At 44.8% G+C, this 42,959-nt stretch carries 37 protein-coding genes and 4 tRNA genes; 22 read left to right on the top strand and 19 right to left on the bottom strand.

What is annotated here, in order from left to right; genetic code table 11:
• Positions 1-38 precede the first annotated feature (38 nt).
• Positions 39-848, bottom strand: coding sequence for an N-ethylmaleimide reductase (gene nemA / locus L0G63_RS05950; RefSeq protein ID WP_301449812.1), 810 nt, complete (start codon positions 846-848; stop codon positions 39-41).
• A gap of 241 nt (positions 849-1,089) precedes the next feature.
• Complete coding sequence (locus L0G63_RS05945; RefSeq protein WP_301449811.1) at positions 1,090-2,019, bottom strand: DMT family transporter; 930 nt, start codon at positions 2,017-2,019, stop codon at positions 1,090-1,092.
• Between the two features lie 630 nt (positions 2,020-2,649).
• Between L0G63_RS05945 and L0G63_RS05940 the strand changes: the two genes are divergently transcribed.
• From L0G63_RS05940 to L0G63_RS05925, 4 genes are all read left to right on the top strand, one after another.
• Positions 2,650-3,063 carry a hypothetical protein gene (locus L0G63_RS05940; RefSeq protein WP_301449810.1) on the top strand — a complete coding sequence of 138 codons (414 nt, stop codon included), beginning with the start codon at positions 2,650-2,652 and terminating at the stop codon, positions 3,061-3,063.
• A 226-nt stretch (positions 3,064-3,289) separates the two neighbouring features.
• On the top strand, positions 3,290-4,315 hold the full coding sequence (locus L0G63_RS05935; protein ID WP_301449809.1) for a lipoate--protein ligase: 1,026 nt from the start codon (positions 3,290-3,292) through the stop codon (positions 4,313-4,315).
• Positions 4,316-4,503: 188 nt separating this feature from the next.
• On the top strand, positions 4,504-4,920 hold the full coding sequence (locus L0G63_RS05930; protein WP_301449808.1) for a VOC family protein: 417 nt from the start codon (positions 4,504-4,506) through the stop codon (positions 4,918-4,920).
• A 4-nt stretch (positions 4,921-4,924) separates the two neighbouring features.
• A complete protein-coding gene (locus L0G63_RS05925) occupies positions 4,925-5,797 on the top strand; it encodes a lysozyme inhibitor LprI family protein (RefSeq protein ID WP_301449807.1) in 873 nt (290 codons plus the stop codon).
• Positions 5,798-5,936: 139 nt separating this feature from the next.
• Here the strand turns inward: L0G63_RS05925 and L0G63_RS05920 are convergent, their stop codons facing one another.
• Entirely contained in the window at positions 5,937-8,072 is a 2,136-nt protein-coding gene (locus tag L0G63_RS05920; protein ID WP_301449806.1) for an NADPH-dependent 2,4-dienoyl-CoA reductase, read from the bottom strand.
• A 407-nt stretch (positions 8,073-8,479) separates the two neighbouring features.
• Here L0G63_RS05920 and L0G63_RS05915 point away from each other — a divergent pair, with 407 nt between their 5' ends.
• Positions 8,480-10,144 carry an AMP-binding protein gene (locus L0G63_RS05915; protein WP_301449805.1) on the top strand — a complete coding sequence of 555 codons (1,665 nt, stop codon included), beginning with the start codon at positions 8,480-8,482 and terminating at the stop codon, positions 10,142-10,144.
• 207 nt (positions 10,145-10,351) lie between these two features.
• Here the strand turns inward: L0G63_RS05915 and L0G63_RS05910 are convergent, their stop codons facing one another.
• The 4 genes from L0G63_RS05910 to hemA form a co-directional block, all read right to left on the bottom strand.
• The gene (locus L0G63_RS05910; RefSeq protein WP_301449804.1) at positions 10,352-10,771 is read right to left on the bottom strand and encodes a DUF6691 family protein; all 420 of its coding nucleotides are present in this window, start codon (positions 10,769-10,771) and stop codon (positions 10,352-10,354) included.
• Positions 10,772-10,866: 95 nt separating this feature from the next.
• The gene (locus tag L0G63_RS05905; protein ID WP_301449803.1) at positions 10,867-11,304 is read right to left on the bottom strand and encodes a YeeE/YedE family protein; all 438 of its coding nucleotides are present in this window, start codon (positions 11,302-11,304) and stop codon (positions 10,867-10,869) included.
• Positions 11,305-11,500: 196 nt separating this feature from the next.
• On the bottom strand, positions 11,501-12,637 hold the full coding sequence (locus tag L0G63_RS05900; RefSeq protein WP_301449802.1) for an aminotransferase class V-fold PLP-dependent enzyme: 1,137 nt from the start codon (positions 12,635-12,637) through the stop codon (positions 11,501-11,503).
• A 397-nt stretch (positions 12,638-13,034) separates the two neighbouring features.
• Complete coding sequence (gene hemA, locus L0G63_RS05895; RefSeq protein ID WP_301449801.1) at positions 13,035-14,426, bottom strand: glutamyl-tRNA reductase; 1,392 nt, start codon at positions 14,424-14,426, stop codon at positions 13,035-13,037.
• Between the two features lie 551 nt (positions 14,427-14,977).
• Here hemA and L0G63_RS05890 point away from each other — a divergent pair.
• The 11 genes from L0G63_RS05890 to L0G63_RS05840 all read left to right on the top strand — a co-directional run bounded on the left by L0G63_RS05890 (position 14,978) and on the right by L0G63_RS05840 (position 24,482).
• Positions 14,978-16,915 carry a tetratricopeptide repeat protein gene (locus L0G63_RS05890; RefSeq protein ID WP_301449800.1) on the top strand — a complete coding sequence of 646 codons (1,938 nt, stop codon included), beginning with the start codon at positions 14,978-14,980 and terminating at the stop codon, positions 16,913-16,915.
• 171 nt (positions 16,916-17,086) lie between these two features.
• Entirely contained in the window at positions 17,087-17,716 is a 630-nt protein-coding gene (lolB, locus tag L0G63_RS05885) for a lipoprotein insertase outer membrane protein LolB (protein WP_301449799.1), read from the top strand.
• A gap of 90 nt (positions 17,717-17,806) precedes the next feature.
• Entirely contained in the window at positions 17,807-18,769 is a 963-nt protein-coding gene (gene ispE / locus L0G63_RS05880; protein WP_301449798.1) for a 4-(cytidine 5'-diphospho)-2-C-methyl-D-erythritol kinase, read from the top strand.
• Position 18,770: 1 nt separating this feature from the next.
• Positions 18,771-19,355, top strand: a complete 585-nt coding sequence (locus L0G63_RS05875) for a hypothetical protein (protein ID WP_301449797.1) — start codon at positions 18,771-18,773, stop codon at positions 19,353-19,355.
• Positions 19,356-19,522: 167 nt separating this feature from the next.
• Positions 19,523-19,598: transfer RNA gene (locus L0G63_RS05870), tRNA-Gln, on the top strand.
• A gap of 240 nt (positions 19,599-19,838) precedes the next feature.
• A tRNA-Gln gene (locus L0G63_RS05865) sits at positions 19,839-19,914 on the top strand.
• 110 nt (positions 19,915-20,024) lie between these two features.
• Positions 20,025-20,972, top strand: coding sequence for a ribose-phosphate pyrophosphokinase (locus tag L0G63_RS05860; protein ID WP_057758042.1), 948 nt, complete (start codon positions 20,025-20,027; stop codon positions 20,970-20,972).
• Positions 20,973-21,377: 405 nt separating this feature from the next.
• Positions 21,378-22,067 carry a 50S ribosomal protein L25/general stress protein Ctc gene (locus L0G63_RS05855; protein WP_301449796.1) on the top strand — a complete coding sequence of 230 codons (690 nt, stop codon included), beginning with the start codon at positions 21,378-21,380 and terminating at the stop codon, positions 22,065-22,067.
• A gap of 177 nt (positions 22,068-22,244) precedes the next feature.
• Positions 22,245-22,826: an aminoacyl-tRNA hydrolase gene (gene pth / locus L0G63_RS05850; RefSeq protein ID WP_301449795.1), complete on the top strand. Its 582-nt coding sequence runs from the start codon at positions 22,245-22,247 to the stop codon at positions 22,824-22,826.
• A 100-nt stretch (positions 22,827-22,926) separates the two neighbouring features.
• Positions 22,927-23,307 (top strand): aspartate 1-decarboxylase, encoded by a 381-nt coding sequence (gene panD, locus L0G63_RS05845; protein ID WP_045443274.1) that lies wholly within the window; start codon positions 22,927-22,929, stop codon positions 23,305-23,307.
• 188 nt (positions 23,308-23,495) lie between these two features.
• Positions 23,496-24,482, top strand: coding sequence for a calcium/sodium antiporter (locus L0G63_RS05840; RefSeq protein ID WP_301449794.1), 987 nt, complete (start codon positions 23,496-23,498; stop codon positions 24,480-24,482).
• A gap of 139 nt (positions 24,483-24,621) precedes the next feature.
• On the opposite strand, the gene L0G63_RS05835 is transcribed toward L0G63_RS05840, so the two are convergent.
• From L0G63_RS05835 to L0G63_RS05825, 3 genes are all read right to left on the bottom strand, one after another.
• Complete coding sequence (locus tag L0G63_RS05835) at positions 24,622-25,284, bottom strand: RDD family protein (RefSeq protein WP_301449793.1); 663 nt, start codon at positions 25,282-25,284, stop codon at positions 24,622-24,624.
• Between the two features lie 234 nt (positions 25,285-25,518).
• Positions 25,519-25,595 (bottom strand) — tRNA-Arg (locus L0G63_RS05830).
• Between the two features lie 183 nt (positions 25,596-25,778).
• Positions 25,779-25,868 (bottom strand) — tRNA-Ser (locus tag L0G63_RS05825).
• A gap of 345 nt (positions 25,869-26,213) precedes the next feature.
• Between L0G63_RS05825 and L0G63_RS05820 the strand changes: the two genes are divergently transcribed.
• A complete protein-coding gene (locus tag L0G63_RS05820; RefSeq protein ID WP_301449792.1) occupies positions 26,214-27,008 on the top strand; it encodes a hydroxymethylpyrimidine/phosphomethylpyrimidine kinase in 795 nt (264 codons plus the stop codon).
• Between the two features lie 131 nt (positions 27,009-27,139).
• Here L0G63_RS05820 and L0G63_RS05815 read toward each other — a convergent pair whose 3' ends face one another.
• A complete protein-coding gene (locus L0G63_RS05815; protein WP_301449791.1) occupies positions 27,140-27,709 on the bottom strand; it encodes a YggT family protein in 570 nt (189 codons plus the stop codon).
• A gap of 142 nt (positions 27,710-27,851) precedes the next feature.
• Complete coding sequence (proC, locus tag L0G63_RS05810; RefSeq protein WP_301449790.1) at positions 27,852-28,685, bottom strand: pyrroline-5-carboxylate reductase; 834 nt, start codon at positions 28,683-28,685, stop codon at positions 27,852-27,854.
• Positions 28,686-28,904: 219 nt separating this feature from the next.
• Between proC and L0G63_RS05805 the strand changes: the two genes are divergently transcribed.
• Positions 28,905-29,417 carry a GNAT family N-acetyltransferase gene (locus L0G63_RS05805; protein WP_301449789.1) on the top strand — a complete coding sequence of 171 codons (513 nt, stop codon included), beginning with the start codon at positions 28,905-28,907 and terminating at the stop codon, positions 29,415-29,417.
• A 15-nt stretch (positions 29,418-29,432) separates the two neighbouring features.
• Here the strand turns inward: L0G63_RS05805 and tilS are convergent, their stop codons facing one another.
• The 3 genes from tilS to ppx all read right to left on the bottom strand — a co-directional run bounded on the left by tilS (position 29,433) and on the right by ppx (position 33,693).
• On the bottom strand, positions 29,433-30,995 hold the full coding sequence (gene tilS / locus L0G63_RS05800) for a tRNA lysidine(34) synthetase TilS (RefSeq protein WP_301449788.1): 1,563 nt from the start codon (positions 30,993-30,995) through the stop codon (positions 29,433-29,435).
• A 166-nt stretch (positions 30,996-31,161) separates the two neighbouring features.
• Entirely contained in the window at positions 31,162-31,965 is an 804-nt protein-coding gene (locus L0G63_RS05795) for an acetyl-CoA carboxylase carboxyltransferase subunit alpha (RefSeq protein WP_301449787.1), read from the bottom strand.
• A 165-nt stretch (positions 31,966-32,130) separates the two neighbouring features.
• Positions 32,131-33,693 (bottom strand): exopolyphosphatase, encoded by a 1,563-nt coding sequence (gene ppx / locus L0G63_RS05790; protein ID WP_301449786.1) that lies wholly within the window; start codon positions 33,691-33,693, stop codon positions 32,131-32,133.
• 467 nt (positions 33,694-34,160) lie between these two features.
• Here ppx and L0G63_RS05785 point away from each other — a divergent pair, with 467 nt between their 5' ends.
• A complete protein-coding gene (locus L0G63_RS05785) occupies positions 34,161-34,511 on the top strand; it encodes a DUF962 domain-containing protein (RefSeq protein WP_301449814.1) in 351 nt (116 codons plus the stop codon).
• A gap of 50 nt (positions 34,512-34,561) precedes the next feature.
• On the opposite strand, the gene hemL is transcribed toward L0G63_RS05785, so the two are convergent.
• Positions 34,562-35,863, bottom strand: a complete 1,302-nt coding sequence (gene hemL, locus L0G63_RS05780; RefSeq protein WP_301449785.1) for a glutamate-1-semialdehyde 2,1-aminomutase — start codon at positions 35,861-35,863, stop codon at positions 34,562-34,564.
• Positions 35,864-35,969: 106 nt separating this feature from the next.
• A complete protein-coding gene (locus L0G63_RS05775) occupies positions 35,970-36,323 on the bottom strand; it encodes a zinc ribbon domain-containing protein YjdM (RefSeq protein ID WP_301449813.1) in 354 nt (117 codons plus the stop codon).
• Between the two features lie 312 nt (positions 36,324-36,635).
• On the opposite strand from L0G63_RS05775, the gene L0G63_RS05770 reads away from it, so the two are divergent.
• Together L0G63_RS05770 and L0G63_RS05765 are read left to right on the top strand one after the other, a co-directional pair.
• Positions 36,636-37,388: a folate-binding protein YgfZ gene (locus L0G63_RS05770; RefSeq protein WP_301449784.1), complete on the top strand. Its 753-nt coding sequence runs from the start codon at positions 36,636-36,638 to the stop codon at positions 37,386-37,388.
• Between the two features lie 91 nt (positions 37,389-37,479).
• Positions 37,480-38,805, top strand: a complete 1,326-nt coding sequence (locus tag L0G63_RS05765; protein ID WP_301449783.1) for a D-amino acid dehydrogenase — start codon at positions 37,480-37,482, stop codon at positions 38,803-38,805.
• Positions 38,806-38,895: 90 nt separating this feature from the next.
• Here the strand turns inward: L0G63_RS05765 and L0G63_RS05760 are convergent, their stop codons facing one another.
• On the bottom strand, positions 38,896-41,091 hold the full coding sequence (locus tag L0G63_RS05760) for a molybdopterin oxidoreductase family protein (protein WP_301449782.1): 2,196 nt from the start codon (positions 41,089-41,091) through the stop codon (positions 38,896-38,898).
• A 48-nt stretch (positions 41,092-41,139) separates the two neighbouring features.
• Entirely contained in the window at positions 41,140-41,841 is a 702-nt protein-coding gene (locus tag L0G63_RS05755; protein ID WP_301449781.1) for a TetR/AcrR family transcriptional regulator, read from the bottom strand.
• A gap of 720 nt (positions 41,842-42,561) precedes the next feature.
• Here L0G63_RS05755 and L0G63_RS05750 point away from each other — a divergent pair.
• Positions 42,562-42,765: a CsbD family protein gene (locus L0G63_RS05750; protein WP_186475252.1), complete on the top strand. Its 204-nt coding sequence runs from the start codon at positions 42,562-42,564 to the stop codon at positions 42,763-42,765.
• The last annotated feature ends 194 nt before the right edge of the window (positions 42,766-42,959 follow it).

Genomic DNA, 42,959 nt, shown 5'->3' with positions numbered 1-42,959 from the left:
GTAAGGTGTTGCTTATTTTTTTCAATGTTTTCTCAATTCTATACAGCCCCTATTAGACCACGCTTATTTATTTGCTCAATCAGCCAAATGTTATCGTCTTCTTCGTAGCCTCCCTTAACATTGTTGAATGTGCCCAGTGGCGAGATACGAATACCAATATGATCTGCATCCCAAGCATCCACACATGCATCGATAACATCTAAGGTTAGACGCGCGCGGTTTTCGCGGCTGCCACCGTACTCATCATCACGCTGATTGGTATGCTCGGCCCAAAACTGATGCAGCAAATAACCATGCGCGCCATGAATCTCAATACCATCAAACCCTGCCTCCTGCGCGCACTTGGTTGCATGCGCAAAGTCAGCAATCACTTGCTGAATCTCATCAAGACTGGCTGGGCGCGGCGGCGTGGCATCCGCGCGAATGGCTTGGTTGTCACTATCACGCAATGAGGTACGGATACCTACATCGACATCTGAGGCTGAAATTGGCGCACGGCGCTCAGGTTGTACGCTTTCGTGTGAGACAAGTCCTGTGTGCCATAGCTGGACGACAATCTTGCCACCTTTGGCATGGACATTGTCAACGATGGCTTTCCATGCAGTGACTTGATCTTGGGTATGTAGCCCTGGTGCGCCTGCATAGCCTTTTGCTTGAAACGATACTTGCGTCGCTTCAGTGATGACAAGGCCCGCCCCTGCACGCTGCGAGTAGTACTCTGCTGCCCATGTGATAGGGACATCGCCTGGCTCAACAGCACGCAGACGTGTCAGTGGGGCCATCATAATGCGGTTTTTTAGCGTTTGTGTGCCCATTTTTACAGGCTCAAATAAAATATCGTGTGCCATAATCTGTCCTATTGGTTATTGTTGCTATTTATGATCTTTAGTTATAGCAACCATCATTCATACTAATTATCATCGAATGCTGTTTAGAAAAACTTATAATATCATTAGTAAATCTACGTTTAGCGCCTACCTTTATAGGGGACAGATTTCATTATTCCAAGCAACATTTACAAACAGATACAGTAATATTCACCTATACAAATCTTCGTATTTATTTACTACGAAGACTGTTTACTAAGCCTTAAATACTGTTCGTCTGAGTCTTGTCTTTTGGCTTTAGCATTTTCTTAATTGACAGCTCTAGTGACAAATACGTGCCGATCAATATCACAATCGAACCAATGATGGCTTGTATATTTAGCGCTTCGCCAAGCAATACATACCCCAAAATAATCGCAAAAATTGGAATGACTAACGTGATACTCGTGGCACGCGTTGGACCGATATTTTTGATTAACTGGTTCATAAAAATGAGGGCAATGGCGGTTGAAAACACACCGATACAGATCACCGAAACCCATGCTTTTAGACTGATTGCCTGACCATAAGGGAACTCATTAAAAGCAACAGGCAGCATGATGAGGCTACCGATGATGAGTGACCCTGCCGTGATCGCAACAGGGGAGACATTAAACAGATAATTTTTGGTGATGTTTGCGCCAAGCGCGTAACCCACACAAGCGAATAGCGCGTAGCCCATCGGTAATAGCCCTTCAATCAAGCCTTTACCCTGCTCCCCGCCACCAAATAAGCTTTCGCTCATCAATATAATCACCCCAACTACCCCAATCACCAATCCAAGCGCTTGTTTTTTGGACAGTCTGTCTTTAAAGAAGACGCGAGCGATAAAGCCGCTCATCATCGGTACGGAAGCGTTTAGTACGGCGAGTACGCCTGCATTCACTGACTGCGCAGAAAAAGAGAACAATACAAATGGCAATGCGGCGGAGAATAAACCAACCAGCGACAGCATTTTCCAGTGCTGTTTGATACCGTCTCTGTTTTTCTTTTTTAGCAGTACAAATACGAGCATGACCAATCCTGCAAAAATCACGCGCAGACTGGCAAAAGCCAATGACCCAAACTCAGGCACGCCAACCCGATAAAACACAAAGGAGAGCGACCACATAAAAGAGAGCGTCACAAAGATGATGAGGTCACGGTTGGTCATTAGGTAATCCTATTAAGTGCTTAGACTGCATTTGCCAACTCGTGTCGGTCATAACCGTCTGATATGTGGTGGAGGTTAATGTGCTAATAAGGCACTATGATGGTAAATCTATAACCACCTTGTATATTGCTTTTTATAGGTGTTATCGCGCATTCTTATGGATTAACCTGTCTTATTTAAAGCCATTTCACGATGTCTAGCTTTTCTATATCTTAGATAATTGGGTAAAATACTTTATCGAGCGAAAAACCAGTAGACGCTGCTACCCTAAAATTTGTCTACTTTAGCCTATTTTAGCGCTTTATTATTTATATTATTTTAGCGCTTTATTATTTATATACTGGCAAACTCCAAAGTCACTCTTGAGTCATTACTCTCATCAGTATGTATAAGAATAGAACCTATCTTGATATCGAAGCTTTCTAACAATGAGACTCATCGATAGATAATCTTAATAATATCAAAGTATAACCAATGCCATCTAATCAGTAGGAGTTTTCCTTAAAAATATAATAATTGATATTTGTTTGCTAATTTTTTACTATATAAGAGGTATTGGCTCGTATCTGGCGATACAAAAATAGATGACAAATATGATTAGTAAGATTTATAAATTATTGAGGAATGATTATGAAAAGGATAGCGTTATGCATCAGTGCTATGTCAGTTGCAACGGCAGGATTTTGCGGAGTTGGTCAGTTCTCAGATGAGACCACCTGCTACGTTTATAAACAAGACAAATTACACAAAAAGCTAAACTGTCAGTATGAGGGCGCTGAAGGTGCAGCGATGAGTTATAGCTTTAGGCAGGTCTCTTATAACCTGCCAGGACTTGGCAAAATGGCCACATCTAATCAAGCAAACTACAATGACCGTAATGAGATCACTGGATGGACGACCACCGTCAATGATGAGCCCGCCATTATCAGATATCGTTTTCCAAGCAATCAGCGTATCGTCAGTGATGCCTATGCGCAGTCTGGTAAAGCGGTAATGCAGTGCTATCTTAGTACCAAATCGCAGTGGGAGATTTGTGCTGAATAGAGTGAGATAGTATTGAAATTTAATACATCATAAAGCTGAGCTTATTGCTCAGCTTTTCCACTACTAGCAGCAAGACTTAATACTTTTTACGTTATAGTATTGCTTACATATTCCATCGAATTACTCTCCCTACCACTCTATCATTGAACCTCAATCTTTTATCAGTAAGAATATCAGTATCTATTTGTAGCACTCCCCTATAAAAACGATTAAAAAAGGATCCATCATGAAACTGCGCATCTTAAAGTCTGCGGTGACCAATCCGTGGTTCAATCTTGCCACCGAGGACTGGATATTTAATACGCTCAATCCCGATTCGCACACGCTTTTCTTATGGCGCAACTCTGAGACCGTGGTCATTGGTCGCTCACAAAACCCATGGGTAGAATGCAAGACGGATAAGATGGCAGCAGACGATGTCTTTTTGGCGCGGCGTCAAAGTGGTGGCGGTGCGGTATTTCATGACTTGGGCAACACCAATTTTACTTTTTTGTCCCCCAAGCACGCGTATGACCAAACGGCTAACTTTACCATTATCATCAATGCGCTAAAAAAGCTGGGCATAGACGCCACGCTATCTGGTCGTAATGACATGCAAGTGGGCGATAGAAAAATATCAGGCAGCGCCTTTAAACATGCCGCCGATCGCAGCTTTCATCATGGGACACTACTGGTCAATGCCAATATGCAAAAGCTTGGCGACTATCTCAATCCGCATCCGCTAAAACTCAAAGCAAAAGGCATCAAATCTGTACGTGCGCGCGTGGCAAACTTGGTAGAATTCAATGATGCTATCAATCATGAGACGTTGTCTGAGGCGATTATTGAGGCGTTTTGTGAATACTATGGAGAGACTGCGCCAGTTGAGCAGTTGGATGAAGCCAGCCTTGCCAAGCAGCCGACGCTAAACGCTTACTATCAGCAGATGGCTGACTGGGATTGGCGCTTTGGCAAGACTCCTGAGTTTAGCCATCATATCGAGACGCGCTTTGATTGGGGCATGATGGACGTGCATATGGATGTGAAGCAGGCTGTGATTGCAGAGGTTGTCATCTTCTCTGATGCGCTAAATGTTGAGCTTATTGAGCTGCTCAAAGAGACATTGACGGGTATTAAATATAATAAGCATGAGATTAAAAATGCACTTGCTGAGTTAGTAAACGCGCAACCTGAGTTGGCAGCGCAAGTTAGTGATTTTGAAAAATGGTTGGTTGGTGAGATGGAAGGTCAGATTTTGCGACGTCAGATTTAATCTAGCAAGTATTGCAGGGTATGTCACTTGCACTGCTTGATAAAAAGTTACTGACACAAATGCGCTTTATATAGTTAATGGTATGGATATCATACATATGCCCTTTGAGATTTTGTATATTAATGATGCATAACAAGCACCCTGCCATTACTCGATTTTTTATGAATAATCAATATTAAGGTATTTTCATGAAGTACTTACATGCAATGATTAGAACCAACAAACTAGAAGAAACGTTGTTTTTCTATTGTGACCTTATAGGCTTACAACTGCTAAGAAAGAGAGACTCCGAATCAGGCAGATTCAGCTTATATTTTTTAGCAACGCATGAGGGTGCGCCAGAGATTGAGGTGACACACAACTGGGATGAAAGAGAATATACCAATGGCGATAATTTTGGGCACTTTGCCTTTAGAGTTGACAACATATACGCACAGTGCGACACCTTTATACAGGCAGGGATCGAGATATTAAGACCGCCTAGAGATGACCATATGGCTTTTGTTAAAGACCCTAATAATATCTCAATTGAGCTGCTACAAAATGGTGAAAACTTAGAACCTATTGAACCTTGGATTTCGATGGAAAATATTGGCAGTTGGTAGGTGAGTGAGGCTGACTAGGCTGATTTTTTTTGCAGAAAGTGATGATGACACGTATATCACAGTTATATCTTTCTTAAAATATAACCAAACTCTAAAAATTGAGGACAATATGAAAAAGTTATGCATCACTACAATCGGTATTTTAGGCACCTGCCTCCTTTCCACTTATGCAAATTCAGCAAGTTTTGATTGCAATAAGGCTGCTACGTGGGTAGAAAAAACAGTTTGTGAAAGCTCTGAGCTTTCTAAGCTTGATGACACAATGGCAAAAAAATATAAAAGCAATCTTGACGCTGCTCCTGACTATGAAGACAGCAAAGCTTTTAAAGATAGGTTCATTGCTAATCAACGCACATGGCTAAATTTTCAGCGTAATACCTGTAAAAGTGAAGACTGTCTGATACGTGAGTATAAAGAGTATATCGAAGAGCAAACCAATTACGGTGTGGCTCGGAATTTTTCAGATGAGTTAAGTCCTTCTGATTTACCGAGTAAAAGTGCCTTTGGTAAGTTTTCTCAAACCTCTCAAATCTCAATATATAATTCAGGTACTCAGCGCTGGGAAGATACGGGAGAGGCAAAAAACACGGTATCGATTCATAGTATCGATAATAAGCCTTATCTTTCTATTATCGATGGCGTTTTGATTTTTACCAATGCTCATACCTGTGATTTGGGAGAGAGTAAAGCCATATGGTCACAGAATCATTGGGTCATTAATGATGAACAGTCAAACAAAGATGTTGAGCTGCGTTTATATCCAGCATTTTATAAAGGTAGGACTCAGTTGTTATTGAGAGACATTGATAACCAGTATAGAGAACTGCATTGTGGTATGCGCGGCTATTTTGATGGCATCATATTAGAACGAGAGTAAGTAAGGAGAATACTTTTACCTTTGAAAAAACTCTAAGAGAATTTGAGTCCATATTATAAGAATTCAGATTTGTTAAACCAAAAAGCGGCAGAAGATAATATCCCTGCCGCCTTCTTTACGATTGCTTTCTATTTAACTCTTAAATCGCCGCTGCAACCTCTGCCCCATCACGAATTGCACGTTTGGCATCTAGCTCAGCTGCCAGCTTAGCACCGCCGATGAGGTGATATTGCGCGTCTGGTGCATCACCGACATTTGGCATTAGCTCAACGACTGACTCTTGACCGGCGCAGACGACGACGCTATCGACACGGAGTAGCTGGCTTTGACCTTGAGAGTTGGTGACCCAAATACCTTCATTAGTTATCTTGTCGTACTGCACGCCAGCGACTTGGATGACGCCGTGCGATTTGATATGCGCGCGATGTACCCAGCCTGAGGTTTTGTTGAGGCCACTACCCAGACGGCCTTTGCTACGCTGCATTAAATACACTTGGCGAATGGGCTTAATCGCTTTAGGTCTGACCAGTCCGCCATCACTTTGATAATCGGTATCGTTGGTCACGCCCCATTCCTCGCGCCACTCGCTGATGGACTGCGGTTCAGGGCGATAATCTGGATCTTTTAGACCTTCAGGGCCGATCTCATCCAGCGATTGTCCGTGATTGGCAGTCAGATATTCACTAACATCAAAGCCAATACCGCCAGCACCGATGACCGCCACGGTGTTGCCCACGGCTTTTTCACCAGAGAGCAATTCAGCGTAGCTGATCACTTGTGGCAGATCAGCACCTTCGAGCTTACCTGCTAGGCTTCTAGGTACGACACCAGTGGCGACGATGACATGATGGAACTTTGCTTTCTCCAGCATATCTTTATCGACAAAGGTATTGAGTTTAATCTCGACGCCCAAATGCTCAAGCTCATTGATATAGTAGCGAACGGTCTCAAAGAACTCTTCTTTACCAGGGATGACTTTGGCGTAGTTGAACTGTCCACCCAACACATCTTTGGCTTCAAACAAGGTCACTTCATGACCACGTAAGGCGGCGACATGAGCGGCTGACATACCAGCGACCCCGCCACCGATGACGGCGACTTTTTTCGGTTTCTTGGTTTTTTTGTAGACCAGCTCAGTCTCATAACAGGCTTGTGGATTGACCAAACAAGTCGAGCGTTTGTTTTCAAACGTATGATCGAGACACGCTTGGTTACAGGCGATACAGGTATTGATGCGATCTGTCTGTCCGTTTTTGGCTTTGTTGACCCAGTGTGCATCCGCCAAGAATGGACGCGCCATTTGAATCACATCTGCCTGACCATCAGCGATGATTTTTTCTGCTGTGTCTGGCATATTGATGCGGTTGGCCGCCATCATTGGGATATTGATGTGTTTTTTGATCTCAGCGGTGAAATCAACGAAAGCGGCGCGTGGTACGCTGGTGACGATCGTTGGGACACGCGCTTCATGCCAGCCGATGCCCGTATTCATGATCGTCACGCCCGCTTCTTCTAACGCTTTTGCCACGGTGATGACTTCATCCATGACGTTGCCATCTTTGACCAAATCAATCACTGACAAGCGGAATAGGATAATAAAATCTTCACCCACGGCTTCGCGAACGGCTTTGACCACATCAACGGCAAACTTCATACGACCTTGAATATCGCCACCATAAATGTCTTTACGCTTATTCACATGACGCGATAAAAACTGATTGAGCAGATAGCCTTCAGAGCCCATGATCTCGACGCCATCATAGCCTGCTTGTTTGGCAAGACGCGCTGAACGAGCATAGTCCTTGACCGTCTGCTCGATGTTTTTGATGCTCATCTTACGTGGTTTAAACGGCGAGATTGGGGATTTGATTGGGCTGGAGGATACCGCAAACGGATGATAGCCATAGCGACCACTGTGCAATATCTGCATGATGATTTTGCTGTCGTGCTTATGTACAGCACGAGTAACGCGCTGATGATTGATGACGTCAGCTTTGGTATTCATCGTGCCGCCAGCAGGTAGTAGCCAACCTTCGCGATTGGGCGAGATACCGCCTGTGATCATCATTGCCACGCCGCCACGGGCACGTTCTGCAAAATACGCCGCCAGCTTGCCATAATTATAAAAACGGTCTTCAAGCCCCGTATGCATAGAGCCCATGACCATGCGGTTTTTTAGCGTGGTAAACCCCAAGTCCAATGGTTCAAATAAATGCGGATAATATTCGTTAGTGCTGGCAGTTTCGATCGTATTGGCAGAACGGCTGGCGGTCATATCATTTTCCTTATGAATTTTTTTGAGACGGCTTCTTAAAAACAGCTTTGTAGAAATCGTGATGCTACAGGATTTAGCGTTACTGGTATCGTAACACACCGCTATTATTGTCAGCTATGCAGACAAACGACTGATGAGTGAGCACTATTTAGCGACGATCAGAATACGATCGTGAAGTGTGCCAACTATCGCACGAACTTGTGGCGTATCGTTAGATTATTACGGTAAAATCCGCTCCAGTGTTGACTGTGTTTTTTTTATAATCAGACACCTATTTTATCACTTCCTCCTCACCGCCCATTAGACTAATCGATAAACATCGACTATTCTAATCCCTTTCTGTGTTAAATTACGGTGCTGCGTTACCCTATTGACGCGTTATAAAAATACGATAAAGGATTATCATCATGACAGATTTTCATACTGGCCTCGGCAAGAACGCCGCCAATTATCAACCACTCACCCCTATTGATTTTATTATCCGTAGCGCTCAGGTTTATCCCGATAAGACTGCGATCATTTATGATGACCTTGTACACAACAATCTCACTCAGACATGGCAACAGACTTATACGCGCTGCCGTCAATTGGCGGATGGCTTACGCAAATTGGGTATCGATAAAAACGATACGGTCGCCGTCATGCTGCCAAACACGCCAGCGATGGTCGAATGCGCCTTTGGCGTACCCATGTCAGGCGGCGTACTCTGTACATTGAACACGCGCCTTGATATCAACGCCCTGACCTTTTGTTTGCAGCATTCAGAGGCCAAGGTGCTGATCTTGGATAGCGAGTTTGCGGAGCACGCTGAGATCATCGATGAGACCTTCCCAAACCTCATTGTCATTCACGCGACCGATCATGCTATCGATGTCGAGCCGTTTGGACAGATGAGCTATGAAGCATTGGTTGCCAGTTCAGACAGCTTGGATAATTGGGAGCTGCCAGCGGATGAATGGGATGCCATTGCCCTGAACTACACCTCTGGCACAACAGGCAAACCAAAAGGCGTCGTTTATCATCATCGCGGTGCTACGCTCAATGCGGTGTCGAATATTTTGGATTGGGATATGCCAAAGCATCCAATGTATCTGTGGACGTTGCCGCTGTTCCATTGTAACGGTTGGTGCTTCCCGTGGAGCATCGCTGAGCGCGCTGGGGTCAATGTCTGCTTGCGTAAGATTGATGCGGATTTGATATTGCAGCTAATTGCCAAGCATCAAGTGACCCATTACTGCTCTGCGCCCGTCGTCCATAATATGATTGCTGGCGGCAAACCTGAGTATAAGGAAGCCATTACGCATACCGTCAAAGGCTGGGTCGCTGGGGCACCGCCGTCTGAAACCATGCTGGCAGCAATGGAAGCGATGGGCTTTGATATCTCTCACGTCTACGGTCTGACTGAGGTCTATGGGCCAGTGACCGTTTGCGCTGAGCAAGAAGAATGGAGTGATCTTGATGTCGCTACCCGCGCCCAAAAAAAATCACGTCAAGGCGTGACCTCACACTTAATGACAGGGTTTGAGGTATTTAAACAAGGCACGACTGAGCCAGTCGCCGCCGATGGCGAAGAGATGGGTGAGCTGGCACTACGTGGCAATATGGTGATGAAAGGCTATCTAAAAAGCCGCAAAGCCACTGAAGAAGCCTTCACTGATGGTTGGTTCCGCACGGGGGATCTGGGTGTCAAATACCCTGACGGCTACATCAAAATTATGGACAGGCTCAAAGACATTATTATCTCAGGCGGTGAGAATATCTCTAGTATCGAGGTCGAAAATGTCTTATACAAGCTCCCTGCCATTGAGAACTGTGCGGTCGTCGCCGCGCCACATGATAAATGGGGCGAAGTGCCCGTCGCCTTTATCGAGATTCATGAGGGCAGCACCTTGCAACGCGATACAGTCATGACGCATTGTAGTCAGCACTTAGCAGGCTTTAAAGTGCCAAAATATATTGTCTTTGCCGAAATTCCAAAGACCAGTACGGGTAAAGTACAAAAGTTTGAGCTACGCCAAGCAGCCAAATCGTTGGCGCATGAAACGTCAAAAGTCACTGCTAGTGCTAAGTGATCTGACAATACATTAAATCCTGTCATCAACTAACATTCATAAAAAAGGTCAATCACATATACGTGGCTGACCTTTTTTCGAGTGCTAGCCTATTTATACTATAGTTGGTTCAATATAATTTGGAGACAAGGAAGCCAAGTAAAAGTACTACAAATAGTAGACTAAGCGAGGCTGACACCGTATCCAATTTATAGAGAACTAACTATATCAGCCAATTTTTGGCTCAAACCACTGATAGACCAGCATTCCTACGACCATCGCAGGGATAAACACGTACGCTTGCCACTGACCCGTCCCGAGCAAGACGATGCCTGGCCCCGGGCAAATACCGACCAGCCCCCAGCCGATACCAAACAACATGGCTCCGATAATCAATTGTTTGGTGATGACGGTTTTGCTTGGCATATCAATGGGCGTGCCAACCCAGCTACTCTCTTGACGCTTGGCCAACAGCACACCAAAAAATGCAACGAACAAACCACCACCCATCACCAGTGCAAGGGAGATATCCCATGCGCCAAACACATCCAAGAACCCTTGTACTTTTACAGGGTCCGTCATACCTGACACCAGTAACCCAAACCCAAACAGTAACCCTGCCAGCAATCCGATTATATTTTTTAGCATCGTCGTATCTCGCTATTATTATCTTCTATCAACTATCATATATCGTGCGTGCTTTAGTCCTACTAGCAATCTCATGGCAATCTGCCATTGAGCATTTATAGTAGCCCTAGGACATGACGACCGATATACACGGTCACAATACCCAACAGCATAACGGTGACGGTCGCGGCCAGTGAGCGTGGAGATAGACGTGCATTACCGCAGATACCATGCCCACTGGTACAGCCTGAGCCAAGACGCGTGCCAAAGCCCACCAATAGCCCTGCGGCAATCAACAGTGGCAAAGAAGTGCTAATCTCTACGTTAGGTAGCGGTCTTGCCAGCCTGTACAGCACGGGCGATATGACCAAACCCAGTATAAACAGTACCTGCCACATCTCTACACGCTTGGGTTTTAGCAAGCTTGAAAAAATGCCACTGATACCGGCTATACGCCCGATGCCGAGCAGCAAGACAACTGTCGCCACCCCTAGCATCAGACCACCGACTAAAGAGATCGGTGTAAATGCTTGCCAGTCTATTTGTATACTCATAACGGACTACTCATTCAGGTGTATTAAGTATTTGCTTAACGTCTATTTATATAAATACATTATATTATAAAATATAATAAAAGGGTAAAAAAATACTGAGCACGTATGATTATAATAACGGCTCAGTATTTTATGATGATCAAAGTGCTCTTACAAAGACGTTCATATCCACTTATAAGAACGCTTAATCATTGACCTACTGGCTTAACACTTCATCCAGTGCCGCCTCAAAACGCGTGACCGTACCGTCGATATCGGTTAATTTATCCAAGCCAAACAGACCCAAACGGAACGTCTTGAAGCTGTCAGGCTCACCTACTTTTAAGGGTACACCAGCGGCGATTTGCACACCCGCTGCCGCAAAAGCGCTGCCTTTATGCATATCATCACGATCGGTATAAGACACGACAACGCCAGGCGCTTGAAAGCCTTTAGCCGCAACACTTTCAATACCTTTGGCTTCTAGTACTTCGCGAATACGTTTGCCAAGCGTCCACTGCGCCTCACATAGCTTATCAAAACCAACCGCTTTGGCTTCATTCACCGCATCACGGAACTGGCGTAAGCTGTCTGTCGGCATCGTCGCGTGGTAGGCATGACCGCCATTTTCGTAGGCGCGCATGATGTTCAGCCATTGCTTTAGATCAATACTGAAGCTATCAGACTCTGTGCTGTCTACTTTTTTGACCGCCGCATCGCTTAGCATGACAAGACCAGCGCCTGGTGTACTGCTCCAACCTTTTTGCGGGGCGCTAATCAGCACATCGATACCCAAGTTTTTCATGTCTAACCAGACACAGCCTGACGCGATACAGTCGATAACCAACAATCCACCGACGCTATGCACAGCCGCGCTCAACGCTTTGATATAGTCATCTGACAAAATCATGCCAGACGAAGTCTCGACGTGCGGCGCAAATACCACTGCTGGCTGCTCTTCTTTGATTTTTGCGACCGCCGTGTCGATATCGACTGGTGCAAAGGGTTTTGGTGACTCGCTATCATCTGCACGATTGGCAGTGAGTACGGTTGAGGATTTGGCGATTTTGCCTTTTTCTAAGATTTGTGTCCAACGATAGCTAAACCAACCATTACGAATGATGAGGCAATCTTCGTCATTTGCCAGTTGACGCGCGACCGCTTCCATACCATAAGTACCAGAACCCGGTACAATCGCCACTGCATCCGCGTTATAGACAGATTTTAGAACACTAGATAGATCTGTCATTACCTGCTGAAAGGCTTTTGACATATGGTTTAGCGCACGATCAGTGTAGACCACTGAATACTCTAACAAACCGTTTGGATCGATATCTTGACGTAATGCAGGCATGGAACACTCCTAGTATAGGATTAGATGATAAATATCTCTGAATTTGTTATACCGTATTTTTGTACCTTTAGAGATAGGAAATACCATAGATACTAATATGGCTAAGTACCATAGATGATTGGTATCGACCAAGTACTGCTATCGAATAGACATGAAGAAAATACAAAGTTGATAAGGCAGCACTTAAATCCAGTGCTCTTATCTTTGATGATGGCTATGAATATCGAGCCAATATGTTGATAATCGCCAGATAAGCGAGTATCAGCACACTATATATGTTGATCCAATTTATCTATGAGATTCGATAGTAGCACTGATAGTAGAGGTTGACAATGATATGCTCAGGCAATGCATTGGCAGAGATTATTGGTGATTTATTATAGGTCAGCGAAGCGTATTAACGCCCGCGATGGGCATCTTGTAACCCTGACACCACAAAATCTAGCAAATCGCTATCACCTTCGCGGGCCGCTTTACGCATGAGCTTGGATGGTGCGTGCGTCAGTGTTTGAGTCAGGCGCCGTGACAGCTCAGTGAGAATGTCTTCTGGATTGACATCGTCTTGTTGCAGCTTGGCAATGGACTCATGCAGTAGCTTATCTACTTGCCCCTGAGTACAGGTACGGTACTGCTGGATGTCTTTACCCACTTGGCGAACTTGGAAGCGGCGATCAATCTCAACGACCAATTGGCTCACGAGTAGCTCAGCATCGACAGCGGCTTGCCGGCGCTGCTCGATATTGCCAGCAATCACATGCTGCAAGTCATCGACAGAGTAAAGATACACATCATCAATGCGACTGATGGTTGAGTCAATATCACGTGGTACGGCCAAATCTATCATCAACACTGGCTGATAACGGCGACGCTTAAGCGCTTGCATGGTCATGGTTTTATCAATCAATAAATCCATACTACCACTACAGCTGCTGACAATATCCGCGTCTGCCAGCACTTGCGGCAATTCCTGCAAGGGTCTGACGTCTATATGGCGATTGGGACTACGTAACTCAGCCGCCAATGCCTCAGCACGCTCAGGATTACGATTGCAGATAATCACTCGCCCGACCCCAAGTCCTGCAATATGGGTAGCAACCAAGCGATTCATCTCCCCTGCCGCAACGACCAGTAGCGTACGACTCGGCAAGTCATCAAATATCTGCGTGACCAATTTAGCGGCCGCAAAACTCAGTGATACCGCTTGCGCCCCAACTTGCGTCTCATTACGTACTCGTTTGGCCGCAGCAAATACCTGATCAATAATCCAACCGAGCTGATTGCTCAATACTTTTTGCTCTTGTGCCAGATGCACAGAGCGCTTGATCTGACCGAGTATCTGCGGCTCACCCAGTATCATAGAATCCAGCCCCGCTGCGACTCTTAGCCAGTGGGTCAATGCGTGCGTGTCGCGATGCACATAGAGATAAGGATCGATATCTGCGAGTGGCAGCTGTTTAAAGTCAGCAAGCCACGTCTTAATCTTGAGGATATGAGCGCTGATCATGCTTGAGGTGACATGAGCGCTGCTGCTAAAATCATTGTGGGAGATGGCGTGATCTGTCTGCTCATTGACTGCCGAACTTGTTGCGTGTGAGTGGTGCGGGGTCAACGTATGCGGCACAAGCGCGTAGATCTCAGTTCGATTGCAAGTGGAGACAATCACACTGCCATCCGTGAACGATTCGATTTGCTCAAGCGCGACACTCACATCGTCGCCCACAAGCGCCAAACGCTCTCGCAGAGCGACTGGTGCAGTTTTGTGATTGACCCCAATGACCACTAATCTCATTATCGATAGACCATAAACATGACGCCTAGCTGCCCACTCACGCTATCTTATTATTTTTAAAAGACAGTTTTTGATGACAGCGCTGAAAGGAAGACCCTAAAAACCGCTTATTATATCATTATTGCCAGCGTTAATTAATACTCACCCGCCGATGATAGCGATATCTCTATATATGTTCGCAAATGTAACAAATCAACTACCGATATGATTGATAAAATCAATGGATATGTTTTGGTAAATGGTCGCTAAAACCGCCATAAATCATTCGCTTAGTCTCGCCTAACTTGTTATATTTCCATAGTATTCTGATCAATATACCTATTTGTATAAAAGTCTTAGCAAGATAACTCATGCTTAAAACAAGTATCCGTCATAGCGTATCAATAGAATGATGATTGCTCAGATATGAGTAACACGGATGCTATTGTTTATACTGTTCATCTGCTCTTATAATGTTTGTCATGGGTACTCGTTACCACTATTTGATTTGAAATGATTAAAATAAAATTGCCTCAGCTATGTAGGTAAACCATGGGCGAACACGGCTATCTATGATGTTTTTTGGATCATTATCTAGATCACAACCTCTTTATAACGAGCAATCTAGCTTCCGCGCTCTATTGCAGGTCGTTATTGATCGTTTGTGCCAGCGTTATAAGCTAGCGTTATCATTGGCCGTCTGTTTATGCCTTGCCGTACCTGCGCATGCCAGCCATGCTGATACAGAATTGGCCGCAAAAACGCCACGAGCAGCAGTCATTACTAGCGATAGTGGGTTAAATAACAACGCTATTTCTAGCACCTTTATCAGCACGACTGTTCATAAAAACGGCCAAATGACAGATAGCGTGACAAACATTGATGGTCTAGCGCCAGCCAGCCTATGGCAGCCTGAACTCAACGAACCCAGTTTATATGCTCTATTAGATGCAGAGTTTGCTGCGGATCGTGATGACAAACAACGTGCGATGACGATCTATAAGCAACAATCTTTTAAAGAAGATGCCACAGCGGTCTTTGAGAGGGCACTGACTCTATCATTGCGTAATGATAGGGTTGAGGATTCATTAGCATTTGCGAAATCATGGCAAGACCAGAATCCTGATCATGTACCTGCTTGGTTTTATCTGGCGCATTTGGCACTACGGGCACACGACTATATCTTAGCTGGCGAGACCTTAAACCGCATCTTGCGTTACGATCCGCGTGCAGATTTGAGCGAAATCCTAATCGGTATTTATCCCAATAATGACGATGACAAACGCGAGCTGCTTGCCGCTTTGCAGCCACTAGATAGTGAGCAAAATGCTTCACTGTCCGTATTAAAAGCTGGTTTACTTTACCAATTTAATGAGCCCGAAATCGCTATCGTGCATATCAACCGTGCGCTAGAGCGTCAGCCTGATTATGTGCCTTTTATCACCCTAAAGGCTGACATCTTGCGCAAAATCGTCACCTCTGAAACCGTGGTCAACTATATAAGCCAAGCACGCCTACGCAACCCCGATAGCAAAAGCTTGTACCTGTACGAGATTCGCTACTTATTAGACTTAAAACAAAGCGAGCAAGCTTGGAAACTATTGCTCGAAGCCCACAGCCGCTTTAACGACGATCCTGAGATTACCTTGTTAGCAGCACTAGTGAGCTTGGATATCGAAGAATATGCAAGTGCGGATGATCTACTCAATATGCTTGCCCAAAACCCCGCTTACCTTGACCAAGCTTATTACTATCTCGGTATCAGTGCTGAGCGCCAGCAGCAGTTTGAGCAAGCCAAATACTATCTTAATGCCGTGATGCAAGAAGACTTAGTATTAGAAGCACGTCGAAAAGTGGTGGCTTTTGAGCTGCTCAATGACAATCCAGAAGCTGCCATCGCTACTCTAGAAAAGCTACGCAAAGACTTTACAGTATTTGCGCCTGACACCTTTGTCATGCAAGCCGATATTTTGTGGCAGCAGAACGAATCAGAAGAAGCGCTGCGTTTATTAACGCGGGCCGCTCGTAAATACCCTGATAATGAGATGTTACTCTTTGCACGGGCTCAGCTCTTAGATGACAAGGACGATTATGTTGTCAAACGCACTTTGCTCAATCATTTGCAAGCATTAGATCCTAGCAACCTGTCCTACCAGCTAAGTTATGCTCAGTTGCTACTGGCCAATGATCTTAGCTCTGAGCAAGGTCTGGCACTCGCCACAGCAATCATTCAGATTCGTTATGACGATCCACGCTACGATAATGACCTTCATCTACAGGCCCTAAACGTACTGGCGGGTAATGCACTGGCCAAAGAAAACTATAAGCAAGTCATCGACTATCTACAAACGCCTTACGATGTGCTCCCAACCCTGCGCTCAGGCACTCTATTACTGCGTGCTTATCAGGGTCTCGGCAACAATGAAAAAGTCGAAGCACTACTCGCAGATTTGCAACAGCGCTTCTCCTTTGGACAACATAATATCAATGACAGCATACAGCTATATTGATATTGGTTTTTCAAAATAACTGTTGCGGCATGATGCCATTAGGCTTGACACGTCACAAAGCACTTATCAATTACAAGGGACGTATAAGAAGCTAACAACCGTGCATAACCGAGCAACAAATGATCATTAAGCTAATATTTTTGTTCATCTTTCTATTTTCGAGAAAACATTATGTCAGTATCAATCACGTCTCATAAATCACATAAACTGGCTTTGCTTACTGCGATAGCGACTACAATGGCGATTACCTCTGGCTGTCAGTCACTAAAAACAGCCAATGCGACCAATCAACCAACCACGATGCAAGCTCAAAACGCAGATCAGCCCAAAAAGCTAGAGAGCTTTAATATCACGGGTAAAATTGGCGTGACCACACCTGCTAATGACTCGTCTGGTACCCAAGGCGGTAGTGCGTTTTATGCGTGGGGACAAGAAAACGATCGTTTTGCTATTGAACTCATCGGCGCGCTCGGCATTGGCAAAACCAACATCGAGTACAACGGTCAAACGGCCACCTTGGTCAGTGAAAAGACAGGTACATTGACCGCTGATGACCCTGAGGAACTATTACAAAAAGCCACTGGCTGGCAAGCGCCTATCTCGCAAATGTCTTATTGGATCTCTGGTCGCCCAGCGCCCTCAGATAGCGCTCCACAAATGGATGCTCAGAACCGCTTAATCAGCTCAGTCAATGGCGACTGGAGTGCCAGCTTTACTTATAAAGGGAATGACAAGCTCCCTAGTAAAATCAGTGCTGTGCAGCCACAGGGCAATAAAGTGGTGATGACAATCAATCACTAATTCGTTACTACTATTCCATCACCACTGAAAAATTAGCCCCTATTGCTCATTATCATAATCGTTTATGACTGTACCTTATGATGAAAAAACATGATTGAAAACATAGCCGAAGCATCTGATTCTACTATTACGCGTTTGTCACCTGCAAAAATCAATCTATTTTTGCACATTACAGGCAAGCGTGCTGACGGCTATCATAATTTGCAAACCGTATTTCGCTTGCTTGATTGGGGCGATTATTTGCATTTTTCACTCATGGATAATGCTTTGGTACCAATGGCTGATAATAAAGCAGATGCCGATACCCTCTGTCATCAGCTATTGGTATTAGAGGGTGCAAAGACAATCACGACTAATATAGAAGACAACTTAATTTTTAGGGCGGCGCGCGCATTGCTCGCTTTTGCCATACAATCAAACACGCTGCCCGAGCAGTTAGCACCAATTACTATCAGGTTAGACAAGCATTTGCCCATGGGTGCAGGATTGGGCGGTGGTTCATCCAATGCCGCAACAACTATGCTGATGCTCAATGAACTTTGGCAACTTAACGTTACTCGTGATGCGCTGATAAAAATCGGTGCAAAGGTAGGCGCAGACGTACCCATCTTTATTTTTGGTCAAGATGCGATTGCGATGGGTATTGGTGAAAAATTAACTGCCATCAATTTGCCTGACCAGCAGTATTTAGTCTTGACACCTGAAGCGCATGTCAATACTGCCAAACTATTCGCCCACCCCAAACTACAGCGAGATATCACTTCTCTGTCGATTGATACGATTAAAAATCAATCCAATGATTATGTTCAAAATTTGAATACGCCCTATCATAATGTGTTTACGCCAGTGGTAGCGAGCCTCGCGCCTGCGGTTGCAGAGGCCTTGAGTTATTTGCAAGGATTAGAGACACAAGTATTGGGCACAGCACGCATGACGGGCTCTGGTAGCGCGGTATTTTTACCCTTAGATGCAAGTATTGCCTCTGATAAAGCACTGTTGGCAGAGTGGGTTGAAAGTGCGCCTTGTTCGGGGTATGTGGTGGGGAGTTTGTAACGTGAATGCTTTATATCTAAAAAAATGCTCAATAATAGGTACGGTTTTTGTTTGCTTATCATTAAGTCTAACTGGGTGTACATCGCTACCTAAGTCTTATGATGAACCTAATTCCAAGCGTTTGTCTGATAATGTAATTTTACCATCGCAGCTAGGAATTGAATTAAAAGATAACTCTCAGAATATATCTACTCCTGAGCAGCACCGTAAAACCAGTTCACCTGCTGAACTATTTACTTACGCACCAGCTCTTTCAATGCGCGAAATCAATTTTGTTTTGAAAGGCAAATACGTTATAAAAGATAACTGCTTATACTTTGTTCAGAACGATGATAAGTATCTTAGTCCTATTTTTTATCCAGATAGAGCCATTTTGTTTGAGGATGAAAACTCTATTTCTTTAAAGGGAACCAAGGTTAAACTGGGTGAGGAAGTTCTTACGAGTGGCAAAATTAAAGACCGTATAGGTAGTTATTTTTTGCAAAAAGGTGATACCGTTATCGAAGACCCAGAGAATACAGCTTGTTTGACGGAACCTGCAATATTTATGAGTGGTAGAGTGGTCAACCCTCTCGTACAAAAGTAACTCGCACAGCATTAGCTTACGATTGACAGGCTTAATAAAAAGGCCTCTATTCACTACAATAGTAGCGATGCAACTCAGGCTAATTCACTTAGTTTCGAATAAATACCAGAAAAAGGCGCAAATGACTTGCAAAATCTGAAAATTTACTTATAATAGGTCGCCACAATAGGGGTATAGCCAAGTTGGTAAGGCATCAGGTTTTGATCCTGACATCCGTTGGTTCGAGTCCAGCTACCCCTGCCATTTTTTAGTAGGAAGCGTTAGAAATACACTTAGTATAAGCGGTTTATAGACAACCTCTTATGCTATTGTCATTGACAACGTTATCCCAGTTTCGGTATAGTTCGCAATGAACACCGCTAGGGAAAGGTTATGTTTTAGGCGGCTCAATCGTCTATAAGATAACTGACAGGTCATGACACCATTCTAAGAATGACGAATTAGTCGCTATTAGCTTTCGGTTGTTCGTAGCCTAGACATTACAGGGGTATAGCCAAGTTGGTAAGGCATCAGGTTTTGATCCTGACATCCGTTGGTTCGAGTCCAGCTACCCCTGCCATTTTTTACTGTAATAGTAGTCTTCAATCTTTTTCACCACTCTTTTCTTAATTTGAGCAGTTTGTCACTGCTTAGCGGTCGCTGCTTGAGTCAATCAATAGGACTTCTGTCATGCCTTATTTGGCGATTTTTACGGGCAATGCCCACCCAGAATTAGCAAAAACCGTAGCCGATCATCTTCACATACCTCTTGGTAAAGCTGACATCACGCGTTTTTCTGATGGCGAAATTGCCGTGGAAATCAAAGAACACGTACGCGGTAAAGATGTGTTTATCATGCAGCCTACTTGTGCACCGACCAACGACAATTTGATGGAAATCATGATGATGGCGGATGCCTTGCGTCGCTCTAGTGCTGGTCGTATCACAGCTGTCATGCCATATTTTGGTTATGCGCGTCAGGATCGTCGTCCACGCTCAGCGCGTGTACCTATCTCAGCAAAAGTCGTCGCTGACATGCTGAACATCGTTAGTATCGATCGCGTGATGACGGTTGATTTGCACTCAGATCAGATTCAGGGGTTCTTTGACATTCCTGTAGACAACATTTACGGTACGCCAGTATTGCTAAACGACCTACAAAAACAAGATTATGACAATATCATGGTGGTCTCACCTGATGTAGGCGGTGTGGTTCGTGCCCGTGCGATGGCCAAGCAATTGGGTGATACCGACATGGCGATTATTGACAAGCGCCGTGCCCGTGCCAATGAGTCACAAGTCATGCACATCATCGGTGATGTTCGTGACCGTGATTGCGTTATCGTTGATGATATGGTTGATACGGCAGGCACGCTATGTAAAGCCGCTGAAGCACTGAAAGAAAATGGTGCACGCCGCGTCTTAGCTTACATTACTCACCCTGTCCTATCGGGTAATGCCCTCAAAAATATCAGCGAATCTGCGCTAGACGAAGTCGTTGTGACCGATACGATTCCATTATCTGCTGAAGCAAAAGCCTGTAGCAAAATCCGTCAGGTAAGCATTGCACCGATGCTGGCTGAGAGCTTACGCCGTATTAATAATGAAGAATCTATTAGTGCCATGTTTGATGCCTAATCTTTGGCCATCATTGCTATAAAATATTATAGCAATAGTTATATCATACTGTTTGTAAGATAAAAAAGAGCGTCAAGTGTCAGCACTTGGCGCTCTTTTTGTGTACTTACTTTGCGTAGGTCTTTATTATTGCTACAAAATCCCGTATAATGCGCGCCTGTGCTGACCGTTTGTTTTATTCAATCAGGCCAGCACTATTAAAAGTGCTGATCATGCTAAATAAGAATGGCTATTATGGTAATTTTTACTATAAAAATCATTGTTATAGGCAAATCGCTAACATCGAAGGTTGTGTCATGTATACGCAACGATAGATATTAGTTCTCATCACGTATTAGTGGATTGGTCGCAAATCCACTTTTTTATGACCAGACACTTCATCATTCTTTTTATAGGATTATATCCATGAGCAATAATCATTTTGAACTAAACGCTACTGACCGTTCTGCTGACCTACAAGGTAAAGGTGCGAGCCGCCGCCTACGTAAGCAGAACCTAGTGCCTGCTATCATCTATGGTGGTAACGCAGAGCCAACAGCGATCTCTATCAAGCTAAACGAACTAGTAAAATCACTAGAATTCGAAGCATTTTTCTCTCACGTTTTGACTATCAATGTTGACGGCGAAGAGCATCAAGCAGTCATCAAAGACTTGCAGCGTCATCCTGCTAAAGGCTTCCCAATGCATGCGGATTTTCAGCGCATTGTAAAAGGTCAGAAAATCCACATGAACGTTCCTGTGCATTTCTCTGGTCGTGAAGAAGCGCCTGGTACAGCTGCTGGTGGCGTATTGTCTACCCTAGTATCTGATATCGAAGTGATCTGCCTACCATCACAACTTCCTGAGTACCTAGATGTAGACGTATCTGGTATGGAAATCGGTGATTTGTTCCGTCTATCAGACATCAAACTTCCTGAAGGCGTTGTGATTCATGAGCTTGAGCTAGAAGACGGCCATGACCGTACTATCGTCAACATGCAGCCACCAACGGTTGAAGAAGTTGACGAAGATGCTGACGACGTTGATGCTGATGAAGTACCAGCAACTGAGCAAAACGATGGCGCTGATGCTGAAGAAGGCAAAGACGACGAGTAATATACTATGTCTAGGTAGCACTTTATTTTGTGCTACTTAGTAACAGACTCGTTTAGTTAAGAAGACAGCAGGCGATTTGAAATCTCCTGCTGTTTTTGTAAGTAAGGTTTGAGAATATACTGTCTATCAATATTTCAAACCTTATCCTTATTTATCAAATTTAAGCAGGGTGTTTTTATGGCCATAAAACTTATTGTCGGTCTTGGTAATCCTGGTCAGCAGTATATGTTTACGCGTCATAATGCCGGATTCTGGTTTGTCCATCACTTGGCGCAGCAATTCAACATTACGCTCGCCCCTGACAAAAAATTCCACGGGGTGACAGGACGTGGGCGCATTCATGGCTCTGATGTGCGTTTACTTATGCCTCTGACGTTTATGAATAAATCTGGTCAGTCAGTCGTGCCTATGGTAAATTTTTATGGCATCAAAAACGACGAGTTATTGATTGCTCATGATGAGCTCGATATTCCAGCTGGCAGCATCAAACTCAAAACTGACGGCGGTCATGGTGGTCACAATGGCTTGCGTGACATCACGCCGCATATCGGTAATGACTTTCATCGTCTGCGTGTGGGTATCGGTCATCCTGGTCACAAATCCAAAGTCAGTGGACATGTCCTCTCAAAAGCGTCTCCCGATGAGCAAATCGCCATCGATAGCGCGTTGACGGCGGCATTTGAAGCGCTCCCCTTATTGCTAGATGGAGAGGTCGAAAAAGCACGTTCACAAATTAATGGCTTTAAATTGCCTGAATAAAATATTACCTCTATAGTAATAGCCTTTTATTTTGGTAGGTTTGTCCCCATTAACCTTTTGATTTAGTTATTTAATATCAGTTACGCTAAGGAAGCAACCTATGCTACTTAATATGCTTAAATGCAAATTACACCGTGCTCGCGTTACCCACGCTGAGCTTCATTATGAAGGCTCATGTGGTATCGATGGTGATCTGCTGGACCTTGCCGGTCTACGTGAAAACGAATCTATCGATATCTATAATGTGACCAATGGCAAGCGCTTTCGTACCTATGCTATTCGTGCTGAGGCAGGCTCTGGTATTATCTCGCTAAACGGTGCAGCAGCACACATGGCAGACCTAGGCGACATCGTGATCATCTGTGCTTACGCGCATTTTGATGAAGTGGAAGCAGCAACGTATCAGCCGAAACTGGTCTACTGCAACGAAGACAACACGGTGAAAGACACAGCAAATATTATCCCTGTACAAGTTGCTTAATATGACAGGACGGTAAGTTTTTGGTAAGTCAAAAGTAAACACAAAGTTACTGCTTTGAATTAACTGCTATTATTACTAAAAATCTCGATGCTATGAGGAAAGCTGAATCTAAATCAAGATTCGGCTTTTTTTGTGCGATTTTTATTTATTAAACTCACATTTTTTATCATACATAAGGAATCATACTGATGTGGTTGGCGGTGATTGCAATACTGATTGGGTTAGCAATTTTGGTTTGGAGTGCTGATGTTTTTATTGACGGAGCAACAGCATTGGCAAAGAAGTTTAGTGTGCCAAGCTTCTTAATTGGGGTATTAATATTGGGCATCGGCACATCAGCACCTGAGATGGTCGTGTCAGTATTAGCAGCGTTAGAAGGCAGTCCTGAGCTGGCTTTAGGCAATGCTTATGGCTCAAATATTATCAATATTGCCTTAGTACTGGGTGCAACCGTACTGATTAGCCCCATTATCATTCGTAAGGGCATCGTAAAGCGCGACTTGCCCCTACTACTGCTAATCACTGTCATCGCCGCTTGGCAGCTACGTGATGGCATATTGAGCCAAGTGGATGGTCTAATATTGCTTGTATTGTTGATTGCGGTATTGGGATTACAGATCGTATTGAGCATTCGTGAGGGCTATCATGAGCATGAAGAGGACATTGATAATGCAGATTCAGATGCGACAGAGCCAAGCGTAGCGCGTGGACTTGGTAGCTTACTGCTCGGTATGCTGATGCTAGTAATCAGCTCGCGGGCGATCGTTTGGGGAGCGGTCGAATTGGCAACGCTCTGGGGGCTGAGTGAGCTCATCATTGGCTTGACGATTGTTGCGGTTGGTACATCACTGCCTGAGCTGGTATCAAGCATGTCAGCAGCGCGTAAAGGCGAACACGATATGGCACTAGGTAATATCATTGGTTCGAATGTTTTTAATACGTTAGCGGTCGTAGGCCTAGCAACGGTCATTGCCCCGATTGCTGCTGATCCAGTGATTTTGTCACGTGATGTGATGGCAATGGGGCTACTGACGGTATTACTCGTTGCACTGTGCGTGTTTGCCTTTACCACGAAGCGTCAATTCGGTCGCACATCAGGCGCTACGTTGGTACTGTTTTTTGTCGGCTATACAGCATGGCTGATTCAAAGCGTTAGTATAGTTAATCCTCTTTAAAAGAGTGACAGCGTTAACCTCGCTTGCAGTATTGCATATACATCTGCACTCGGTTGCCTTTTCTCTCTTTTAAACTAAATCAACTATATATAATTTTTCACTTTTATATGTTTTGAGCCTTGCTGGCTATTTTATAATCCTAAGACTTTTTCTTACGATTTTTAAAACCGCGCCATAACCCTTCATGTGCCACTTTTGGCATTTTTAGGGTAATGGTGTTGGATAGCAAATCTTGTACTGCCAGACCGCGAGGGTTGAACAGACAAAACACATAGTTGAATACCAATCCCAAAAACGCGCTCGCAAGCAAGGCGGCGCGTGACCCATCGATCAGACTACCAATAATACCAAAAATCAGCGGCATCAAACACGCCGCCAAGATACGTTTGAAAGACTGTCCCCACGTGAGCCACTGACCCGCGTCATTAATGGTTTTGAGCCGCCATGTCTGCATCCCAAGCGTCTGACCACCACGGCGCCAAAATATGCCGTAGAAAGCCACCAGTGTCAGAACAAACGACGGCGTCATAATAGCGTTTTGATACCAGACCGGTAGCGACTGCGCCTGTGAAGACTCGGTACCCGTCTCCATCGTTAACAGCGTGCCAACTACGGTCAATATCGTACCCACCAAAAATAACAATGCCAAAATCAACATACCATCATACAGAATGGCCACGACACGAACCATGGGTTTGGCAATGGTGGGCGCTTCATTAGGATCTTGCTGCGCAAAAGCGCTCGGTTGCAGCTTTGATTTATTGACAGATTTTGACGAGCGTTTAGAGGAACTTTTTGACATGGTACAAGCTCATAGCAAGCAGTGAATAATAACGCTATTGTACCGTAAATGACTGGTCTATCGTACATTATCCTAGATGGCCGTCTAATCATATTGACTATAGTTGCAAAGCGATTGACAGCAAGTCACCAGTACAAAGCCATCAAGCCACGTGATAGATTACAAAAATGACAGACATAAAAGAAATCGCCAATTGTCATAATGACAGGCGATTGATTTAGTTGATTATGCAAATGGTGCGCTTGGAGAGATTCGAACTCCCGACCCCTTAGTTCGTAGCCAAGTGCTCTATCCAACTGAGCTACAAGCGCGTACTTTGCAAATCATTTACCAAGTTGTTAAAAACAATTTCAGTAAACTAGGTTGGCTATTATATAGATAATATCGCTTGTGTCAACATTTTTTCTAATTAAAAACAAAATATTTTTTGATTTAATTATTAAGAATGTTCAACGCAATATGCTGCGTTACTACTCTAATAATAACTGAATAAATGGCGGTGAAGGAGGGATTCGAACCCTCGATACGCTTACACGTATGGTTCCTTAGCAGGGAACTGGTTTCAGCCACTCACCCACTTCACCTAACGATTTAAGACATTTATAAAAATAAACACAGTATTGATGCTAGCAATACGTCTTATGTCGTGGGCGAGTATTATAACAAAGCCAAAACGAATTGCAAGCGTTGTCTGCCGATTTAATGAGGCTTTTCTCATAATTATCGATATAAATGCTTTTCTCGCCTTTTAATACTTAAAATTACGCCATATTGCAAAAAAATGCCACTGCTAAATTGATGATTCAGAACAGTCTCATTTGTTTTGATATTTTATACTTAATCTATAGGTACTAGACTGAGATAGATTTTTTGGCAGTAGGTGGCTATAGTATTTATCACTGATTATAAAATACCTAAAAGGAGCGGTTATGCGACCTGTCGTACTGTGTTTTTCTGGACTGGATCCCTCAGGCGGTGCTGGATTACAAGCGGACATTGAAGCCATCGGTCAATCTGGTGCGCATGCGGCTATTGCTTGTACGGCAGTCACAATTCAAAGCTCACAGCAGGTATTTGGCTTTGAGGCGTGCGCTGCCTCCTTAGTGCAAGCACAGGCCACTGCGGTGCTTGACGATTTACCTGTCAAAGCCATCAAGTCTGGTATGCTTGGTACAACTGACAATATCGCCATGCTAACCCAGTTGTTTGCTGAGCAAATAATAAGCCCTGATACCCCGTTTGTATTAGACCCTGTATTAGTCGCCAATAGCGGTGGCAGCTTGGGCGATGAGAAAACGCTGGTCAGTGCGTTTAGGCAGCTGCTACCCTATGCCACCTTGATTACACCCAATACGCATGAACTGCGCGCGCTGAGCGGCGAGCAGGATTTGCACAGTGGTGCCAAAAAACTATGTGCGCAAAGCGTTCATGCGGTGTTGGTAAAAACCTCTCATGATTTTGACAGCGGTGATATCGAGCAGTATTTATATATAGAGGGCGAGATGGTACATAAGAGCATCTTAACGCGCTTAGAGGGTGAATTTCATGGCTCAGGATGTTCGCTTGCCAGCTTTATCGCTGGGCGTTTGGCCATGGGAGATGATTTGATTGATGCGGTAAAATCCGCAGATAATTGGATTACCCAGACATTGCGCGCAGCTGACGACCCGCACCCTGATGATGCTCAGGCGCAATTAATACCCAATCGCTTTATCCACTCTTAATGTCTTTATAAAGTAACAACATAAAGTATTAACGTTCATCAATAGCAGACATAAAAAAGGCGCTCTATATTTTATAGTGCGCCTTTTGGCATGGGATGCGTTATTTATTCTCTGTGATTTAGAGATACCAATTATCCTAGCATTGGCATGAAGTTTGCCGACAAGCCGCCGATGAAGATCTCAAGCAGATAGAATACAAAAAAAGCAATCATCGGTGACAAATCAAGCATGCCTAAGTTTGGCGTAATACGACGAAACGGCTCTAGTATCGGCTCCGCTAAGCTCATAATAATACCAATAATAGGATGCTGGGATTGGGTAAACACCACGATCCAGCTGACGATAATAGACCCAATCACCAAGTAGCGACACATACGTAAAAAATCTAACACTAGGCTGATCGTACCCGTGAAAAATAGCGGCACAGGCGCAATCCCTTGATGCGTCAAGGCCGCTTTTCCAGAGATATCAATCAGACGAATCAAAAACATCAGGACAATAGCAGCAATACTAATACGGCCCTGTCCTACCGTTGGGAAAATACGTCCAAACACATCAACGATGTGGGTCGCTTTATAGGCAGGCGCAATCATCGGATTGCGCGCATCCATCCCTGCAAATTGCAGCATAAAGCGAATAAACACCAGCATCATTGCAAATGTGGTGACCAAATCAAAAGTTTGAAATAATACGTTGTTCATGAAGGGCTACTCAATGCGACATTATTGACAGATTCTAGGATGAAAAATGTCATGATCAGATGCGAATCATCATACAATACAGGTCAGCTGTTGAGCCTGACCTACTTTTTGGGTCGTTACTTACTTAATTGCTAATCAATAACTATTTACTCATCTCTTCACTGAGTGCTTGGCTACGATCATAGCACGCTTGCATGGCTTCACCGATTTGGCGACCAATCTCATTGGCTTGCATAGACTCAACAGCGGCTTGGGTAGTACCATTTGGAGACGTCACTTTGCGGCGCAGCTCAGCAGGCGCATCCTCACTATTCATGGCCATTTTTGCCGCACCAAGCATGGTTTGCATGGCAAGTGCTGAGGCTTGTTCTTTATCAAGCCCTAATGCCACTGCGCCATCGACCATCGATTCGATGAAATAAAACATATACGCTGGCGCTGAGCCTGACACGGCAGTCACAGCATGCATATGTTCTTCATCATCAACCCACATGACCAGTCCTGAGGCTTCCATCACCGCCGTTGCCAGCTCTTTTTGTTCGGCTGAGATATTATCTGTACCGTAGAGACCCGTCGCCCCCATCTGAATCATGGAAGGCGTGTTTGGCATGGCGCGCACGATATTACTATAGCCGCCCAGCATGCTAGATAATAGGTCAGTTGACAGACCTGCAGCAACCGAGATGACCAACTGATTGTCCAATGCCTCAGCAAAAGCACCAACCACCACTTTCATCATTTGTGGTTTTACTGCCAGTACCACGATATCAGCACCGACCACAGCTGCTTTGGCATCCGCCATTGGATCAACGGTGTTTAGACCTTTAGCGGCTAGTTGCTCACGGATATCGCTGCTAGGATCGGCGACCGTGATTAGACTTGGTTTGATGCCGCAGCCCACAAGACCGCTGATAAGCGCTTGTGCCATATTTCCACCACCGATGAAGCTGATTTTCTTATTATCTAATACCGACATACTTGTCTCCTAGTCACAAAATTCAAAAGTATTCAACTTAACATATTGATATATAAAACGACACTCAGTTTAGCATACTGCCACTATGACCGTTTGATAAATTCCTGTCATCTACAATCGTATTAAACCTAATTGAAACACGGAATTAACATCGACTATAACGCGGTTTAGCTGTTAGATTACCAATGCATGCTTATAAAATACGCTGTAGGGTCACATATGTTTTCTATTCGAAAAGCCGCGCAAAAAGATTATTCAGACATCGCAAAGGTGCATGTCCACAGTTGGCATGATACCTACCGAGACCTTTTGCCCTTGTCTTATATCAATGAGACGAACAACCTAGCTAAAAAAATAGCCATGTGGGAGCTGATATTGCGGCATCCTCAGGTAGAGGTCTGGTTGGCAGAAGAGGATAACCATCAAATAGTAGGTTTCATCGGTTACCATGCCCAAGATGAGCGCTGCGAAATCACGACGTTGTACATTCTGCCGGGTTATCATCATCAAGGTATGGGCAGTGCTCTGATGGACACATCGTGGCAAGAGATAACCGCTACCAAGACATTATCGCACTTTTATCTATGGGTTTTAGAGACCAATATCAAAGCCATTAATTTTTATAAAAAACATGGCTTTGAGCAGAGTGCAGAGCGTCACGAGGAGATATATGAAAACGCCAAAATAGTAGATATTAAAATGATAAAAAATACGGATCCTTCAACTACCTAAATAGTTTTGATTAATTTACTCAACTGCACTTAGTCTATTATTAAAAACATCATCGATATCACTATCAAGCCTTTCGATAATGCTCGACGAATTATTTGCTAGTACCCAACTATCAAAGGGCGATAATAATAAGATGGGAATCTCATTTTCAGTGTGTTCTTTATCTAAAAATGCCACGCTAACTACAATCAAGCTTTCTCGCAGCCACAACGGAATACCCAGCGTTTGATACAGTTTTTTGCCTGACTGTGGACGAGTCGCCAGTGACGTCTGCACACGCTGTTTGCGATTTAATGGCCTTATCTTTAACACAGCATCAAATGCTGTCTCATCTATACGACTTTCTATCAGTCTTGTCAGCGCATCTGGATATACTTGCAGCTGCCAGATGTAATCTTCACTGCGACGAGCCGTCAGTACTACCAAGCCCGCCTCTGCTGAGTCATGATCTGTCAAATTTGAACCAGATAATGGTTGTTCTTGCTCTAGCAGTGGACTATCTAGCCAAGATAACCATGAACTGCTCAGGCGGTAGAGCGCTTGGCGATAGCGTCGAACAACATAGGATTGCGTACGAGCTTGCCAAAATAGCTCAGTTTGGTGATCATGATCATTACGCTGAGTAAGACTCCATACATCATCGACGAGCTGCTTAGCAGGTGGTAAAGGCTCATCCTGACCCAGCCAATGATGAAGCAGTTGCCGCTGGCGATAAATGGGCAATGCTTGCAGAGCATCAATATTGAGTACGCGCTGTGCAGCTGGCTGCTGTAGCTTTTCATTAGCCGTCTGCTGCATATCTTGCTCAGCTTGAGCATTGACTGTGGCTTGCGCATCGCCTAATAGCTGCGCACTACGGGCAATATTATCAATGACATTGGGGTTATAAGTTGCTAGTACTGGCATGATATCGCGGCGCAGTCCGCTACGTACATTGTCGCCGCTGTCATTAGTCGGATCATCGATATAAGGCAATGCTAAGCGCTTGGCATAGGCACTGATCGCGGCGCGCCTCACCGTGAGCCAAGGTCGCCATAATACATGGTGTCGCCCATGCTGCGTTTGCACTCGCCATGGCTGCATACCTGACAGACCATTCACGCCAGCGCCTTGGATCAAGCGCATCAGCACCGTTTCGGCTTGGTCGTCGGCGTGATGCCCTAGTAGCAGTACGTCATCTTGATTGATATGCGCCCGCATGACGTTATAGCGGGCTTGCCGCGCGGCCTGCTCATCATGACCTGTCACTTGTGCTTTTAGGATACAACAAGGTATCTGCTGCACCTTAGCCCAATTCGCGACATGCGCGGCCCAGTGCTGACTATCGGCTTGCAACCCATGATCAACATGTAATAGCTGCGGTAAGCACGGCAGCCTGCCTTGCCGATAGAGCTGCACACACAGCGCCGCGAGCGCCAATGAGTCACGCCCACCACTGCAAGCCAGCCATAGACGACGACCATGCAGCTGCTCACTATAGTCTGACATACTATCCAATAATGCATCTGCCAACGTCTCATCAATTGGCAAATCACTGATTGGTTTAATAGGATAGGGCAGAATGGCACTATTAATCATAATTGGCCTTAGCTGTCAGATAAATAAGTTGCGAGATAAGGGAGTGGTCACAAAATGCATGGATGTAAAATGCATAAGACATAAAAAAACGCGCCATTAAATGACACGTTTTATTTTAGCATTAAGACTCAAACTCGAATATAAAAAACTTAGCACATGCTTTGGATTAACAAGGCAACATCACTTCTGAATTAAACGTCTTTAGTTTTTCATAACGTTGCTCACAGCGCTCTTGAGGATCCAAATCTTTGATTTCATCGAGCTGCTCACTAATCAATGCCTTTAATGCGTTCATCACTGGTTGTGGCTGCACATGTGCGCCCTCACCTTCATCGATGACGGCATCAATCAAGCCTAGCTGATAAAGGTTGATGGCATTCAATTTCAGAGCTTCACTGGCATCTGGTGCTTTTTCAGCGGTTTTCCATAGAATAGAAGCACAGCCTTCAGGAGAGATGACCGAGTAGATGCTGTTTTGTAGCATATTAACTTTGTCACCAACACCGATAGCGAGCGCCCCACCTGAACCACCTTCACCGATAATGGTCACAATAACAGGCACTTGTAGGCTTGAGAATACCGCGATGCTCTCAGCAATCGCTTGCGCTTGGCCACGCTCTTCTGCACCAACACCAGGATAGGCACCTTGGGTATCGACAAAAGTCATCACAGGGATGTTAAAGCGCTCCGCCATTTTGACCAAACGAATCACTTTGCGATAGCCTTCAGGATTGGCCATACCAAAATTATGAGCAATACGCTCTCGAGTACTGCGACCACGATGCTGACCGATCACCATCACTGGCTGACCATCAAAACGCGCCAAACCACCCAAAATGGCTTTGTCATCGGCAAAAGCACGGTCACCATGCAACTCGTCAAATTCTGTAAAAAGCTGATTAACATAGTCCATAAATAATGGACGCTTGGCATGTCGTGCAAGCTGCACACTCTCCCAGACAGTGCTCATAGATGCTTCCCTTTAATCATTATACTTAATGTATTTATGTTTAAGAATAATATCGTTATCAGTATTCAGATAATGAAAGTACAGTTGTAAACTGAGTAGAAGCTATAGTAGCACATCTTATATGGCATGACATTACCGACGACATCGGTTTTGTTACGTTAGTCTTTAACTCGATATGGACAATGGTAACGGTTCAGTTGCTTGCGCCTCTACCACACTAAGCTGCACGCCCCACTTGGCAAACTGGTCAATCTCTGTACGTAAATCAGCCAGCAAGAACGCATAATGCTCGCTGCTATCAGCCACCGTGATTTGCCATTCGCTATCACTGATGACCTTTAATTCTAATTCTGGCAATTTATAATCACTGCGGCTATGATGCGCGAGTACCGCAAGGCGTAGCAATAAGCAGAGATAAACGAGCGAGTTTCCCCCGATCTGACAGGTCTGCTCGAACATATCGGCTTTGAGCTTACGGCGATGGTTGAGCATCAACTGCGCCATACGCTTTTGATCCACTTGCGAGAACCCTGGAATATCAGAATACTCAAGCAAATACGCGCTGTGCTTATGATAACTGCTATGACTGATCGCAAGGCCAATCTCATGCAAAAACGCGGCGCGTCTGAGTAAGTCACAGTCATCGCTTGTTAGGGCAAGCTTATCTTTTACTTGCTCAAACAGGTTACGACTGGTCTTTACCACTTGTTTGGCTTGCTTTTTGTCGCCTGAATAACGCTTGATAAGCGCAAGCACACTGCGGTCACGCACATCTTCGCTCGCAAAACGCCCCAGCATGTCATACATCACGCCTTCACGTAATGCCCCATCTGAGTAGGTGATGGTTTCAACGCCCAGCACTTTCATCACCGCACGCAAGACTGCCACACCTGCGGGAAATACCGCTTTACGGTGGTCTTTGACGCCTTCTAGCTCGATATCATCAATATTGCCAATCTTAAGCAGCAATCGCTCTAGTTTTTTGACGCCTTTATAAGTAATGCGTTCTTGCTCATCGGCCCAGCCTTTGGACACAAGGACATTGCGCACCGCTTTGATCGTCCCACTTGAGCCGACCACACTGCTCCAGCCGGTCTTTTGGTAACGACCATTGATTGCCAGTACTTCTTTGCGCGCGCCTGAAATCGCATTGTTAAAAGCCTCTTTGGTAATGAGGCCGTCAGCAAAGTACTTTTGTGTGAATGCCACGCAGCCCATTTGTAAGCTTTCCGTCAATAAAGGATCAAACTCTTGACCGATGATAAATTCTGTCGAGCCACCACCGATATCAATGACCAAGCGCTTGTCGCTACTCTCATTGGTATGCGAGACGCCCAAATAAATCAAGCGTGCCTCTTCGCGCCCAGCGATAATCTCAATAGGTTTTGGCAAAATTTTATTGGCTTTTGCAATAAAATCGTTGGCATTTTTGGCTTGGCGCAAGGCGTTGGTCGCAACCACACGAATACGCTCTGGCGGTACAGAATCCAAGCGTGCCACAAACCGACTCAAACAATCAAGACCACGCTGTTCGGCTGTCTCACTTAAGATTTTGCGTTCATCCAGTCCAGCAGCGAGCTGTACTTTTTCAGACATAGAGACTACTTTGCGCACTTCCCCATGATCAAGACGGGCAATGGCTAAGTGAAAACTGTTGGAACCAATATCAATGGCTGCCATCATTTCATCATCGCCGAGTGGCGGGTTTGTAAGATAGTCAGTAGGCATAAGGCAAAGTGTCACCATGTTAGAGAGAGTGGGTAGTTTATCAAAATCAGGTACAACATAGGTACAAAATCATAAATATAGAAAAAGCAGCCGCCACACAAATCTAGGCCATTTTGCCATTAAAGCATTTATCCTAAATACGCGCAAGCAACGTAAAATGCTTATTGAGGCATTCAAAACCAGTCATAAAAACCATCAGCACCAAGCTCACATCCAGCGCTTGTATTAGTCATATCGGTTTGCTACATTAAAAGCTTGTCATATAATCATAAAAATATGATAAAAAACCGTTATTTACTGTTTTTACATCGGTATAAATCACATCCAAGCCCATCAATTATTTACCTAAAAACTGCCGACAATGGATAGTCGATCAACTCACTAGCAAGGACGCTAACCGCATGAATCAAACAACCGAAAAAAATGCGACCGAAACCGCTAATACCCACAACAGCACCAGAACGGATATGATAAAAACTGAAGCGTCACCCAAGCAGGCGTTTTATGATTTTTATTTAGACGAGCATCAAAACATGGCTTGTCGCCGCTTGCATTTCGCAGGTAGCAGCTTTGGCTTGTTAGGGTTGGCAAAGTCTATCAAAACTGGCTCGGCAAAGCCGTTAGCAAAAGGTATCGCTGCCGGATATGCTTGTGCTTGGGTCGGACATTTTTTCTTTGAAAAAAACAAACCGGCCTCGTTTAAATTTCCCCTAAAAAGTTTTGCTAGCGACTTTCGGATGTATAGCGATGTCTTGCGTGGCAATTTAAGCCTAAAAGATCGCAAATATGACAAACGCACAAAAAAACCAGCATCATAATTTACTTATGAATGCTGGTTTATCTTTTAAACGCCTAAGATTTGAGAGATTTAACCCTTTGCCATCTCTGCAAATATTTCATCAGCAGCACTAATCGATGCATCGATATCTTCATTACTGTGCTTGATTGACATAAAGCCTGCTTCATACGCAGACGGCGCCAAGTAGATACCGCGATCTAACATACCGTGGAAGAAGGTATTGAACACCTCCATGTCGCACTCTGTCACATCATCAAAGTTACTTGGGGTTTTGGTATCAGCGTCTTTGACAAAGAACATACCAAACATGCCGCCCAATTTATTGGTGCGCAGATTGATGCCATGCTTATCCGCCGCCGCTTGGAAACCATCGACCAGATGATCGACTTTAGCAGATAGATCGTCGTAAAAGCCTTCTGCCGTTAAGTCTTCAAACATCGCGATACCAGCACGCATCGCAAGTGGGTTACCTGATAGCGTACCCGCTTGATAGACGCCGCCAAGTGGCGCGATACAAGACATGATTTCTTCTTTACCACCAAACGCACCAACTGGTAGACCTGCACCAATGATTTTGCCAAAACAGGTCAAATCAGGCGTGATACCGAAGTGTGCTTGCGCGCCGCCAAGACCCACGCGGAATCCTGTCATGACTTCATCAAAAATCAATACTGCACCATGCTCAGTACACTGGGCACGCAACGTGTTATGGAACTCTTGCGCTGGAATAACCATATTCATGTTGCCAGCGATAGGCTCCAAGATTACACAAGCAATCTCGTCGCCCCATTTTTCAAAGCAGTCTTTGATCGCTTGCGGATCATTATAAGGAATCGTGATCGTGTGCTTCGCAAAATCGGCTGGGACGCCTTTAGACGTTGGCTCACCGATATCAAGCATGCCTGAGCCTGCTTTGACAAGTAAACTGTCTGAATGGCCATGATAGCAGCCTTCAAACTTGACGATTTTGTCACGCTGAGTATAACCGCGTGCCAAACGAATCGCACTCATGGTCGCCTCAGTCCCCGAGCTGGTCATGCGAATCATCTCAACGCTCGGAACGAGCTCACAGATTTTGTCAGCGACCGTGGTTTCAAACGGCGTTGGTGTCCCAAAGCTTAAGCCATCATCGGCGGCTTGTTTGACAGCGTCGATGACTTTTGGATGCGCATGACCCAAAATCATTGGGCCCCAAGAACCCACATAATCAATATAGGCATTGTCTTCGGTGTCATAAATCTTGCTGCCATCAGCGCGGTGCATAAAAATTGGCGTACCACCGACCCCTGCAAAGGCGCGGACGGGTGAATTAACGCCGCCTGGAATATGTTTGCGAGCTTGGGCAAAAAGCTGTTCGTTTTTAGTACTCATAGCTATTCTCTATTTATAGGTTTTATATTCTGTCAGTTCTGTATTTTCTAAATGTCGTCAGTCTTATATTTGTTTATTATCGAATCTTTCAAGACATTTTTACAATTTACGCTTTTTTGACGACAGAAGATTTGAGCTTCATTGGGCCATAGCCATCGAGTTTACAATCAATATCGTGACCATCGGTCGCATCTGGCAGCAGGCGAATACTTTTCGCTTTAGTTCCAATCTTGATGACAAGTGAAGAGCCTTTCACCTTTAAATCTTTGATCACGGTCACCGCATCGCCGTCCTGTAACTCATTGCCAACCGCATCACGAATGACGGTATCTTGCTCTTCCGCTTGTGCCGCATCCGTCTCAGCCGCCGTCCACTCGTGAGCGCACATCGGACATACCAGTAACGCACCATCTTCATACGTATATTCAGCATCACATTTTGGGCAATTTGGTAAGCTCATCATATCCTCGGCAGTCATCGGGTATTAGGGTTGTTATAGAGCGCCCATTGTACCGCAACTCGCCATTTTTAACCAATTTGTACCGTTGAAAATGGCGTACTACGCCCAATTTAATGCTTAACCCACACTTAAGCGCCCCACTTAGTAGTGACGTTTTTGTGATAGCGTTTTTGTGGTACTCTTCTTAACCTTATTGACATTTATTCTGACAGGTTTTGTCAGTGAAAAAGCACCTCTATAATTTTTATTTTTATCACTTCGATTTTGTCTCTAGACCTCAATAATGAAGCTTTCAGTAGAAGGATAACAACAATGACACAATCTCCAAACCCCTCAGCATTGCCGCAGTTTTCGCAGCTGACCATTCAAGGCGAGGATGCCGAAAAATTCCTGCAAGGGCAATTGACCTGCGATGTCACCAAACTTGGGCTTAGCTATCAAGCAGCGGCTATTTGTAATCTAAAAGGTCGTATTGAATTTGGCATTTGGATCAAAAAACAAGCCGAAAAGCACTACGATGTGGTCATCAGCAGCGATTGTGCAGATGCCTTACAAGCTCATTTAAAAAAGTTTGGCGCGTTTTCTAAATTTGACACCAGTGCACCAGCTACCATTTACCCTTGTGTGCTGGCAGATGCGCCAACCTTTAGCCATAAAGACGATCACAATACCGCTAAAGACACGCAGGATTGGATGGCATGCAGCCTAGCGACTGGTAATTACTGGATTGTCGCGGCAACTCAAGGTGAGTTTCAGCCGCAAGAGCTGCGCCTGCATCAGCGTGGCGGCATGGACTATGATAAAGGCTGTTATTTGGGCCAAGAAGTCATCGCCCGTATTTATTTTAAATCTGCGCCCAAAGCGTTTTTGCATTATGTCAAAGGCACAGGCACGCTCCCCGCAGCAGGCGACAAACTCGATAAAATCCAAGTGGTCAATGCGATGGAAAATGACAATGGATTTATAGCCCTTGTCGTGGCACGTCCTGAGCAATTGGCAGAAAGCGATTTGAATATATTGGACTTGCCAGCCGCACTACAGGTGGATGTTGCGCGCCCAAAGTAAAATCAGGCTGAAACAAATAGGCGGCGCAGCAACGGTGATGGCAAGCTAATACACGGCTGCCGTCATGATTAACATGAGCATAGAGAATCCCATGACACATATTGCGGTACTCGGAGCAGGCGTGGTGGGCGTAACCACCGCATGGTATCTACGTCAAGCAGGCTATGATGTGACCGTGATCGAGCGCGAATCGGCGGCAGGGATGCAGACGTCCTTTGCCAATGGTGGTCAAATATCGGTCTCTCATGCGACGCCGTGGGCCAATCCTACCACCCCGATGAAAGCGCTCAAATGGTTGTTTAAAGAGGATGCACCGCTGTTATTCCGTCTGCGTGCGGATAAGGATCAGCTCAAATGGGCGATGCAGTTTTTGCAAGAGTGCCGCGCCGATAGAGCCGATGCCAATCTGGTACAAATGGTACGCTTGGGATTGTATTCTCGCGATACGCTGCAGCAACTACGCGCCGATATCGGTATCAATTATGAGCAGCAAACGCGCGGTATCATGCACTTTTATACCAGCCAAGCGGAGTTTGATGCCGCTATCGAACCCACTGAGCGTATGCAAGCGCTGGGCTGTGAGCGCCATGTGATTGACATCAATAATGCCGTTAACTTGGAACCTGCCCTCTATCCCATTGCACATAAACTCACAGGCGCAACCTATACTAGCCGCGACGAATCGGGCAACGCACATCTGTTTACGCAGCGTTTAGCACAGCGCTGCGTCGATGCGGGTGTCACATTTTTATATGATACAGAGATCCTAGCGCTCAATACCGATGCCGACTCTGTACGTCCACATGTACACAGTATTACCATTCGCCCAAAAGGTGAAAATGCGCAAACCTTTAGCGCTGATAGTCACGTGGTCGCGCTAGGTAGCTATAGCGTTCCTCTATTAAAATCTTTGGGCATTCACGTGCCTATTTTTCCAGCAAAGGGCTATTCGGCCACCTATACCGTCAATCCACGTGCGCCGCATTTAGCGCCTTTTGTTAGCCTGATTGATGATGAGTTTAAGCTGGTGACCTCGCGGCTGGGTGATAAATTGCGAGTCGCGGGCACCGCAGAGTTTAATGGTTATAATTTAGACCTAAATGCCACGCGCTGTGAGGCCATTACGCGCCGCGTGCAGCAATTATTTCCAAAAGGTATCATCGCAAATTCGGTTCAATATTGGACAGGACTGCGCCCCATGACCCCGTCGAACGTACCTTTGATTGGTCGTGCGCATTGCGGTCAAGTCAAACATGGTAGCCATAACGCGTCAGCCACTTTTGACAATCTATGGCTCAATACGGGGCATGGCACATTAGGCTGGACGCATGCTTGTGGCTCCGCAAAAGCGATTAGCTTATTGATACAAGGAGAAACGCCCAGCGTTGATTTTGATTTTGTCGGCATGAGTGTTTAATCGGATCAGTGATATATTCAGATTGCAAACAAAAAAGGCGCTCACTTTACGTGAACGCTTCTTTTTTATGTCTACAATTTATAATTAACTTTATGCTACTTCACTTTCCGCTACAGTCTCTTTAGCAGTAGATAAGCTATTTACATCTATATCCAACGCCTCTAATTGCACAGGCACGCCATTGACGGCGGCATTACCACTCAACTGATCAATCAAGGTATCATCTGTTAAGTCATTGACACTGACACCGGCATGCGCTTGCGCAATCTTCTGCTTGACGCCTTTACGTCCGTGACCAAAGCCATGCGGAATACTCACGACGCCTGGCATCAACTCATCGGTAACTTCTGCTGCAATGGCCACACTGCCTACGCGAGAGGTCACTTTCACGTCTTGCCCGTCTACAATACCGTGCTGTGCTGCTGTTTCTGGATGCAGCATTAGTGTACAACGCGACTTACCTTTCACCAATCGATAACTATTGTGCAGCCATGAGTTGTTGCTACGTACTTGGCGACGACCAATGAGCAAAATCTCTTGATCATCGTACTGCTGCATCATCTCTTTGACCCGTGCCAAATCTGCCTGATAAAAATCAACATTGAGATTGATTTGCTTATCGGCATGCTTGATTGCCTCTGGCAACATACGATGCAATGGTCCTAAATCAATACCGTGTGGATTGTCTATCAGCGCATCCAATGTGACGTCTTTATAAGGTCCGTACTTGAGACCTTGGTCAAGTAAGAATTTCGGTCCAAAGGCTTTTGTCGCGGCACGTTCTTTTTGTACCGCTTCTGGCGCGTCTTTGTCCAAGCGATCGGCAAGCTCTAGATAAATCTCCCAGTCGTGCTTTTCATTGTCCGTTTTGCTAAATAAGGCAGGCGAGTATTTGGCAACGTTATGTACAGCAAAACCATTAAACGTAATGTCGTAATGGTCACGCTCGAGTGGCGAGACGGGCGGCAGGATAATATTGGCATGACGGCTGGTCTCAGTCACAAAGTAATCAAGCGACACCATAAACTCAAGCCCTGATAAGGCCTCATCTAGCTTTTCGCCATTTGGCGTGCTAAGGACAGGGTTTCCCGCGATACTCATAAAGCCTTTTAACTGCCCTTCTCCTGCGAATAACATCTCATCTGCCATCGCAACCACTGGATATTCGCCATTAAAATCAGGTAGATTACTCACGCGGCTATGGCGTTTGCCCAAATAACCTGGGCCCGAGCTATTGACCACATCGACCGCAGGATTGGGGAACATGAGTCCGCCCACTTCATCTAAGCGTCCTGTCACGATATTGATAACCATGGACAGATATTGGCTCAGCAAACCAAATTCTTGCACTGAGATACCCATACGACCATAACAGACTGAGCTTTCGGCTTCACAAAACTCTTTGACGATGCGTTTGATTTCATCAGCAGTAATACCAGTAATCTTTGCCACCGACTCAGGTGTGAATCCTTCTGCAAATGATTCAATACGATCAATCTCTGGCGCCAGCGCTGCCACTCGGCTATCTACTTTGGCGTAGCCTTGGGCGTAGATTTCATTGAGCATGGCAAGTAACAGCAATACATCTGTCGCTGGGCGAATAAAGTGATGCTCGCTAGCAATATCTGCGGTTTCGGTGCGTCTTGGGTCGATCACCACCACTTTGCCATCGCGTGCTTTGATGTCTTTGAGCTTTTGGCGCATGTTGGGCGCGGTCATGATACTGCCATTAGAGGCCAGCGGGTTGCCACCGATGATGAGCATGTACTGTGTGCGATTCACATCAGGGACAGGGATACGCAGCATATGACCAAACAGATGCATGCTGACGATATGGTGCGGCAATTGGTCAATTGAGGTCGCAGAAAAACGACTGCGCGTCTTTAGGCTGGTCAGTAGCTGCTTGATGGTCAGCATACCGCCCATGTTGTGTACGTTAGGATTACCCAGATAGACCCCAAACGCATTTTGACCATATTTTTGCTGAACAAACTGGATACCTGCAGCGACTTTATCTAACGCCTCAATCCAACTGATCGATTTCCAACCATCCGCCGTTCTCTTGACAGGGCCTCGCAAACGATCAGGGTCTTCGTGCAAATCCTGCAAAGCCGTGGCTTTTGGGCAAATATAGCCTTGAGAGAAAGGATCGTTTTTATCCCCTTTAATCGATAAGACTTTTTCGCCATCGTGCTTGATCTCGACCCCGCACATGGCCTCGCATAAAGTACAAGTTCGAAAGTGGATTTGTTCGTTATCCGTCGTACTAGCCGCTGTAGTGGCCATAGTCATACTCCCTTTGGTTTTGATTTATCCTAGCTGTCATGAGATATGTCATGATCCACTATGGTTGCTTCCGTGCAAAAAATTGGCAAATAAGGCATCAAAGCTGGTGCTCAAGGTGGTAATCGCCTGCTCCCTTGAATAACGCTGCTGATGACAGCCCAAGATCAGCTCATGTACTTGTGCAGCTGCCATATCCACACAGAGATTCACCGCACTGCGCTCACAAGTGCGATTAGACAACTGTAATCCCTGCATGAATATCTCTGTCCACTCCTCTTGTATGTCTGCGACCAGATTGCCCAGTCCATTATTGAGTGAGGATTGGTTTTCTATATCGGCAGTGAATCGCGGGCGATCTTCGAGCAAGTGCTGAAATAGCGCGATGTTTCGAAACGCTGAATCAAAAATCAGTGTCAGACATTGACGGCATTGCTGATTGAATTGATCTTTGCTCAGGGCATCGTAGTCTTTGAGCATATTTACCCATGCCAGCCGCATCGGCGATAGATAATTCTCTTTTAGCTGAGCGCTGAGCTCGTTCTGTAGCGCATCCAAGCTATCAAAATGATTATAAAAACTGGGCTGCGCAATGCCAGCGCCTTTAGCCACTTTATTCATACTCATGCCCTGAGCACCCTCTAGGCTATAGAGCCGTAACGCACTTTTTAATAAGGCGCGCCGCGTTCTAGCTTTTGCTTGCTCACGTTTCGACTCTATGGGGGTGTTTGTATTTTGCGCTAATATGTTCAATGCAGAGATATTCCTACTCGATAAACAATGAAATCGATACGTCAGTCAGTTCGCTTAAATCACCCGTGACAAAAATAGGTCAGACAGCCCAACTGCTGATATCTGTTTTTAAGCTAACCGTCTTTTAAGCTAATAGTCATTAAGTTAATGAGCTCTAGAGCGAATAGTTTTTACAGAAGTCGCCGTTTCAACTATAAGGTTATAGTCATTTAAACCATAAGTCTATAGCCAAACACATAGTAGGACTCGTGCTTCACAAAACAGATTAATGCTTCATAAGATCAGCATGTTTGTTTACTATAAATACCCCACCCCCTTTCCCAGTTGACATACGCTACGAGATTGCGCAGTTATCTAGCCCGTATATTTATAGTTCCCCATGTGACACTTACCTTTAGATATCGGTCTCAATTCGATGGACATTACGTACAATAGACGCAATTTACGCATCATTAATACAGTCGGTGAGCAGATAACACACGATGCACGCTCACTATAATTAAGTAACACTATAAACATAGCGTATACAGACAGCTGAATTGAAAAGCCCTATATTAATTATCACAAGATATTTGGTAGCAACCAATGATACTTGTGAACTACTAAAATAAAATAAAAAAAGTAATAAATCAGTAGCTCTAACAAACGATATTCATATCGTCAATAAACTCAAAGACTATTTGATGAAAGTGAATCAAATAAGATAAAAGGAATATAATCATGAATGAGAATACTTTAAAAGGCGAATGGAAACAGATAAAAGGCTCAGTAAAACAAAAATGGGGTGAGCTAACTGATGACGATTTAGATCAAGTGGAAGGTAGCCGTGATAAGCTGGTTGGCCGTGTCCAAGAGCGTTATGGTCATGCCCAAGATCACGCTGAGCGCGAAGTAGATGACTGGCGCCGCGAAAACAATTACTAATCCACTTTTCTTATAAAAGAAAGTTTTCTGAAAAAAAGATATTTCTTTGAAGAAAATAAAAAACCGCATGATAAATTATGCGGCTTTTTTATGTCAGGTAGATAATAATGTTAGTTAGATAATAGTTTAGATAGAGGTTTCGAGACCATCCCGAATTCTGTGTAACTGCCGTTTAGATTAAATGCTTGCTGATA

The sequence above is a fragment of the Psychrobacter sp. genome (assembly GCF_030454045.1).
In the GTDB taxonomy this organism is placed as follows: Bacteria; Pseudomonadota; Gammaproteobacteria; order Pseudomonadales; family Moraxellaceae; genus Psychrobacter.
Note: the sequence above shows the minus strand (reverse complement) of the source record. Positions and strands in the feature narration are given on the sequence as shown.

What these genes read in the sequence shown, in the direction of transcription:
- L0G63_RS05860 (WP_057758042.1), top strand. Translation starts at nt 20,025, where the DNA reads ATGCCTTATTTGGCGATTTTTACGGGCAATGCCCACCCAGAATTAGCA.
- L0G63_RS05905 (WP_301449803.1), bottom strand. Translation starts at nt 11,304, where the DNA reads ATGAGTATACAAATAGACTGGCAAGCATTTACACCGATCTCTTTAGTC.
- pth (WP_301449795.1), top strand. Translation starts at nt 22,245, where the DNA reads ATGGCCATAAAACTTATTGTCGGTCTTGGTAATCCTGGTCAGCAGTAT.
- L0G63_RS05945 (WP_301449811.1), bottom strand. Translation starts at nt 2,019, where the DNA reads ATGACCAACCGTGACCTCATCATCTTTGTGACGCTCTCTTTTATGTGG.
- L0G63_RS05920 (WP_301449806.1), bottom strand. Translation starts at nt 8,072, where the DNA reads ATGACCGCCAGCCGTTCTGCCAATACGATCGAAACTGCCAGCACTAAC.
- lolB (WP_301449799.1), top strand. Translation starts at nt 17,087, where the DNA reads ATGTCAGTATCAATCACGTCTCATAAATCACATAAACTGGCTTTGCTT.
- L0G63_RS05890 (WP_301449800.1), top strand. Translation starts at nt 14,978, where the DNA reads ATGATGTTTTTTGGATCATTATCTAGATCACAACCTCTTTATAACGAG.
- nemA (WP_301449812.1), bottom strand. Translation starts at nt 848, where the DNA reads ATGGCACACGATATTTTATTTGAGCCTGTAAAAATGGGCACACAAACG.
- L0G63_RS05930 (WP_301449808.1), top strand. Translation starts at nt 4,504, where the DNA reads ATGAAGTACTTACATGCAATGATTAGAACCAACAAACTAGAAGAAACG.
- L0G63_RS05760 (WP_301449782.1), bottom strand. Translation starts at nt 41,091, where the DNA reads ATGGCCACTACAGCGGCTAGTACGACGGATAACGAACAAATCCACTTT.
- L0G63_RS05770 (WP_301449784.1), top strand. Translation starts at nt 36,636, where the DNA reads ATGACACAATCTCCAAACCCCTCAGCATTGCCGCAGTTTTCGCAGCTG.
- ispE (WP_301449798.1), top strand. Translation starts at nt 17,807, where the DNA reads ATGATTGAAAACATAGCCGAAGCATCTGATTCTACTATTACGCGTTTG.
- L0G63_RS05935 (WP_301449809.1), top strand. Translation starts at nt 3,290, where the DNA reads ATGAAACTGCGCATCTTAAAGTCTGCGGTGACCAATCCGTGGTTCAAT.
- L0G63_RS05820 (WP_301449792.1), top strand. Translation starts at nt 26,214, where the DNA reads ATGCGACCTGTCGTACTGTGTTTTTCTGGACTGGATCCCTCAGGCGGT.
- L0G63_RS05915 (WP_301449805.1), top strand. Translation starts at nt 8,480, where the DNA reads ATGACAGATTTTCATACTGGCCTCGGCAAGAACGCCGCCAATTATCAA.
- L0G63_RS05840 (WP_301449794.1), top strand. Translation starts at nt 23,496, where the DNA reads ATGTGGTTGGCGGTGATTGCAATACTGATTGGGTTAGCAATTTTGGTT.
- L0G63_RS05900 (WP_301449802.1), bottom strand. Translation starts at nt 12,637, where the DNA reads ATGCCTGCATTACGTCAAGATATCGATCCAAACGGTTTGTTAGAGTAT.
- tilS (WP_301449788.1), bottom strand. Translation starts at nt 30,995, where the DNA reads ATGATTAATAGTGCCATTCTGCCCTATCCTATTAAACCAATCAGTGAT.
- hemA (WP_301449801.1), bottom strand. Translation starts at nt 14,426, where the DNA reads ATGAGATTAGTGGTCATTGGGGTCAATCACAAAACTGCACCAGTCGCT.
- L0G63_RS05750 (WP_186475252.1), top strand. Translation starts at nt 42,562, where the DNA reads ATGAATGAGAATACTTTAAAAGGCGAATGGAAACAGATAAAAGGCTCA.
- L0G63_RS05835 (WP_301449793.1), bottom strand. Translation starts at nt 25,284, where the DNA reads ATGTCAAAAAGTTCCTCTAAACGCTCGTCAAAATCTGTCAATAAATCA.
- proC (WP_301449790.1), bottom strand. Translation starts at nt 28,685, where the DNA reads ATGTCGGTATTAGATAATAAGAAAATCAGCTTCATCGGTGGTGGAAAT.
- L0G63_RS05940 (WP_301449810.1), top strand. Translation starts at nt 2,650, where the DNA reads ATGAAAAGGATAGCGTTATGCATCAGTGCTATGTCAGTTGCAACGGCA.
- L0G63_RS05775 (WP_301449813.1), bottom strand. Translation starts at nt 36,323, where the DNA reads ATGAGCTTACCAAATTGCCCAAAATGTGATGCTGAATATACGTATGAA.
- L0G63_RS05785 (WP_301449814.1), top strand. Translation starts at nt 34,161, where the DNA reads ATGATAAAAACTGAAGCGTCACCCAAGCAGGCGTTTTATGATTTTTAT.
- hemL (WP_301449785.1), bottom strand. Translation starts at nt 35,863, where the DNA reads ATGAGTACTAAAAACGAACAGCTTTTTGCCCAAGCTCGCAAACATATT.
- L0G63_RS05855 (WP_301449796.1), top strand. Translation starts at nt 21,378, where the DNA reads ATGAGCAATAATCATTTTGAACTAAACGCTACTGACCGTTCTGCTGAC.
- L0G63_RS05815 (WP_301449791.1), bottom strand. Translation starts at nt 27,709, where the DNA reads ATGAACAACGTATTATTTCAAACTTTTGATTTGGTCACCACATTTGCA.
- L0G63_RS05805 (WP_301449789.1), top strand. Translation starts at nt 28,905, where the DNA reads ATGTTTTCTATTCGAAAAGCCGCGCAAAAAGATTATTCAGACATCGCA.
- panD (WP_045443274.1), top strand. Translation starts at nt 22,927, where the DNA reads ATGCTACTTAATATGCTTAAATGCAAATTACACCGTGCTCGCGTTACC.
- L0G63_RS05795 (WP_301449787.1), bottom strand. Translation starts at nt 31,965, where the DNA reads ATGAGCACTGTCTGGGAGAGTGTGCAGCTTGCACGACATGCCAAGCGT.
- ppx (WP_301449786.1), bottom strand. Translation starts at nt 33,693, where the DNA reads ATGCCTACTGACTATCTTACAAACCCGCCACTCGGCGATGATGAAATG.
- L0G63_RS05765 (WP_301449783.1), top strand. Translation starts at nt 37,480, where the DNA reads ATGACACATATTGCGGTACTCGGAGCAGGCGTGGTGGGCGTAACCACC.
- L0G63_RS05910 (WP_301449804.1), bottom strand. Translation starts at nt 10,771, where the DNA reads ATGCTAAAAAATATAATCGGATTGCTGGCAGGGTTACTGTTTGGGTTT.